Origin of the sequence: Corallincola holothuriorum (assembly GCF_003336225.1) — a bacterium.
Taxonomy (GTDB): domain Bacteria; phylum Pseudomonadota; class Gammaproteobacteria; order Enterobacterales; family Neiellaceae; genus Corallincola; species Corallincola holothuriorum.
The window spans coordinates 230,686-288,356 of sequence record NZ_QPID01000005.1 but is presented as its reverse complement, the minus strand read 5'-3'; the positions used below and the strand labels follow the sequence as shown (position 1 = coordinate 288,356).

General features: G+C 49.8%; 48 protein-coding genes and 4 tRNA genes (2 of these 52 only partly in view). 27 read left to right on the top strand and 25 right to left on the bottom strand.

The window, feature by feature from the left end; all coding sequences use genetic code 11:
• A protein-coding gene (locus tag DU002_RS10450) for a hybrid sensor histidine kinase/response regulator (RefSeq protein WP_114338317.1) crosses the window boundary here: on the bottom strand, positions 1-53 show its 5' end (the start). The gene continues 2,941 nt to the left of window position 1, outside the view; the window shows 53 of its 2,994 coding nt (coding positions 1-53); it begins with the start codon at positions 51-53; the stop codon falls past the left edge of the window.
• Positions 54-343: 290 nt separating this feature from the next.
• Between DU002_RS10450 and DU002_RS10445 the strand changes: the two genes are divergently transcribed.
• Together DU002_RS10445 and DU002_RS10440 are read left to right on the top strand one after the other, a co-directional pair.
• A complete protein-coding gene (locus DU002_RS10445; RefSeq protein WP_114338316.1) occupies positions 344-757 on the top strand; it encodes a SpoIIAA family protein in 414 nt (137 codons plus the stop codon).
• 229 nt (positions 758-986) lie between these two features.
• Positions 987-1,062 (top strand) — tRNA-Phe (locus DU002_RS10440).
• A 390-nt stretch (positions 1,063-1,452) separates the two neighbouring features.
• On the opposite strand, the gene DU002_RS10435 is transcribed toward DU002_RS10440, so the two are convergent.
• Positions 1,453-2,361, bottom strand: coding sequence for a LysR family transcriptional regulator (locus DU002_RS10435; RefSeq protein WP_114338315.1), 909 nt, complete (start codon positions 2,359-2,361; stop codon positions 1,453-1,455).
• A 233-nt stretch (positions 2,362-2,594) separates the two neighbouring features.
• Here DU002_RS10435 and focA point away from each other — a divergent pair, with 233 nt between their 5' ends.
• From focA to DU002_RS10405, 6 genes are all read left to right on the top strand, one after another.
• Positions 2,595-4,055 carry a formate transporter FocA gene (gene focA, locus DU002_RS10430; protein ID WP_114338314.1) on the top strand — a complete coding sequence of 487 codons (1,461 nt, stop codon included), beginning with the start codon at positions 2,595-2,597 and terminating at the stop codon, positions 4,053-4,055.
• Positions 4,056-4,271: 216 nt separating this feature from the next.
• The gene (locus DU002_RS10425; protein WP_114338313.1) at positions 4,272-5,399 is read left to right on the top strand and encodes an FIST signal transduction protein; all 1,128 of its coding nucleotides are present in this window, start codon (positions 4,272-4,274) and stop codon (positions 5,397-5,399) included.
• A 5-nt stretch (positions 5,400-5,404) separates the two neighbouring features.
• Positions 5,405-7,294 (top strand): putative bifunctional diguanylate cyclase/phosphodiesterase, encoded by a 1,890-nt coding sequence (locus DU002_RS10420; protein ID WP_114338312.1) that lies wholly within the window; start codon positions 5,405-5,407, stop codon positions 7,292-7,294.
• 96 nt (positions 7,295-7,390) lie between these two features.
• The gene (locus tag DU002_RS10415; RefSeq protein ID WP_114338311.1) at positions 7,391-8,080 is read left to right on the top strand and encodes a MaoC family dehydratase; all 690 of its coding nucleotides are present in this window, start codon (positions 7,391-7,393) and stop codon (positions 8,078-8,080) included.
• A 156-nt stretch (positions 8,081-8,236) separates the two neighbouring features.
• Positions 8,237-10,639, top strand: coding sequence for a YgiQ family radical SAM protein (locus DU002_RS10410; protein ID WP_114338310.1), 2,403 nt, complete (start codon positions 8,237-8,239; stop codon positions 10,637-10,639).
• 177 nt (positions 10,640-10,816) lie between these two features.
• Positions 10,817-11,239 (top strand): GFA family protein, encoded by a 423-nt coding sequence (locus DU002_RS10405; protein ID WP_114338377.1) that lies wholly within the window; start codon positions 10,817-10,819, stop codon positions 11,237-11,239.
• Positions 11,240-11,386: 147 nt separating this feature from the next.
• On the opposite strand, the gene DU002_RS10400 is transcribed toward DU002_RS10405, so the two are convergent.
• A complete protein-coding gene (locus tag DU002_RS10400; protein ID WP_114338309.1) occupies positions 11,387-12,136 on the bottom strand; it encodes an AsmA family protein in 750 nt (249 codons plus the stop codon).
• 203 nt (positions 12,137-12,339) lie between these two features.
• Here DU002_RS10400 and argA point away from each other — a divergent pair, with 203 nt between their 5' ends.
• Positions 12,340-13,659: an amino-acid N-acetyltransferase gene (gene argA / locus DU002_RS10395; RefSeq protein ID WP_165419367.1), complete on the top strand. Its 1,320-nt coding sequence runs from the start codon at positions 12,340-12,342 to the stop codon at positions 13,657-13,659.
• Between the two features lie 29 nt (positions 13,660-13,688).
• Here argA and DU002_RS10390 read toward each other — a convergent pair whose 3' ends face one another.
• The 3 genes from DU002_RS10390 to DU002_RS10380 all read right to left on the bottom strand — a co-directional run bounded on the left by DU002_RS10390 (position 13,689) and on the right by DU002_RS10380 (position 16,642).
• Positions 13,689-14,807, bottom strand: a complete 1,119-nt coding sequence (locus DU002_RS10390) for a hypothetical protein (protein ID WP_114338307.1) — start codon at positions 14,805-14,807, stop codon at positions 13,689-13,691.
• 137 nt (positions 14,808-14,944) lie between these two features.
• The gene (locus DU002_RS10385; protein ID WP_147271829.1) at positions 14,945-15,751 is read right to left on the bottom strand and encodes a hypothetical protein; all 807 of its coding nucleotides are present in this window, start codon (positions 15,749-15,751) and stop codon (positions 14,945-14,947) included.
• Positions 15,752-15,802: 51 nt separating this feature from the next.
• Entirely contained in the window at positions 15,803-16,642 is an 840-nt protein-coding gene (locus DU002_RS10380) for an ion transporter (RefSeq protein ID WP_114338305.1), read from the bottom strand.
• Positions 16,643-16,787: 145 nt separating this feature from the next.
• Between DU002_RS10380 and DU002_RS10375 the strand changes: the two genes are divergently transcribed.
• Together DU002_RS10375 and DU002_RS10370 are read left to right on the top strand one after the other, a co-directional pair.
• Positions 16,788-17,402 (top strand): glutathione S-transferase family protein, encoded by a 615-nt coding sequence (locus DU002_RS10375; protein ID WP_114338304.1) that lies wholly within the window; start codon positions 16,788-16,790, stop codon positions 17,400-17,402.
• Positions 17,403-17,490: 88 nt separating this feature from the next.
• On the top strand, positions 17,491-18,258 hold the full coding sequence (locus DU002_RS10370; RefSeq protein ID WP_158538026.1) for a substrate-binding periplasmic protein: 768 nt from the start codon (positions 17,491-17,493) through the stop codon (positions 18,256-18,258).
• A gap of 45 nt (positions 18,259-18,303) precedes the next feature.
• On the opposite strand, the gene DU002_RS10365 is transcribed toward DU002_RS10370, so the two are convergent.
• The gene (locus DU002_RS10365; protein ID WP_114338302.1) at positions 18,304-18,870 is read right to left on the bottom strand and encodes a DUF4136 domain-containing protein; all 567 of its coding nucleotides are present in this window, start codon (positions 18,868-18,870) and stop codon (positions 18,304-18,306) included.
• 15 nt (positions 18,871-18,885) lie between these two features.
• Positions 18,886-20,016: a M14 family metallopeptidase gene (locus tag DU002_RS10360; protein WP_114338301.1), complete on the bottom strand. Its 1,131-nt coding sequence runs from the start codon at positions 20,014-20,016 to the stop codon at positions 18,886-18,888.
• A 222-nt stretch (positions 20,017-20,238) separates the two neighbouring features.
• Here DU002_RS10360 and DU002_RS10355 point away from each other — a divergent pair, with 222 nt between their 5' ends.
• From DU002_RS10355 to DU002_RS10340, 4 genes are all read left to right on the top strand, one after another.
• Positions 20,239-21,360 (top strand): S-(hydroxymethyl)glutathione dehydrogenase/class III alcohol dehydrogenase, encoded by a 1,122-nt coding sequence (locus DU002_RS10355; protein ID WP_114338300.1) that lies wholly within the window; start codon positions 20,239-20,241, stop codon positions 21,358-21,360.
• Positions 21,361-21,570: 210 nt separating this feature from the next.
• Positions 21,571-22,929 carry a (Fe-S)-binding protein gene (locus DU002_RS10350; RefSeq protein WP_114338299.1) on the top strand — a complete coding sequence of 453 codons (1,359 nt, stop codon included), beginning with the start codon at positions 21,571-21,573 and terminating at the stop codon, positions 22,927-22,929.
• A 319-nt stretch (positions 22,930-23,248) separates the two neighbouring features.
• Positions 23,249-23,324, top strand: a tRNA-Thr gene (locus tag DU002_RS10345).
• Positions 23,325-23,587: 263 nt separating this feature from the next.
• A complete protein-coding gene (locus tag DU002_RS10340) occupies positions 23,588-24,232 on the top strand; it encodes a protein-tyrosine phosphatase family protein (protein WP_114338298.1) in 645 nt (214 codons plus the stop codon).
• A 92-nt stretch (positions 24,233-24,324) separates the two neighbouring features.
• Here the strand turns inward: DU002_RS10340 and DU002_RS10335 are convergent, their stop codons facing one another.
• The 5 genes from DU002_RS10335 to DU002_RS10315 form a co-directional block, all read right to left on the bottom strand.
• On the bottom strand, positions 24,325-24,759 hold the full coding sequence (locus DU002_RS10335) for a hypothetical protein (protein ID WP_114338297.1): 435 nt from the start codon (positions 24,757-24,759) through the stop codon (positions 24,325-24,327).
• A 136-nt stretch (positions 24,760-24,895) separates the two neighbouring features.
• Positions 24,896-25,381 (bottom strand): hypothetical protein, encoded by a 486-nt coding sequence (locus tag DU002_RS10330; protein WP_147271827.1) that lies wholly within the window; start codon positions 25,379-25,381, stop codon positions 24,896-24,898.
• Between the two features lie 109 nt (positions 25,382-25,490).
• On the bottom strand, positions 25,491-25,808 hold the full coding sequence (locus tag DU002_RS10325; protein WP_199405214.1) for a hypothetical protein: 318 nt from the start codon (positions 25,806-25,808) through the stop codon (positions 25,491-25,493).
• Between the two features lie 88 nt (positions 25,809-25,896).
• A complete protein-coding gene (locus DU002_RS10320; RefSeq protein ID WP_233496472.1) occupies positions 25,897-26,418 on the bottom strand; it encodes an SMI1/KNR4 family protein in 522 nt (173 codons plus the stop codon).
• Positions 26,400-26,735, bottom strand: coding sequence for a hypothetical protein (locus DU002_RS10315; protein ID WP_114338295.1), 336 nt, complete (start codon positions 26,733-26,735; stop codon positions 26,400-26,402). Before DU002_RS10315 ends, DU002_RS10320 begins: the two co-directional genes overlap by 19 nt.
• 564 nt (positions 26,736-27,299) lie before the next feature.
• Between DU002_RS10315 and DU002_RS10310 the strand changes: the two genes are divergently transcribed.
• The 3 genes from DU002_RS10310 to DU002_RS10300 all read left to right on the top strand — a co-directional run bounded on the left by DU002_RS10310 (position 27,300) and on the right by DU002_RS10300 (position 28,655).
• Positions 27,300-27,375: transfer RNA gene (locus tag DU002_RS10310), tRNA-Phe, on the top strand.
• Between the two features lie 3 nt (positions 27,376-27,378).
• Positions 27,379-27,465 (top strand) — tRNA-Leu (locus tag DU002_RS10305).
• Positions 27,466-27,641: 176 nt separating this feature from the next.
• Positions 27,642-28,655: a gluconeogenesis factor YvcK family protein gene (locus DU002_RS10300; RefSeq protein WP_114338294.1), complete on the top strand. Its 1,014-nt coding sequence runs from the start codon at positions 27,642-27,644 to the stop codon at positions 28,653-28,655.
• A 60-nt stretch (positions 28,656-28,715) separates the two neighbouring features.
• Here the strand turns inward: DU002_RS10300 and DU002_RS10295 are convergent, their stop codons facing one another.
• Both DU002_RS10295 and DU002_RS10290 read right to left on the bottom strand, forming a co-directional pair.
• Positions 28,716-30,287, bottom strand: coding sequence for a phospholipase D family protein (locus DU002_RS10295; RefSeq protein ID WP_114338293.1), 1,572 nt, complete (start codon positions 30,285-30,287; stop codon positions 28,716-28,718).
• Between the two features lie 116 nt (positions 30,288-30,403).
• A complete protein-coding gene (locus DU002_RS10290) occupies positions 30,404-32,824 on the bottom strand; it encodes an EAL domain-containing protein (protein ID WP_114338292.1) in 2,421 nt (806 codons plus the stop codon).
• Between the two features lie 383 nt (positions 32,825-33,207).
• Here DU002_RS10290 and DU002_RS10285 point away from each other — a divergent pair, with 383 nt between their 5' ends.
• Together DU002_RS10285 and pbpC are read left to right on the top strand one after the other, a co-directional pair.
• The gene (locus DU002_RS10285; protein WP_158538025.1) at positions 33,208-38,094 is read left to right on the top strand and encodes an alpha-2-macroglobulin family protein; all 4,887 of its coding nucleotides are present in this window, start codon (positions 33,208-33,210) and stop codon (positions 38,092-38,094) included.
• Positions 38,091-40,373, top strand: coding sequence for a penicillin-binding protein 1C (gene pbpC, locus DU002_RS10280; RefSeq protein WP_199405213.1), 2,283 nt, complete (start codon positions 38,091-38,093; stop codon positions 40,371-40,373). The genes DU002_RS10285 and pbpC overlap by 4 nt, the downstream gene beginning before the upstream one ends.
• 8 nt (positions 40,374-40,381) lie before the next feature.
• Here pbpC and DU002_RS10275 read toward each other — a convergent pair whose 3' ends face one another.
• Genes DU002_RS10275 through DU002_RS10265 form a run of 3 tightly spaced genes read right to left on the bottom strand, consistent with a single transcriptional unit; the run spans position 40,382 to position 41,735 of the window.
• On the bottom strand, positions 40,382-40,837 hold the full coding sequence (locus DU002_RS10275; RefSeq protein WP_114338290.1) for a hotdog fold thioesterase: 456 nt from the start codon (positions 40,835-40,837) through the stop codon (positions 40,382-40,384).
• Positions 40,834-41,196 carry a hypothetical protein gene (locus DU002_RS10270; protein WP_114338289.1) on the bottom strand — a complete coding sequence of 121 codons (363 nt, stop codon included), beginning with the start codon at positions 41,194-41,196 and terminating at the stop codon, positions 40,834-40,836. Before DU002_RS10270 ends, DU002_RS10275 begins: the two co-directional genes overlap by 4 nt.
• A gap of 23 nt (positions 41,197-41,219) precedes the next feature.
• Entirely contained in the window at positions 41,220-41,735 is a 516-nt protein-coding gene (locus DU002_RS10265; RefSeq protein ID WP_158538024.1) for an LEA type 2 family protein, read from the bottom strand.
• 248 nt (positions 41,736-41,983) lie between these two features.
• Between DU002_RS10265 and DU002_RS10260 the strand changes: the two genes are divergently transcribed.
• Together DU002_RS10260 and DU002_RS19435 are read left to right on the top strand one after the other, a co-directional pair.
• Positions 41,984-42,412 carry a TonB family protein gene (locus tag DU002_RS10260; RefSeq protein WP_147271825.1) on the top strand — a complete coding sequence of 143 codons (429 nt, stop codon included), beginning with the start codon at positions 41,984-41,986 and terminating at the stop codon, positions 42,410-42,412.
• Positions 42,413-42,514: 102 nt separating this feature from the next.
• Positions 42,515-42,688: an NF038104 family lipoprotein gene (locus tag DU002_RS19435; protein ID WP_165419356.1), complete on the top strand. Its 174-nt coding sequence runs from the start codon at positions 42,515-42,517 to the stop codon at positions 42,686-42,688.
• A gap of 107 nt (positions 42,689-42,795) precedes the next feature.
• Here the strand turns inward: DU002_RS19435 and DU002_RS10255 are convergent, their stop codons facing one another.
• The gene (locus DU002_RS10255; protein ID WP_114338286.1) at positions 42,796-44,436 is read right to left on the bottom strand and encodes a SulP family inorganic anion transporter; all 1,641 of its coding nucleotides are present in this window, start codon (positions 44,434-44,436) and stop codon (positions 42,796-42,798) included.
• Between the two features lie 498 nt (positions 44,437-44,934).
• Here DU002_RS10255 and DU002_RS10250 point away from each other — a divergent pair, with 498 nt between their 5' ends.
• Both DU002_RS10250 and DU002_RS10245 read left to right on the top strand, forming a co-directional pair.
• Positions 44,935-47,007, top strand: coding sequence for an Ig-like domain-containing protein (locus DU002_RS10250; protein WP_114338285.1), 2,073 nt, complete (start codon positions 44,935-44,937; stop codon positions 47,005-47,007).
• A gap of 219 nt (positions 47,008-47,226) precedes the next feature.
• Positions 47,227-47,880: a 7-cyano-7-deazaguanine/7-aminomethyl-7-deazaguanine transporter gene (locus DU002_RS10245; RefSeq protein ID WP_114338284.1), complete on the top strand. Its 654-nt coding sequence runs from the start codon at positions 47,227-47,229 to the stop codon at positions 47,878-47,880.
• 434 nt (positions 47,881-48,314) lie between these two features.
• On the opposite strand, the gene DU002_RS10240 is transcribed toward DU002_RS10245, so the two are convergent.
• Positions 48,315-49,265 carry a M14 family metallopeptidase gene (locus DU002_RS10240; protein ID WP_114338283.1) on the bottom strand — a complete coding sequence of 317 codons (951 nt, stop codon included), beginning with the start codon at positions 49,263-49,265 and terminating at the stop codon, positions 48,315-48,317.
• Between the two features lie 168 nt (positions 49,266-49,433).
• On the opposite strand from DU002_RS10240, the gene DU002_RS10235 reads away from it, so the two are divergent.
• Together DU002_RS10235 and DU002_RS10230 are read left to right on the top strand one after the other, a co-directional pair.
• Entirely contained in the window at positions 49,434-50,645 is a 1,212-nt protein-coding gene (locus DU002_RS10235) for a serine hydrolase domain-containing protein (RefSeq protein WP_114338373.1), read from the top strand.
• Between the two features lie 86 nt (positions 50,646-50,731).
• Entirely contained in the window at positions 50,732-51,748 is a 1,017-nt protein-coding gene (locus DU002_RS10230; protein WP_114338282.1) for a zinc-binding dehydrogenase, read from the top strand.
• Between the two features lie 246 nt (positions 51,749-51,994).
• On the opposite strand, the gene DU002_RS10225 is transcribed toward DU002_RS10230, so the two are convergent.
• The 5 genes from DU002_RS10225 to DU002_RS10195 all read right to left on the bottom strand — a co-directional run bounded on the left by DU002_RS10225 (position 51,995) and on the right by DU002_RS10195 (position 56,902).
• Entirely contained in the window at positions 51,995-52,345 is a 351-nt protein-coding gene (locus DU002_RS10225; protein WP_114338281.1) for a hypothetical protein, read from the bottom strand.
• A gap of 120 nt (positions 52,346-52,465) precedes the next feature.
• A complete protein-coding gene (locus DU002_RS10220; protein WP_114338280.1) occupies positions 52,466-52,681 on the bottom strand; it encodes a hypothetical protein in 216 nt (71 codons plus the stop codon).
• Between the two features lie 44 nt (positions 52,682-52,725).
• Positions 52,726-53,016: a low molecular weight protein tyrosine phosphatase family protein gene (locus DU002_RS10215; RefSeq protein ID WP_233496471.1), complete on the bottom strand. Its 291-nt coding sequence runs from the start codon at positions 53,014-53,016 to the stop codon at positions 52,726-52,728.
• 993 nt (positions 53,017-54,009) lie between these two features.
• The gene (locus DU002_RS10200) at positions 54,010-54,708 is read right to left on the bottom strand and encodes a TSCPD domain-containing protein (protein WP_114338276.1); all 699 of its coding nucleotides are present in this window, start codon (positions 54,706-54,708) and stop codon (positions 54,010-54,012) included.
• Between the two features lie 28 nt (positions 54,709-54,736).
• Entirely contained in the window at positions 54,737-56,902 is a 2,166-nt protein-coding gene (locus DU002_RS10195) for an adenosylcobalamin-dependent ribonucleoside-diphosphate reductase (RefSeq protein WP_114338275.1), read from the bottom strand.
• Positions 56,903-57,351: 449 nt separating this feature from the next.
• On the opposite strand from DU002_RS10195, the gene DU002_RS10185 reads away from it, so the two are divergent.
• Positions 57,352-57,671, top strand: partial view of an isochorismate synthase gene (locus tag DU002_RS10185; RefSeq protein ID WP_114338273.1) — the 5' portion only. Its footprint extends 1,009 nt past the window's final position; 320 of the gene's 1,329 nt are visible here — the first part of the coding sequence; its start codon is at positions 57,352-57,354; its stop codon lies beyond the right edge, outside the window.

The window sequence follows — 57,671 nt, the reverse complement described above, 5'->3', positions numbered from 1 at the left end:
CCTCGGGAGAAAAGCTTAACGAGTGATTGCAAAGAGGTGACAGGTTGGCTCATAAGCTATTCCATGCTGTTGGGGGAAAGCGGTATTCTCGTCCCTAAGAAAGCAAGTGTATATTTTTCTGACAACAGTTCACAGGGTTTAGCTAATGCTAAAGTTGATCCGTGCCATATAGTTGTAAATTGGTCGGTGCGATAGCTGAAACAATAACCAGTTTGGCGACGCAGAATGCAAGAAACCAAATGAATTGCTTTATAGTGGCGGCATTATCAAACTACAGCGATAGTGAACTCAAGATAAGTAACCGAACGAGGCGATTAATGCATTACCAGTCTGGAACAGGGCAATGAATCAAGAATCACTTGCGGCACATGGACAATGGAAGTTTGCGGTCGAAAACAATTTAATGATGCTTACCGTCAGCGGCAGCTTCAACAGCCAAGGTATTCAATTGATGCACAAGTCGATTGCCCTGCAGCTTGCCGACCAGCGATATATTCCTGATAAAGCTTATGTTGACGCCGGTCATTGGGCTTTGTCCACACCGGACAGCGAAGATGCTGTACGCCATCTCCACGCACGCATGAAACAGATCGGATTGCGGCGGGTCGCTTATGTTATTGCCAATGTTCACATCAGAAAAATGGTGCTCGAACAACTTTGGCAGGCGCATCCAGAAGTTAAACGAGGTTATTTCAGCACTCCTCAGGAAGCACTGAACTGGTTAAATAATGACAACCAATGCGACCTAACCGGATAAATAACCAGCAAACAGCGCAACATTTTCTTATCACTGTTGACTTGCTCGGCGTAAATCCGTTTAATAGCCCTCCTCACGAAATAGTGAGTTGCAAGACACGCCCAGATAGCTCAGTTGGGTGAGACAGACCAAAGCAACGCTTTGCAGCTGTCGAACGCGAGGCAGGACGCCGAGCCGGAAAGTACTCCATGGAGGGGTGAGATAAAATGAGCAAGATTTAGAAAACTACGCCCAGATAGCTCAGTCGGTAGAGCAGGGGATTGAAAATCCCCGTGTCCCTGGTTCGATTCCGGGTCTGGGCACCAAATTTTTATAAAAAAGCCTTATCTTCGGATAAGGCTTTTTTATTGCCTGCAAGGCCACACCGGAATCGAACTGAAGTTCGCGTGCCGTCCGGCCCTGAAGCATAGCTTCACGGCGTTCCACTTCACCTGCTTGCGATGCAAGCAAAGCGGCTTGTGTCACCCAGGTCTGGGCACCAAATTTTTATAAAAAAGCCTTATCTTCGGATAAGGCTTTTTTATTGCCTGCAAGGCCACACCGGAATCGAACTGAAGTTCGCGTGCCGTCCGGCCGCGAAGCATAGCTTCACGGCGTTCCACTTCACCTGCTTGCGATGCAAGCAAAGCGGCTTGTGTCGTATGCCCGTTTAAATCAGAGCAATAAATAACCAACCTCGAAAGTATCAATTATATTTATGGCTTAGACACCAAACCGCGCTTCGCTAACCACTTAGCTTCCGACATGATGCAATCACGCAGGGAATTGTCGCCGCCATCTTTGCGCCAGATAAACGAAAGGGTGCGTGCCATATTCAGCTCAGGCACGTTAAGGCAGGCAATCTCTTTCAATTCAATCGCTTTCGCCACATCCAGATAGGGCAAACAGCTGAGATAAGCACCATTAATCACCATACTTTTCAGGATCGGCACATGCTCATACTCACGCCACACATCAAGATTATCGATAAGGCCGTGGATCGCAGAATCAAAAATACGCCGAGTACCCGCACCAGGCTCCCGTAAAACCCACTTGGCCTGCTCTAACTGGGCCAAACTGATCCGCTCATACTTGGCATAAGGGTGATTCAGGGCTGCGATAATCACCAGATGATCGTGACACCAGATCTCCTGATTGACCCGAGAGTCGTCACAACGCCCCTCTATCACGCCCAATTGATACTCATGATCCAGTACCCCTTGGATAATATGTTCGGTATTTTCAACATCGACCAATACTCTGAGCTCTGGGAAATCAGTATCAATTTTACTGATAAGAGAAGGCACTAAATGCTCTGCTGCGGTTTGGCTCGCACCAAGACACAATTCACCACTGATTAACTGCTGCCCAGTGAAGCCCAATTCAATCTGTTGCGCATCGAACAGCAACTTTTTTGCCCTTGGCCGAAGCCACTGACCCCAAGGGGTCAGCGACATACGCTTACCATTCCGTTCAAACAACGGCTGCCCTAACAGTTTTTCTAATTGTGACAACGCCATGCTGGTCGCAGATTGTGTCAGCGCCAATTTCTTGGCCGCCACACTAACACTTTCATAACTGGCAACCGCTTCAAAGACAGCTATCTGTTTCAGCGTATAACGCATCAAAAAAACACCTAATTCATTGTTTAAAAAAGCTTTTGTCAATTGAATCACAAATCACTAAAGCAAGCTTTATCTGATATCAATTTAGCTTAACCATATCACATAAATTATCAATTTTTCTTTTGATTGATTTCCGCCTAATTTGATTAGGCCGGTCACCACAGCACTGCGGTAACGGCACTTATCAAACCTTGGAGAAACAGTATGACTTTACAGGAGGCGACGAGCAGCAGATGAAACTTATCGAGAACAAATCTGAAACCGCTGGCTTAGAGCTGCCGGAGAGGATGACCCAAACAGCAGAGCAGTATGGATACAAAAAAGTGGTGAAAGCACCAGCCACTTCCATCGCCCTTGCCGTGACAGCGGGCATCTTCATTGGCCTAGCCTTTATCTTTTACATTACCGTGACCACAGGTAATCACGAAGCATCGTGGGGACTATCTAGATTGGTTGGCGGCTTTGCTTTCAGCATTGGCCTCGTACTGATCGTCATTTGTGGCGGCGAACTGTTCACCAGCACCGTGCTCACCTCTATTGCACGTGCCAGTAAGCGCATCTCTCATCGTCAGCAATTGGCTTGTTGGGGGCGTGTCTATCTGGGCAATTTTGTCGGTGCTTTAGTACTGGTGGCTTTGGTCTATAGCGCCAAGCTCTACATGCTCGACAGTGGCCAGTGGGGGGTGAATGCCCTACAGATCGCACAACACAAATTACATCATGGATTTGGTCAGGCCGTTGCCCTTGGGGTTCTTTGTAACATGCTGGTTTGTCTCGGTATCTGGATGACATTCAGCAGTGAAGATGTGCTCACTAAGGCGTTATTGGTTGTGCTTCCAGTGGCTCTATTTGTCAGCACAGGCTTCGAACACTGCGTTGCCAATATGTTCATGGTACCGCTGGCTATAGCGATTAAATCAGGTGCAGGCCCAGACTTTTGGGCTGCAACAGGCATGTCTGCGCAAGCATTCAGTGACCTGACATTCAGCAACTTTATTTTCAACAACCTCATTCCGGTCACCCTAGGCAACATCATCGGCGGCGCCATGTTTGTCGGCCTGACCTACTGGGGAATTTACCGTCGTCCAACACTCAAATCTGAATCAAAAATAGTAAATCATTTAGACAAAATTAAAGGAACTACCATCATGAAAAACAGCAATGTCACTCTTCAAGTTAAAGAATTTATGCACGCTCCTACTGCCAGCCTGACTGAAAGCACCAACTTAATGGATGCACTGACAGCGATGCTCAGCCTCCACCAGACAGGTATGCCAGTGGTTAACAGCAATCATCAGCTGGTAGGCTTTATCTCTGAGCATGATCTACTGCGTGAACTCTGGTTAGCGGATTACGAACTCAGTGCAGAAAAAACAGTTGGCAGCATCATGCGTCGTGAAGTGGCAACCGTAGCGCCGGGCGACTGCCTGATTAAACTGGCTGAGTTTATCTCGGTTGACCGTGAGAAGGTCTACCCGGTGACCGATAGCGGCTTCGTTTTAAGCTACAAGGCGCAATCACTAGAAGAGCGCTTAGCTGAAGCAGATGTGAGCCGCCCGAAGATATACCCAGTGGTTGAGAATGGGGTATTAGTCGGCACCATCAGCCGTACCGACATCATGTATGCCTTTTTCAAAGCCTGCGGCGGCAAGGATGATTCACTGCACAGTAAAGTGACCCATCAGGCAGCCTAACGCCAAAGCGTAATAATAAACAATGGCTTCAATCTCTGGATTGAAGCCATTTATTGTTTTAGCCGCTGAGTAGCCACAGCCAAGTTAAAGCGCCACTTCGCAACAAACAAAATAGTATTGGGCAGGATCATCAGAGTGATTGTTGTCTGCTGACATAACGATAATAAAATGAAAAAGCTACACTTCATAAACCATCCCGTTTTCGGTCATTTGTAGATGAAGCTTTTCCAAGCCAATTTTGTTAACGATAGCTGGTCAGCCCCAATCAATGAGAAATCATTACCGGATGCTGAATTGGTGTTGGTCTTTGGCACTCAACAAAGTTACCGGCAACAGTATCCGCTGCTGCATAAATGCTTTCCTGATGCCGAATTCGTCGGCTGTAGTACCGCTGGTGAAATCAGTGACATAAGCGTTGCAGATGACAGCCTGTCATTAACCGCGATACACCTACAGCACAGTTGCTGTAAGGTGGTGTCGGCACGGCATACCAGCGCCCTTGATAGTGAAACCATGGGCAAGCAACTGGCTAAGCAGCTTGATTTGACGGCGCTAAAACACACCTTAGTTTTCTCTGAGGGGATCAATATTAATGGCACCGCTCTGGCTCGCGGTTTAACCACAGTTTTAGCAAACAGATGTTTAGTCAGTGGTGGATTGGCTGGAGATGGCGACCGCTTTGCAGCCACCTATACCTGGCACAATGAACAGGTCCATCAGAACCAAGTCATCGCCGTCGGCTTATATGGTGATCGACTGGAAGTCGGCCATGGCTCGTTAGGCGGCTGGGATCCCTTTGGCCCACCACGCAAGATCACTGCGGCGAAAGATAATGTATTGCTGCAACTTGATGGGCAATCGGCATTAACCTTGTATAAGAAATACCTTGGCGAGTATGCTGCTGACCTGCCCGCCTCTGGCTTGCTGTTTCCGCTCAGTGTAAAGGTCGATGAAGATCAACCCGCGGTGGTCCGCACCATTCTTGGCATCAATGAACAAGAACAAAGCATGACTTTTGCCGGTGATATGCCGCAAGGCTGTTATGCACAACTAATGAAAGCCAATTTCGATCGCCTGATCGATGGCGCGACCGGCGCCGCGCAAGCCACCTCAAAAATGCTAAAGCATTCGCCACAATTGGCGATATTAGTCAGTTGCGTAGGCCGAAAAATGGTTTTGAAACAGCGTATTGAAGAAGAAGTGGAAGCCGTCAAAGAATTGCTTGGGGCAAATACTGTACAATGCGGCTTCTACTCTTATGGTGAGCTGTCTCCAGTAGTAGAAACCGGAGACTGCGCATTGCATAACCAAACCATGACAATCACAACGATAACTGAGCTGTAGCCAAGATGCATAGACTACTGGCACGCCAACTAAAGCGTGCCAATATTGATTTGACTGAGTTGCCCGAACAGATCCAGCAACTACTTGTCACTGTCGAACAAGCCTACGAACAGAATGATGAAGACCGAGCACTGGTTGAGCGCTCGCTCGAACTAATGTCTGCAGAGCTGGTCGAGCAGAACGCCCAACTTTCCAGTCGTGTTGCCACACTCAATATTACTCTGGATGCGATCCAGGATGCCGTTATCGTTGTCGATCGTCAGGGCAACTACTTAGCATACAACCAACCGGCGACACACCTGTTTGGCATCGTCGCGAAAGATCCCTCACAACAGAATGAAGTTGTGCTGCTGGATACGCTAGCCGCCCAGCTAGAGATACCAGGTGATCTGTATGCCATGTTGCATGCACTTGAAGATAATCCACTGGCTGAGTTAACCGGGGTGTTAAGCCTAAAAGATGCCCGTTATCTGGAGTACTGCTCGCGTCCAAAGATAATTGATAGCGAACTCTCAGGTCGGGTGTGGAGCTTTCGCGAAGTCACCGAGTTAAAGCGCAAAGAAGCGCAGATCCGCTTTCAAGCTTGCCACGACGCTTTGACCGGTCTGCCCAACAGGCAACTGTTTGTCGATCGCCTTGAACAAGCATTACTGAAAAAGAAACGCTCACAAAGTTTCCTCGCGGTTTTGTTTTTGGATCTCGACCACTTTAAAGACGTCAACGACCTGCTCGGCCATGAATCTGGAGACAAGCTCCTATGCACTGTTTCAAAGCGCATTACAGAGTGCTTGCGGGAACAGGATACCCTGGCACGTTTCGGTGGCGATGAATTTGTACTTCTGCTCGACGGTATTAACGCTGAAAGCGAAGCCGATGCTATTGCCAAGCGAATTCTCAATGCCCTTGCCGCGCCATTTGAAGAGCTAAACGAACAGATTAAGATATCCACCAGCATCGGTATCGCCTTCTCGCCCCGCCACGCAACCACCGTCGATGACCTGATCCGTAAAGCCGATATGGCGATGTATCAAGCCAAAGCGGCAGGACGAAATACCGCGGCCAGCTTTCAACCGCAGATGGAAGCACAAGCGTTACACCGCTTGTCTTTGGAATCTCGCCTGCGCAACGCGGTAAGTGACAACAACTTAGAGCTCTACTTCCAACCCAAGATCCATACCAAAGGGATGCGCCTCATCGGCTTTGAAGCCTTAGTGCGCTGGCACTGTCCTGAGCATGGCATTATTTCTCCCGGTGAGTTTATTCCCTTGGCCGAGGAGAGTGATCTCATCTTAGAGATTGGTCAGTGGGTGCTGCGCCAGGCCTGCCAACAGTTAGCCCTTTGGCGTGAACTGGGGCATGCCACTATCGGTATGGCAGTTAACCTGTCTGTAAAGCAGCTCTATCAAGAAGACTTTTTGGCGCAAGTACAAGCACTGCTTGATGAATTTCATATCACCCCTGGATTATTAGAGTTAGAGATCACCGAAAGCATGGTGATCGGAAATATCGACTCAACCATCTCTGTGTTGCAAGCGCTGCGCGCCATGGGGGTTAAAGTAGCGATTGATGACTTCGGTACTGGCTATTCCAGCCTGAATTACCTACGCCAACTGCCAGCAGACACACTTAAAATCGATCAAAGCTTTGTCGCCGCGCTGCATGATTCGCCTTCAGATCTGGAGATTATTAAAACCATTATCTCCGTGGCACATACGCTCAACTTTATGGTAGTGGCGGAAGGGGTTGAAGACCTACATACGCTGTCGATCCTAGCAGATGCGAACTGTGACGAGGTGCAGGGCTATCTGCTCAGTCGCCCGATGCCTGCAGAACTGGTCGAGAACTTCCTGCAACCGGAACATATTAACCGCCTTTATGAAGCATTGAATTCATAGCGAGACTGCACTGCTCAGACCACGGCTTCCCATCGGGGGGCTGTATCAGCTAAAATACGTCCCTGTGACACGGTTTTAAAAACAAGGTAAACGCGGATGAAAGTCGTCGACTTCATAAAAAAGAAAAGCGAGATCCTGGCGCAAGCACAGCACCAGTTTCAATTAAAGGAATGGATCTCGCCCACAATCCGTGACTATTGGACTGAGTTTTTAAATAAAGCGAACAATACCCAACTGGCCTCCTGGGTACGAGAACACCCACTCCGTCCACTCGCTAACGACAACGCAGAAGCTCAGCCGAAAGCGATTGTTTTACACCCTGAAGCACAAACACTGTTAATCGAGTTATCCAACCATATTGGCCAGGAGATCCATGTGGGCGAGTGGCTGGAAATCGATCAACAACGGATCGATCAGTTCGCCGAAGTCACTATGGACTTTCAATGGATCCACACAGATCCTGAACGTGCTGCGGCAGAATCACCTTTTAAGACCACCATCGCCCATGGCTTTTTAACGCTTTCTTTATTGCCAGTATTAACAGAAAGCGTGAATCCGGATGAGCCAATGTACCCAACCGCTAAGATGGCGGTAAATTATGGCCTTAATCAGGTTCGCTATCCCTATCCGGTGAAGGTAGGCAACAAGCTGCGCGCACGTACCCGCTTAGCCAAAATCGAACCGATCAAGCGCGGACTAGAACTAACTAAAGAGATCACCATCGAGATCGAAGGCTGTCGCCGCCCTGCATGTGTGGCTGAATCTATCGTTCGACTCTATTTCTAATTTCAATCATATTTTGTGATAAGCGGAGGCTCTCGAGCCTCCGCTTTGTTGTTGTGTCGGCCAAACACCGAAACATAAGCTTTAGCTGAACATTTTTTCACCAGCTGATATAATTCGCGCCCCAAACGGCCCGGTGCCGGTTTTCGAGAGTATTAAATGCAGCACGCTGAACAACCACTTTTCTCCTATCCCAAGTACTGGGCCGAATGCTATGGCACGGCTCCGTTTCTTCCTATGTCCAAGAAAGAGATGGACGCCCTCGGTTGGGATAGCTGCGATATTATCATTGTCACTGGCGATGCTTATGTCGACCATCCTAGCTTCGGCATGGCAGTGATTGGCCGAATGCTGGAGTCTCAAGGCTTTCGAGTGGGGATTATCGCCCAGCCAGACTGGACCAGCAAAGACGCATTCCAGGCGCTGGGGAAACCGAATCTATTCTTCGGTGTCACCGCGGGTAACATGGACTCGATGATCAACCGCTATACCGCCGATCGTAAACTCCGCCATGACGACGCTTACACGCCCAATAACGAAGGCGGTAAACGTCCGGATCGTGCCGTCACGGTTTACACCCAACGCTGTAAAGAAGCTTATAAAGGCATACCGGTTGTCATCGGCGGCATTGAAGCCAGCCTGCGCCGCATCGCCCATTACGACTATTGGTCAGACAAAGTCCGCAAATCCGTGCTGTTTGATTCCAAAGCAGACTTACTGGTATACGGCAATGCAGAACGCCCCCTGGCAGACATTGCACACCGCTTTGCCGAAGGGAAAAGCATCAGTGATATGCAGGACATTCGTGGCACCGCGGTGCTGCGTAATCAACCGCTCGAAGGCTGGTCAGGCTTAGACTCCACCCATCTCGATGGCCTGCGAAAAATAGATCCACTGCCGAATCCTTATCAGGTGGAGGATGTCAGCACCTGCAGCGAAAAGTCTGCTGCCGAAGAAGCGGCGGCACCGGAGACGGCACAGGCGATCACTGTGATGCCGTTTAATGCCAAAGCAGATAAACGTAAACCGTGGGAATACACCTATATCAAACTGCCTGCCTATGAGCGGGTGGCGGAAGATAAGTACCTTTATGCCCACGCCTCTCGGGTAATGCATCAGGAAACCAACCCCGGCTGTGCTCGCGCACTGTTTCAACAAGCTGGCAATCGCTGGGTGTGGGTTAACCCACCAGCTTATCCGCTGTCCACCGACGAGATGGACCGGGTGTTTGGCATGGCTTATCAACGCATCCCCCACCCCAGTTATGGCAAAGCGAAGATCCCCGCTTACGACATGATTAAGACCTCAGTCAACATCATGCGCGGCTGTTTTGGTGGCTGTTCATTCTGCTCCATCACCGAGCATGAAGGGCGCATCATTCAAAGCCGATCTGAAGATTCGATTGTTCAGGAGATCGAAGAGATCCGCGACAAGGTCCCCGGATTTACCGGCGTGATCTCCGATCTTGGTGGCCCTACCGCCAACATGTATCGGCTTAACTGTAAAAGCCCAAAAGCAGAACAGACCTGTCGCCGCTTCTCCTGTGTTTATCCGGATATCTGTCACCACATGGATACCGACCACACACCGACCATCAACTTGTATCGTCGTGCCCGCGATATCAAAGGGATCAAGAAGATCCTGATCGCTTCCGGTGTCCGCTATGATCTGGCTGTAGAAGATCCACGCTATGTGAAAGAGTTAGCCAAGTATCATGTCGGTGGCTACCTGAAGATCGCCCCAGAACATACCGAGCAGGGCCCGCTGAAACAGATGATGAAGCCGGGCATGGACACCTACTACAAGTTTAAAGAGCTGTTCGACAAGTACTCGAAAGAAGCAGGCAAAGAGCAGTATCTGATCCCTTACTTTATCTCCGCGCATCCCGGCACCACCGACAAAGATATGGTGAACCTGGCGCTGTGGCTAAAACAGAACCGCTTTAAGCTGGATCAGGTGCAAAACTTCTATCCATCGCCTTTAGCCAATGCCACCACCATGTATCACACCGAAGTGGATCCGCTGCATAAAGTGAATCACAAGGTAGGCAAGATCCCCGTAGCCAAGAAAGGCAGACAGCGTAAGTTCCACCGTGCCCTGCTGCGTTATCATGCACCGGAAAATGCCGATCTGATCCGTGAAGGGTTGAAGAACATGGGATTAAGCCAGTTGATTGGTAACGGCCCCAACCACCTTGTCGCGCCCGCCACGCACACTAGCCGTGGTGGTAAAGCGTCCGTAGACGGCGGACAAAAAGCCCAAAGTGGCAGAAATCGCCCTGCACCATCACAACGCGGCTTAACCCGTTTTAGTAGCGACCAGCCACTAGGTGCACGCAGCCATGATGAACAGCCCAAACGCGGCACCGGTAAGAAAAAGGCATCTGGTAAGCAGGCACAAAAAGGTCGTCACAACGGCGGCAATGAAGCAAACCGCCCCAATGGCAAAGGCGGCCAAGCTAAAGCAGGTCAAACTAAAGCAGGTCAGAGCAAAAGCGGTGCGCGCCCTACTCCACGGAACAAAGTGGGCCAAAAAGGAAAGAGCGCCCCGCGTCCGCGCTAGGAGCGCCGTTGATCAGCCCTAGCACTAACAATATTAAGCCTCCGTTCGCGGGGGCTTTTTAGTCATTACCCATCTTACTGTTGCAATTTCACTCCGCTTTGTCGAAATTAACCTGATGATAAAGCGGCGCATCAACCACCGATAATTAGTAGCAGGACTATGGCGAGCAACGAGATAATGACAGATAAAACCCAACTCCAAGGCGGCTGCCTATGTGGCGCTATCCGTTATCAGACAAGCGCGATGCCATTCGCCGCAGATCACTGCCACTGCCGCCAATGCCAAAAACATACTGGTGCTGTAGTCGCCAGTTGGATGGATTTTAAGACCGAGCAGGTCAGCTGGACGAAGGGAACGGTCAACGAATACCCATCATCAGAATATGTTCGTCGTGGTTTTTGCCCTGACTGTGGGTCGACACTCACCTATCGCGACACCCGCCATCCCGATTACACCACCATGACCATCGCCACGTTAGATAAGCCCAGTCAGGTGCAACCCACCTACCATATTCACACGGATAGCCAGGTCTCCTGGTTAGTGATCGATGACGACTGCAAAAGATTTCCACAGGGCTGTACAGAAGAGAGCAACAGCTGAGGTATTCATATAAACACAGTGCATTGCTCGTCGGTTATACCACCAAGGTTTGTCGCTCTCGTGATAACCGCTTAAAAATATATCGCACTGTCTGGAACAGATATAGCAAGCTCAGACCCATATTGGATCTGAGCTCTAGATAGCAGATTAACCGCCAAGCTTATCGAGTAAACCGCCTTCTAACTTCTCTTTGGCTTTCTCTTTCACTTTCTCTTCGGCCAATTTTTTCAGTTCCTCGGTCACCCGTTTTTCAACTTGCTTGGTAATCTGAGAAACAATCTCCGAGGTAAGTTGCTCAGGTGTCAAACCCTTGCTGGCACTGCCGAGATTGGTCAGGGCGATGGTTGGCATGGTGATCTTATGCTCACCAAACTGCTCGGTCATCAGGGTGACGGCATTATTCGACAGGGTAAACTTCTCCACCGCCAGTTTCACATCGGCACCAGCTTCAGCAGGTTGGCTCTCTTTTGGCTGTTGTTCCGCCGGTTTCTGCGCACCGGATTGCATTCCTTTCAGCAACGCTTGGAGGTTAGTGCTACCACCTTTCTGCTCGGCGATCAGCTTGGCACCATCCACCTTAATCTCATTGATGACATACACATCTTTGGTCAACGAAGCCGGGTCTATATCGAGCACAATGTCATTCAGGTCAAATAGATAATCAGAGCCGAAACCTGTCGGATTGCCCAATGTCAGCCCTTGCAATTCACCCCGTCCATCAGTCAATTTGATATTGACGCTATCAAGGGTCACTTCCACCTTGGTGACGTCACTGCCCACTTTTTCCACCAAGGTTTTTACGATACTGTCGAGATTGCTCAACACGCCGTATATCAAGACCCCTGCGACGATCACCACCACACCAACGATCCCTAATAACCACTTACCTACTTTCATTTGTTGTTACTCCCTAACATAAAGAAAAATATCGCTTTTAATCATAGAAGATCGTCAGCGATAAGTAGCCTTAAAACGCCAATTTTTGTACCCTGTCGCTTGTTAAATCGAGAGTTTTTGATTAAACCCCATTCAGGTCGATAGCTATCCCCCTGAAGTTCGATCTATCCTTAACGGCAAACTAGCAGCGGAATATGATAAACGTGCGTACAACTGATCTGGTCGATGGTTTTCGACACTCCTCTCCCTACGTTAACGCTCACCGCGGTAAGACGTTTGTCATTATGCTCGGCGGCGAAGCGATCAAGCACGAGAACTTCCGTAATATCATTAATGATATATCCCTGCTAAATACCTTGGGGATCCGCATTGTATTGGTCTACGGCGCTCGGCCACAGATAGATGAAGCGCTCACCAAAGCGAAAATTGCCTGCGAATACCACCAACATACCCGTATTACCGACGCCGATTCGTTGGATGTTATCTCCGGCGTGGCAGGCTCGCTGCAGCTACAGATCATGGCGCGGTTATCGATGAGCTTGGCCAATACGCCGATGCAGGGCACACAGATAAACGTGGTCAGTGGCAACTTTGTGATTGCTCAACCCCTTGGCGTCATCGACGGCATCGATTTTTGTCACAGTGGCAAGGTACGACGGATTGATGTGGCTGGCATTAACCGTCAGCTCGATCAAAACTCCATTGTTATCCATGGTCCCGTCGCCGCATCGGTTACCGGCGAAAGCTTTAATCTGACCGCCGAAGAGGTGGCCACACAGATAGCCATCCGTATCAAAGCAGATAAAGTGATTGGCTTTTGCGCCGACCAAGGGTTACTAGATCCCGATGGTCAGGTGATCGCCGAGCTGATGCCATCAGAAGCCGAAGCACTGCTGCAAAGCTATGACGACGGTAAAGCCAACTGCTCAGCGGCCAAGCCTTTCCTGCTCGCAGCCATTAAGGCTTGCCGCAGCGGTGTGCCCCGCTGCCATCTAATTAGTGGTGAAGTGGATGGTGCGATCCTGCAGGAGTTATTCTCTCGCGAGGGTATCGGCACACAGGTAGTGACTGAGCCTGCAGAACAGGTACGTCAGGCACGGATTGATGATATTGGCGGTATTTTGAACCTGATCCGGCCGTTGGAAAAACAGGGGATTCTGGTGCGCCGTTCACGGGAACAGCTAGAGGTGGAGATTGACCGTTTCACCATTTCTGAACGAGATGGTTTAGTGGTGGCGTGTGCAGCCCTCTACCCGTTTGAAGACAGCCATGTCGGTGAACTGGCCTGCCTGGCCGTGGATCCCGAATACCGCTCTGCTGACCGCGGTACAGAACTGGTACGGATGATCCAACAAAAAGCCAAACGGATGGGTATCGAAACACTGTTTGCCTTAACCACGCACAGTATTCATTGGTTCTTAGAGCATGGCTTTGTCCCTGCCGATGTGTCCGACCTACCGCCGCAAAAACAGCAGATGTATAACCTGCAGCGCCGCTCTAAGATCCTGAAAATGGAGATCTAACAAAATCAGTTATGTTGAGGTCAGGTCGATCACACCACCAGATCGATCTGTTGCAAGGTACCGGCGGGTCCCTCATTACGCAGGAAAAATCCGGTCGACCTCACCGCGCCCTGTAAGCTCATGTCGCTATCCTTCAGCATGAACGGGGTGCTTTCACTGCCCACATACAGCGCCATCACATCCACATCGGCCAAACTCAGCCATTGCTCTGTCTGTGGCTGCCACAGTCGTAGCTGATTAAACACGCTGTCGCCCTGATCAACAAAGCCGTTACCATCTTCATCAAATGCCGCCAGATCAGCAAAACCATTGCCGCTGAGCGCACCAAACAGTTCACGCCCATCATCAACCTCACCGTTACCGTTGCTATCCAACACCAGATAAAAACTCTGCTTCCCCAGCATGGCAACAGACTCGGTTTCGCCGTCTGCATCCAGATCTATTTCATGTTTCTGCTCACTGAGCGACACACCATTGCCTCCCAGGTTCAACACCAGCGGGTCTTTCAACGCACCAGCAGTAGTCGCAGACAGATTCACTTGCTGCTGATCTCTGGCCATCATCAAGGATACGGAGAACACCTGGCTGTCACCATTTGCCAACGTGACTTGACCACTGGCACTAAAACTCATCCGCTCTTGCTCCGACACCCGCTCAATCACCAACACCGGCGTGTCATCAACGGGGGCGGTCATCTCAACGGACAGCTGCGCCTGTGCCGAATAGGTGAAGCCGGCCGCCGCAGCGGATTGCTGCGGTAGGTGATCGAGGGCAAACAGCTCAAACTTACGTCCTGCCAGCGCTTCCATCATCTGCACCGCCACCCGCAGTTCCGGAGTCAGCGGCAACGCGTCTAGATCGGGCACAGCATCGCTGGCTTCGGGGCTAATTAGAGAGAGGTTGGCTAAAGAAGAAGCTGAGTTGAGATTGGCACTGGCAGCCAGTCGCTGGGCTTGTTGTTGTGCTAAATCGGCTTCAGCATTCGCCAAACCCGCCTGCACAGCCGAGGGCTGTGCTGCAGTCTGTGGCGCGGTATTACGATTGCTCGCAGGCAGGCCCTCGCCACGGCGCACAATCTCCCGTGACTGCTCACGGGAGGCAAAGTGGCTCGACTGTGTCTGCAAACGATCGAGAATCAGGGCTGTCATAGGTATCAATTAACTTCATCAATAGAGATACCTAGGTTATCGGCAGGAGATGGATGAGCGAGAGCCCATCCATTAGACATTTTAGATATAAATAGAGGCTAGATATAACGCTTTGCTAATTCAGCCTCTAACAGTGGTTATTCAGCCTGCAACTGGCAACCATGTGCTGGCTCACAGACTATTGCGCCGAGCTTTTGGAAACCCTGATCTGGCGTGGCAGCATAGAGCGACACAGCCGTTTTACTCAGGTTAGCCGCGACAATCGCGCTTTCCGCGAACGGTTGTTGCTGCGCTGCACTGAGTGCCGATAGCGCCTTGCGGATAAAAGCTTGCCGGGTCTGGATCAGCTCGGCAAACCAAACCTGTTTATCCTCCAGTGTCGCTTTATCTTCCGCACGCCCAGCAGCACCGAGCAGTTCGACGGCAACCACCTTTCCGTGGCGGTCAATATATTCAGCAGACATGGTGTATACCCAACTGGCAAATGCCGGACTGTCAGCAAAACAGGCATACATGCTGTATCGCACCGGTAGCACCCCATGTTTTGCTTGGATATCAGCAACGTTGCCGCATTGCGACAATGTCACTTTGCCATCACGATGGGCAGTGCCGCCTTTCAGGTAGTGCGCCAATATCTTCTGGTTAAATAGCGAAAAATTCTGATCCCGCAACTCGGCATCCTGCAGCGTGCCAAACTCTGCTGCTAAGTAACCGGAGAAACGCCGATTAGCCTCTGTCACGGCTAATGTTTGCTCACCATTCATACCAGACACCATGGCCCATTCGATCATCTGACTGGCCAGAGGATCCGTTGCCGTCACTGGCGTATAGATCGATGCATCTGCGACTGGCTCACAGGCACTAAGCAGCAAGGCGGAAAACAAAAGGCCAGTCAGTCTGGCAGTCATTGCAGGTCGGCAATACGAAATAAGATTTAACGTCATTATCTATCCAATTAATGGTCAGCTAGCTTTACCAGTAAGGCAACACACTCGCTAGCTGTGGGGATTATCTTTTATCAGCGGCTCTGGCAGTTCACTGCCACAAAATTTACAAAACTCGGCGTCAGCCTCGTGACCACCGCGCTCACACTGAGTGCAACGCGTTAAGCTACGTTGGCGCAAGATCTCTGTCGATAACTCAGCGGTCACAATACCGGTCGGCACTGCAAGAATGGCATAGCCAGTGAGCATCACTAATGCGGCGACAGCCTGCCCTAACGGCGTTTGTGGTGAAATGTCGCCATAACCGACTGTGGTCAACGTCACCACCGCCCAGTAAATAGAGATCGGAATACTGGTAAAGCCATGCTCTGGCCCTTCAATAGCAAACATCAACGCGCCAAACAAAACGATCAGCACACCGACAGACAGAAAGAACACCAGAATTTTACGTTTTGACTGCACCAGAGAGCGGATCAACACATTGGCTTCACCCAGATAGCGCACCAGTTTCAGCACTCTGAAGATGCGCAACACACGCAACAAACGGATCAGTAGCAAGTACTGCGCGCCCGCCACCAACAGAGCCAAATAACTCGGCAATACGGCCAACAAATCGACCACGCCAAAGAAAGAGCGGGCATACGCCAAGGGTTTCGGCGATATCCACAACCGCAACAGGTACTCAGCGGTAAACAGCAGAGTAAAGCCCCACTCCAATGACCAGAGTACGGATTCAAACTCACTGTTGAATCCCTCAACAGAATCGATCACCACCACCACGACACTCAACAGGATGGCAATGATTAAACTGATATCGTAATAGCGTCCAGCACGGGTTTGTGTGCCAAAAATAATCTCGAACAGCTGGGTTCTTGCAGATTGCAGATTCATTTGCAGTGTAGGCTTCAAGTCAGTTCAATTGAGTTTAATAAACAACGAAATAGGCGACTACTTTCGCCAACTCATTGCACAATTACAACCTGTGATGGTGGATAACTTGATATATGCTTAGCTATTGGCCAAAAGGAAGTTACCTATGATCACGCTTTATGGTTACCCACGTACCCGCTCACTCCGCGTCTCCTGGACGTTAGAAGAACTCCAACTCCCCTACAGTTATCAGCTGATAGACCTGAAAAAAGCACAACACAAACAAGCTGAGTTTTTAGCGATTAACCCTTTCGGCAAAATTCCAGCCCTTGCTGATGGCGACTTGGTGCTCACAGAGTCTGCCGCTATTTGCCTCTATCTGGCTGAAAAGGCGGGCAAGTTGTTACCAGAAAAAGGCTCGCATGCATCCGGTCTACACCATCAATGGGTAAATTTTATCGGCAACGAACTAGAGCAACCGCTGTGGACAATGGCGAAACACAGATTTGCCCTGCCGGAACATCTGCGCCATGAAGCGGTGATAGAAACAGCCGTTTGGGAGTTTGAACAAGCCTTGGCAACCGCGGAAGCTTGGCTGCCAGAACAAGGCTACCTGCTTGGCGACGACTTCCATATCGCCGACATATTGCTCACCCACACACTGAACTGGGCAATGACATCGGAGCAGCGCTTGCCCAGCAAGCTAGCGGCCTACCGAAAGCGGGTAAAATCAAGGCCAACCATGGCTAAAGCGCTAGAAAAGGAGCTAAGTCACCTATAAGATTGAGTCTATTGCTGTTGCGATTGTTTTCCCATCTCCAACAACAGTCGCAACAATCTCTTATAACTCCGGCAAAAAGGACACCACCGTGGTTGTAGTTCGACTGTTATCTAAATGCGTCTTAGCCTGTGGTTTATTGTCTCCTGCTTTAAGCGCCACGCCTAATAACCTCACTGTGGGTTATGGCTATCACAACGCGCCACCCTACGCGATCATTTCAACCGGTACCCTGCAAAGCGGCATCATCAAAGATATCGCTGACGCGCTGGCCGCAAAAGCCAATATCAAAGTCAGCTTCAAAGAGGTCAACCGGCTCGATTTAGATAACCAGCTGAATTCAGGCGAACTGGATATGAACTGTATTGCCAATCCGGCATGGTTCAAGCAACCGGAGCGGTTCGTTTGGTCCGGCCCACTCTTCGTAGAACAGGATCGGCTATACGGACCACCAGATGACAAACGTAAAGTGGATGAAATTGGCGATCTATCGTTAACCCGCGTCGGTACCATACGGGGCTTTCACTACCCCACGCTGGAGTCACAGTTTGAACAACACAATATCCAACGTAGTGATGCATCCAAACATGCTGACAACTTTGCCGCCTTGCTCAACCAACAAGTTGACTATGTTATCGCCGACAATATAACCACCAATTATCTGGTACACAGCTCGGGGGAACAGAGGTTCACCCAACACCAATTGAAAATTTCCGAGCATCAGGTGCACTGTATGTTCTCAGCCAAATCGAAGTTTGATACCAAACAGCTCGCTAGCTTGTTAGATAAACTGGCTGAAAGTGGTGAGATAGACAGGATCATCAACCATTATGCAGGTGAAGTACCCGGCGGCCGCTAAGCCACCGGTTTTATCGGCTGGAGAAATGCGTCGTTAAACGACGATTTATAACGGTGGGAACGGTGCCAGAATATCAACCACACTCTGGCGGATCATCACATCACGCTCTTCTGGCGCCACGTTTTTCTTCACCCGACTGCTCATAGAACCACGCCAGATCACCTGCTTTTTTACCGGATCAATCATATCGATCAGCAAGGTGCCAACCTGGTACTCTCGAACACGGGTATTGGAAACGCCAAAACCACCAACACGATCGCGGTGATAGCTGCGATACCCCCAACGACTGTAATAATTATCCACGTTGTACTTGGTATCAATCACCAGGTGATACGCCAACAAGACATCGGCCTGCTCACTATCAACCAAGGTCATCCCTCGACGTGACAACTCGGCATCCACCGACTCCTGCACCCGCAACGCATGTAAACTGGTGGTTTGCGCATCTTCCGGCGGCTGAGCCAACCAAGCATAAGTTTTCATCTGCAGAAAATCATAGCTGGTGTCGTAGTCCACATCTGTCCTCGGTTTGCTGGTACAAGCAAACAGGGTCATCATTAATATCAGCCCGACTAACCACTTCAGCGGGCTTAAAAATCGATGGTTCGCCATGCAGTCTCCTTTTTTCTACCTAACCAGTTCCGGCAACACCTTGAGTATGGCACTAAGATTGGCTTCACCTAACCGGCGGCAACGGTCTGGCGACCACCCTTCATCATGATCAGGGGTATCGATGGTGTCTTTAAACGGCATCTCCAAGGTCATCGCCAGGCAGTCAAACGTCTCGGCCATATAGTTGGTACAGATCCGCAGATCCGCAGTGCCGGGCGCATCAATCTCATAGCCATGCTCAGTTTGAAAATCTGGCGACGCAACCACCAACGCATCCATATAGGATTTCTGCAGCCCCGCCTGACGTGGCGTCCAGCTCGGATTACCCTCAGCACCAGCGATAAAGTTGTAGGGCAACGCCTCGTCGCCATGAACATCAAGACAGAAGTCCACCCCCGTCTGCTGCATCTTTGCACGTACATAGTAGACTTCAGGGCTGCGCTCTAATGTCGGCGTCTGCCATTCACGATTAAGATTGGCACCACAAGCGTTCGTCCGCAGATGACCACGACGACTACCATCAGGATTCATATTCGGTACCACATAAAACACCGCTTTATCTAGCACCGTACGCGCCACTGGATCTGACTCATCCAATAAACGCTCAAGAAAACCTTCCATCCACCAAGAGGCCATAGTTTCACCGGGGTGTTGGCGACCAATGACCCAACAGGTCAACTTACCTTCACCTGGCTCACCAATGGTCAGCAGATCCATATCCTGACCATCCAAAGTCTGACCGAGCACCTCGGTACTCACTAACGGTGAATGCTGCAAACTGGCAATAAAGTCCGCACAACGCTCAGTAGAATAAGGCGCAAAATAGGCGTAATAGACGGAGTTTAACGACGGTGTATGTTTGATCGTCAACGTGTCACCATCAAATTCACTGTCGACACGAAACCAGTATTCCCGATCGTAAGACGCCACCGCCTGATAGCCTTGCCAACCTGGGGGGTAGGCTGACTTCGCCAGATCAGTTAACTTAATCTGGCAAGTCTGCTCAGCGGCACCGCTTAAGCGAAAATAAAACCACTGGTAAAAATCAGACTGATTGTCTTTTGGAATAGCTAACTGAATATCATCTGCGCGTTCGCAGGAAATGACCTCGATCTTACCACCGTCAAACTGGCTGGAAATCTTCATCGACTCTCTCTCTGGCTTGGGTTAGCAACCCTATTATTGTCTTTTTGTTAGTCAGTTAACTTCGGTGAGAAGTTCACCTCAGCACTGACAATAATCCAATATAACAAATCATACGTATCTCATTGTCTATACGAGTAATTAAACCTCTAACGTTTTTGTTAGCCAGCCGTGACAGTTATAGCTATGGTTAATGTCGAACAATCTAAGAATAAGGAACTCCCGATGATTAATGCACGTGCCGCCGTCGCCTGGAAAGCTGGCGCTCCGCTTACCATTGAAACCGTGCAAGTCGCGCCGCCAAAGGCGGGAGAAGTATTACTGCGCATGGTCGCCAGTGGCGTCTGCCACACCGATGCATTTACCCTTTCGGGCGATGATCCTGAGGGGTTATTCCCCGTTATTCTTGGTCATGAAGGTGGCGCCATTGTAGAAGAGGTAGGCGCAGGCGTAACCAGTGTTAGCGTCGGTGATCATGTGATCCCGCTCTACACCCCTGAATGCGGCAAGTGCAAATTCTGCCTGTCAGGGAAAACCAACCTCTGCCAAGCAATACGTGTTACCCAAGGCCAAGGATTGATGCCGGATGGCACCAGCCGCTTTAGCCTCGATGGTCAACCCCTGCTCCACTATATGGGCACATCGACATTTAGTGAGTACACCGTCGTACCCGAAATCGCGGTCGCCAAGATTAATAAGTCAGCACCGCTAGACAAAGCCTGTCTACTCGGTTGCGGCGTCACCACTGGCATTGGTGCAGTGCTCAATACCGCCAAAGTGCAGCCCGGTGACACCGTTGCCGTCTTTGGCCTTGGCGGTATTGGCCTATCCGTGATCTTAGGCGCACAGATCGCCGGCGCCGGACGCATCATTGCGGTGGATATCAACCCTGGCAAATTCGAATTGGCGAAGCAGTTGGGGGCCACAGATTGCGTCAACCCGAAGGATCATGGGGCAACGATACAGGAAGTGCTGGTCGAGATGACCGACGGTGGCGTTGACTTCTCGTTCGAGTGTATTGGTAACGTGGACCTGATGCGCTCCGCATTAGAGTGCTGCCACAAAGGTTGGGGCGAATCGGTGATCATCGGTGTGGCCGGTGCAGGTCAGGAGATATCCACCCGGCCGTTTCAACTGGTCACAGGCAGAGTATGGCGCGGCAGTGCCTTTGGCGGTGTCAAAGGGCGCAGCGAACTGCCCGACTATGTCGAACGTTACCTCAATGGCGAGTTCCCACTGGATGTGTTTGTTACCCACACCATGCCATTGGATGAGATTAACCACGCCTTCGATCTGATGCATGAGGGTAAGAGCATCCGCTCCGTGCTGCTGTTTGATAAGCCCTGATCTTACTCTCAACAAGAACCCGCAATAGCGGGTCTTTATATCATCGGCAGGAATGTGGCACTTACGACGCTGCACCTGCCTTTGTCAGCTTTCTGCCAGCCGCTCCCCTATATTTAGCCTGCTAACCCCCTAGTTCAGTAGATAAGCCTCGGCACACTTCTTGATGTATTAACTCTTTTAGCTTAATAGCCAACACGTCGATAGGTATTTATGAAGAGTGAGCTGGATTGGTCTAACTATCGTGACCAAGGCATGGGCGATGCCTACGCCGACATCCCCAAACAGGGGGGAGACTTCGCTAAAGCCATATCGGTATGTATTCGCAGCGGAGTTTGTGAACAGCAACAAACTGGCGTGATGTGCCCCAGCTTTCGCATCAGCAGTGATCCACACCTCTCCCCCGGCGGACGCGTCAAACTGCTAAAACAGATACTTAATCAGCCTGACATCGAATCACCAGTTAGCGATAAAACGCTCGACGCCGCGATGGATCAATGTGTCGCTTGCAAGGGATGCCAACGGGAGTGTGAAAACAACCTCGATATGGCACTGATAAAGACGGAATATCTCGCACAAAAGCTAAAAAATCAGCGCCTGTCTCTACGCAACCGCCTCTTCGCCTATCACCCCTTCCTGTTGCACAAATATCCCTGGTTAAGTCACCTGATCCGTTGGCGTAACCGCAGCAGTCTACTGGCATATTTGGGTGACAAATGGCTAAAAATCGCCGCCTCCGTGCCGCTACCAGAGGTTGCCACTAGGCCGTTTATTGCCAACCGTACCGTATACGAGCCACTCGCCTTTCGGGCAGGATTCAGTCATTCGGTGGTGTTATGGCTAGACAGCTTTACCACGCTGTTCAATCCAGAACAGGGCGAAGCAGCGCTGAAGTTGCTGCGCAAAGCAGGCTATAAAGTGTGGCTGATCGATCCACGCAGCTCTGCCAACGAAACGCCACTGGATAGTGGTCGAACTTTGCTATCTCAAGGGCTGGTCGCCGAAGCCCGCGAACAAGCTAAGCGCCTGCTACAAGCACTCAGCCCCCACATAGAGAAACAGCGCCCGATCATAGGCTTGGAGCCCTCCACCCTATTAATGCTGCGCGATGAATACCAAGCGCTGGGACTCGGCGAGATAGCAGCTAAAGCAGCTAAGCTAGCGCAACTACTGGAGGAGTTTATTGCCCGGGAGAAGATCAACGGGCGTTTCAACCTCAGTTTTAATAGCGGCAAACAACATGCGCCCATACTGGTTCACGGTCACTGCCACCAAAAAGCGGTCGGCGCAATGAGGTCGATGCGTAAAGCGCTGCGCTTACTGCCCGACTTAGACGTCAGCTTTATTAAGTCGAGCTGCTGCGGCATGGGTGGCACCTTTGGCTTGGAAAGCGAGCATATTGCGCAATCCCAGCAAATGGCCAACCTGTCACTGGTACCAAAAATAGTTGCGGCACCTGAAGCCGATCTAGTCTGTAACGGCTTTGGCTGCGGCCAGCAAATCTATGCCATGACTGGCCGCCGCCCCCGCCACCTGGCCAACGTACTGGCAGAGATGATAGAGGATGAGTAGATGCTATTTGCGCAGCGCGCGAAACAAGAAACTCATCGCGCCATCGCCTGACGGACAAGCGAAAACCGTTATCTCAGGCTATTCGCCCGCTAACGCGAAGGTGATAGCAAGATAGCCATTGCAAATCAGTGACTGCGAATTCGACTAGAAAACCAGCTAATAGCGACGATTACGAACAGATTTCAATCGATTCATAAATTAATGACCGATTTATGAAAAAAGTATCAAAACAAGCGTTGACACTCCACGGCCAGATAAGTAATATCTCGCGCCGTGGTGAGGGAGATGTCAACGGCAACGTTCATGCCCTATACACACCGCCGGCTTAGCTCAGTTGGTAGAGCAACTGACTTGTAATCAGTAGGTCGCCAGTTCGACTCCGGCAGCCGGCACCAAATTTAAGAGAAAGGCTTAACTCGAAAGGGTTAAGCCTTTTTTCTTTGTCTGATGAAAAATAGATGCAAAACAGAAATTCACGAAAACCGACCGCACAAAGATAAGCGGACGTGTCATCACAACTTCCTTAGCCATCAATCACTTAAAAGCACAGAAGCCAACTTAACGCTAGATGAGTGTTGCTGTTCTATATGTCGCGTGCGGTCTGTTGAATGAGCACGTAAGATGAATAGAACGCGACAACTAATCTCGAGACAGACCCGTGGCAATAGATGAACTGATTAGCAGGATTGAAGCACAACTGACTACTGGTCCATACGACCCTGCTGTGAATAAAGCATTAATTGCAGACGCAAAAGTGATGATGGCTGATGACCTCGCGGCAAGAAAGCGGCTTGGCCCACTGATTGGTCGCCTAAAAACCGCCCCCCCGCCAAGTAACGATGTGGATTTAAACTGGCTTGAGCTATCCCATGGTGGCATAGCCATTGGCCACCGACCCAAAATGAAACTGCTGAAAACTATGCGAGCATCTGGTGTCACCCACATTATGACCTTGCTGTCTGAAAAAGAGGGCGCTAAAGAGATTGGGCGGGCAGCAGAGCAGCAGGGGTTAACGTGGCTGTGGTTACCCTTGCCATCGGCTGAGCCTCCAGCACAAGATCGCATCGAAGCGATCAATGAACTATTTAGCCACTGCGTAGGTGCACTGCAAGCACAGGCCAAAATCTACATTCACTGTTCTGCGGGGATCCATCGTACCGGCATGATCGCTTATGCGCTCTTAAGGTACATGGGATTTAACTCTTCAAAGTCAGAATCCCTGTTAGCTGATTTACGAGGCGTAACCGCGAATGATGTGGGTGATCATAGAAAGCGCTGGGGTGATCAGTTTTCTAGTCAATAGCCTGATGTTAGTCCGAAAAGCGATTAGGCTAAAAACACCTGCAAAGGTATTCAATCAACACTAATCGTTACTGTTGCACTTCAAACTTGATGCTAAGATTTGACAACCCAGCCATACCTTTTTAAAAACACAGTAACCATGAAAAAGCTAACCATATAGATGGAACAAGATATTGTTGTACCCAACAACGCAAGCTCATTAAAAGCGTCATGAAACACTGTTTCGACAATTGGCAGCCTTGGAACGACGTAGCGTACAAAGATAACGGTTATTAAAAAACTATATATAAACCACCTTAGCTGGCCTAACCGACCAATCATGATGCCTGACACCATCCCCAAGAATACAACTGATGGCAAATAACCCCAGAAGATGACGAACGATTTCTCTGCTAGCCCAGACAACCCAACTATTTTTTGAACACTAACAAGAAGCCCGATCCAATTCGGATGCCCAATCACCAGCCAAGGGCTAGGTATAACAACTCCAGCCAAGATCCCCATAAGAGAACCTAAAAATTTAGTCATAGAATTTCTTCCAACCCTTGAAGAAAAATATTAGCTTACAGCTTAAGCCTGACAAAAATCATAACGCCGTAAGCACGGACAAAGGTCAGCGGCTAGCCGCGCAGTGCCCTTTGTCCTTGAGGTGCGCAGCGACGAGTTAGTGACTTGCTTTGTTAGGTGTATCACTAGCAGCAACTCCTTCGCATACGTACCACAATTCAACATCTAGCTTCTTACAACTCCAAACCTCTGGAGTTGTAAGCTTTACTGATTTTGATGGCGCAGGAATGAAATCAAATGACTGGTAGATATCGCCAAATACACCAGAGTCGTAAGTAACAAATCCAACACCACCTGAGCGTAAATCTACTTCTGCGCGCGAGATCCCAAGCGAGTGAAGCTTGGCACGAATCCCGTTGTACGCCTCTACTTCTTCGCTGGTTGGCTTATGGAAAAATGAACCGTCTACGATATCCGACTGCACATAGACGACAGTAAGTTCAGACATACTCAAAATTTCGGATTTTACCTCAGAGATTCTATCCAAATTTTGAGAAAGCCACTCCTCCTCCTTCTCACTTCCCATAAAACCACACCCAGCAAAAAGTAACACCAGTAGCGCGATTACACGTCGATAATTCAATTTTCCCTCATACACCTAACGTCAAAATTTGTGGCTAGCGACGAAGGAGCGAGTCCTTTGGCCCGCCGCGATAGCGGTTTCGAGCGGGACAACTTGCAACATTTTCTTGTTATGCATTAGCCAACTTGTCCACCAATAATTCATATCCATTTTTACTTAGGTAATCTTTTAAGCTTTCTAAGTACTTTCGCTCAGGAATTTGAATCTCTTTGTGCTCACCATCCCAATAATTAATTTCCACGAACCCATCGGGAATAAATTCGCCTTCTATTTCAATTTGGTACTCATCTAAGTCATTAGGATAAGTGACTCCATAAAAGCCATCATCACCACCAAATCCATGCCGCTTTAATGCGTACAAGACCAAACTCTCTTTAGTAGGCCAATTACTTGAAAATACCTGTTCGAGTATATCTGACTCATTCATAGTGAATAACGCCACGGGCAAAGGTCAGCGGCTTGCCGCGCTGTGGCCTTTGTCCCTGAGGAGCGAAGCGACGAGCTAGTAAGCATTGTTATAAGCGCTCCAAATCGGAGAAATCTTTGGAGACCATTGTTAACTCCCTGGTTTCATGACTCCACTCGTAGACCTCAGAGCTTAATGATTCATTCGCAACCAGAAATATCAAGAGATCTCCACAACCATTACTCGCAATAGCCACTGCGTTATCAGGGAAGTCATGCCACTCGCGCGCCTCATTAGTTTCGCGCAGGACATGATTGCAGGTACGGGCAATGCGTTTACGATCTGATTGGTCCAAAATCGGAAAGAGTTGCCAATCTTCTTCACCAACTACCAACTCGCCACCGTTGTTAATTGCCATGGCAGCTCGATAGCTGGAGGGTAGTTTGAAGCCAAGCTGGAGCTCAAACTGAGCCAAATACTTTTCTTCGAGATCAAAGGCCAATTGGATTTCCTTGAAGCTTCTAACGCCCGCATTACGGGCCGCAGTGTAGGCGCGAAGCGCCGAAACGGAGTTCCGCACCAGCTTTGCTGGGGCAAGCGTAGATGCGTTTGTTAAGGTTTTTTGCCACAAGTAACCTCTACTTGAGCAGTGTGAATTCCATCTTTTGTTGGCAACGAAGGCGACATATTGAAATGCACTGACATTTCGTCAGAAGAACAAGCTACTTTGCTACGATAAAGTGCTGCGTTCCATGCTACCTCTCCAGATTTCTTCGACTTACATATATGGTAGTAATCTGCTTTTTTAGTCACAGGCTCTTTACTAATGCAGCCAATGCCTGTTTGCGAATCGTACTCTTGTATATCTTCTGGGGCTAATGTTTGAGCTAGAGCCATTGTGGGAACTAGAGTTCCAATCACTAATAATTTTATTAGAATACTTTTCATTTTCTTCCTGAAACCTTAACAGCGTATTAGACAGAATTCTCACTAAGTCGCGCATCCGTCAATCAACTATCTCACCAATATACGTCCTTAACTTTCGCTCTATCAACTAGTTAACTCACAGTTGGGGGGTTACACCCGTACCTGTGGCGGTGAATGCGGTGTTACTGGGTTCTTATCGGCACACAAGCAAAAACTAAATAAGCAACAAAATCAATTAACTAAACAGATCCGCCTAGTAGAATAGAAGAACTTGATTCTACATAAATACGCTGACGCAATAAGGCTTGCCTGCTGACCCCCTGCACCACCACGATTCACCTCATCGATGCCCGCTTATTTTCTGTCAGATTTTGCTGAAAGCAGCACTAGTGCACCCTATGCCCTTACTGGCGCTGAACGACGATGGCGCCAATTTTCACGCTGAGATCTGTAAATCGAACAAAGCTTGAACAAACAGCAAAAAGTTAGCCCCTGCAGGCTTGACAATTGCCGCGCAAATCTATTTAATGCGCCCCACTTACCGCGTAAGCGCTGCTTGCAGCCAGCCTTAAGTGATGTAGATATGCCCAGATAGCTCAGTCGGTAGAGCAGGGGATTGAAAATCCCCGTGTCCCTGGTTCGATTCCGGGTCTGGGCACCACTTGCAGATGTGGTGGAATTGGTAGACACGCTAGCTTCAGGTGCTAGTGCCTTCACGGGCGTGGGAGTTCAAGTCTCCCCATCTGCACCAAATTTATAAAAAAACCCGCTCACCGAGCGGGTTTTTTTATGCCTGATTTCACATATTTCTGTGCTGTTACCGAACATTAGTTGCCTGTATCACTGTTCGGTCGTCATCGCTTTACACATTAATGACACTGCACCATAGTTGTGCCAGCAAACGTCGGAAACCGTTGGAGCCTCTCCATGAGTCAGTTGGACAGCCAAGACAATCTGCAAAGTCCACAAGCCACACAAACCCGTATCGTCACGATCGGTGGCGGTAGTGGCCAGTATGCCCTGCTCTCCTCTTTACGTGATATGCCCAATGTGGCGATCACGGCGGTGGTCTCTATGACCGACAGTGGCGGCAGTACCGGAAAGCTGCGCGATGAGTTAGGCATCTTACCGCCGGGTGATGTGTTGAAGTGCATTCTGGCGTTATCACCACAGCGAGAAGTGGCGCGAGAGCTGTTGCTAAAACGCTTCAGCAGCGGTGAACGACTGATGGGACACAATGCAGGCAATATGCTGCTAACCATGCTGGGCCAATATGCCGGTTCGTTTCAGGAGGGGATTAAAGCACTGGCTGAAATTCTCGATGTTAAAGGCGACATTTTACCTGTCACCACAGACAAGGCGACACTGGTCGCAGAGCTGACCAATGGCGATCGGGTCTTTGGTGAAAGCGCCATCGACCTGCCACGGGGAGATCAGCGAGAGAAGATCTCTTCAGTATTTCTGGTGCCGCACCATACCGATCAGGTGTCCGTGAATCCTCCAGTATTACAACAGATCTTAGATGCCCATATAATCCTGATTGGGCCAGGGGATCTCTATACCAGTATTGTGCCTAACTTATTGGTACCGGGGGTAAAAGAGGCGCTGCAAAACAGTCGTGCCCGGATCTGTTATCTGACCAACATCATGACCAAATTTGGTGAAACCGACAGTTACCATGCGGAAGATTTCATTCGTGAGGTCGAAGCTTATGTTGGACGGCCACTGGATGAGATCATCTATAACGAAGGCCGCCCCCCGGAAAAGATCCTGAGCCGATATGCGGCGCAGAAAAGCACCTTTGTTCGTTTTAAGGATATCGCTGAGTGTGCGCAACGTTATCGTTTACACAACTACGATCTGGTAGACAGCCAAGCTGACATCGCCCGTCATGACAGCGGTAAGCTGGCCGCTGCGCTATCACGGTTGTTAGCTGCTTAATCGGCAGTTAACTCGCTAGCCACTTCGCAAACCACACCTTAAAGCTGTCGCACAGGGCAACTAAAGAATTGGATCCAGGGGCAACAATTTAAAGCCCATGAGCTTGGCACGTTTGGCCAGCGACGCGTGTTTATCTGGATTATCACCCTTGCTTACTCGCCAACTATTCACCGGCAGCATGTCGTTGAGAATGCTTTGCTCAAGACGGCTCGACAAGGTGGGCTCGTTAAATAGCGCCCCAACTTCGGTGTTCAAGTTTGCCGAACGCGGATCAAGATTAAACGTGCCAACATACGCCAGCTGGCCGTCCACCACGAAGCTTTTTGCGTGCAAAGCAAATATCGGCTCACGCCCCGCGCCCTGCACTTGCGGGTACCTTGCCATCAGGGTGCGCTGCGATAGTGGGTGCGGCCTAAATTCGTAGAGTTCAACGCCAATCGCCAGTAGATCTTCCCGTATTTTTGCGTAACCGCTAAAGGCTGGAAGGTTATCCGTTGACGCCAGAGAATTAGTGACAATTTTTACTTTCACCCCTTGGGCTATTTTGTCAGCAAAGAAATCCATCCCCCCTTCTGGCAGAATCAGATAGGGCGACTGAATAGTGATTGTACGTTTCGCACTGGCCAGCACTTGCACCAAGGAGTCCGTTGAACGACCACCGCCTTTCAGCCCCTCTTTACCGCTGTTTTTCCCCGGCATATCGTGAACAAATTTCACCTCAGTCCACACCAGCGCATCGACCAACTCGCTAAAGCGTCTGGGTAAGTCTGCCAGTGCTTGCCGCACCTCCGGCGCAAAGTTGGCTGGGTCCTGCGCATATAGGTGCAGTTGCTGCTGAAATTCATGCACTTGCTGCTGGGTTAGTTGTTGCTTGGAGTGTTGCAGAAGTTCGCTGATCGGCTTAGACAGATCACTTTGCCAAAACTGCTCAAAGTTGCCTGTCATCTGCTTAACCGCATGCCCCACTAACAGAATATCGCGATCACGAAAGTTATACTGCTGGTCGAAGTCGTAGTATTCGTCGGCCATATTGCGCCCGCCAGTGATGCCAACCACGCCATCAAACGTTGCTGTTTTATCATGCATCCGCTGGTTCACCTGCCTGAACCCCAAGGCGATATTCAGAAAACGTTTCACACCAGACACCCCCACTGAGTGCAGCGGGTTATATATCTTCACTTCGACATTCGGATGCGCTTCCAATGACAACAGCGTGACATCGTCTGCATCAATCAACAGATCATCAACCAGCACCCTGACTTTAACACCGCGCTCTGCCGCACTGAGTAACGCTTCCGCCGCTAATGTTCCGATATTGTCACTGCTCCAGATAAAATACTGCACATCGATGCTGCGCTCGGCATGGGCAGTTAACCAGGCACGCCCCATTAAGGCTTCTTCGCCATACTCCAACAGATAAACACCGGTGGAGTTTTGCATCTGCGACTGCAATGGCTGCAGGCGTTCAGTCAGGCCAATGACTGGTAGCTCGGCCTCGGCTTTGACCGGCACAACCAGCACAACCAGCAGACAGAGTAAACCAGAGAGCAAGATAGAGGTGGGAGTAACTGCAGTGACAGGACGGCGCAGGAAAACAGCACAACAAGCGAACAGATGCAGGATCACAGCCATGGAGAACCTCCGTGTAGAATCTATAAGGAAAAACAACAAACGCAGCATGGGGGCAGTAGATAAGTCACAGGCACCAAGCATAGAGTGCTATGCCAGATGCCTGCACCGCTTTCTGTTTAACTGGCTAATACTTGGAAAGTTCCAACCGTGCCATCGAGTAAACTAGAAACCTCTTCCGCTGGTTGCGGCTTAGCAAATGCGTACCCCTGCATCAAACGACAGCCTTGTTTAAGCAGGAAGTCGCACTGTTCAGAGGTTTCCACCCCCTCAGCGATCACGTTCAAGCGCAGGTTCTTGCCCATGGCGACAATTGCCGAGGTGATCGCGGAATCATCACTGTCATCGGGCACCCCTTGCAAGAAACTACGATCGACCTTCAAGGTATCGATAGGGAACTTCTTCAGGTAGCTCAGCGATGAATAACCGGTACCAAAGTCGTCCACAGCAAACTTAATCCCCAGTTGACGAAGATCTTCGATCCGCTCCACTGTTTCTTCAGGGTTGCTCATCATCAAATCTTCGGTGATCTCCAGTGTCAGGTACTCTGCTGGGAACCCTGTTTTACTAAGGATATCTTCAATTGATGCCACAATATCCGGCTCAATCAATTGCCGCGGCGACAAATTCACTGTCAGGGCAATATCGTAACCGGCTTGATGCCAAGCTTGCCCCTGCTGACAGGCCGTCTGCAAGACCCAATGGCCAATAGGCACAATAAGCCCGCTCTCTTCAGCAATCGGAATAAACTGCATTGGCCCCACTAAGCCCATATCGGGATGTTGCCAACGCAATAGAGCCTCAAGCGCGGTAATGCGGCCAACCTTTGCATCGACAATCGGCTGATAGTGCAGCAATAGCTCTTCACGCTCGATAGAGCTACGCAAACTCGACTCGAGTGCTAACTGCTGCAGGGAGTGAATATTCATCTGTTCAGAAAAGAACTGGTAAGTATTTTTCCCGGCATCTTTCGCTCGATACATGGCGATATCTGCATGCTTGAGCAGTGCCGATGCGTCTTTCGCATCTTTCGGGTAGGTAGCGATACCGATACTGGCAGTCACATGATATTCCTGGCCAGCCATAAAGAACGGCTGCTGTGCCGCACTGATCATTTTGGTGGCCACACCGGCGAGGAATTTGGGATCAACCAAGTCCTCAATCATCAATACAAACTCGTCCCCGCCTAGGCGAGCCAACATATCAACTTCCCGAATACACTCTCGGAATCGCTCAGAGACGGTTCTCAATACTTGGTCACCATAGTCATGACCCAAGGTGTCATTGATCAGTTTGAAGCGATCCAAGTCGATAAACAGCAAGGCCATTTTCCGATTAGACCGGCTCGCCTTAGCCACCGAGCGCTGTAACGAGCGGTTGAAGATAGAGCGATTGGGGAGCCCGGTCAGTTCATCAACGCCCGCCATGGCAATCATTTTATTCTCAACTTGCTGGCGCTCTTCGGTATCCCGGGAGATCTTTTCTTGTGCCGATACCAGCTCCGCTTTTTGTGCCAGCATTTTTTTCACCAGCTCGCCACGTTGGCGACGATAGATGGTCACAAACACTAGCAAGATGATAGTTAGCAGGATAACCGTGGTGTGACTGAGCCAATCAAACCAACGTTGCTTACTTTCTGCCGCTTGTAATGGCGCAGCGCGTTTGCTGATCTGAATTAACTTATTGAGCTCAGTCTGCAAAGCCGTCACACGTTCATTCAGTTCACGCTCGCGGGTCTGCGCTATCTCAAGTTCAGCAGCCAATTCACCACTTGTCTCGCCAACGCCTCCCTGACTTTCCGCCAAGGCTTTCTCAGCTTTTTTCCGCGCAGCACTTTCCGCAGCCAACTGTTTGCGTAACCGCTGCAAGCTGGCCTCTTTCTCGGCCACCCGCACTTCATTGTCTTTCCGCAAGGTTTCCAACAAAGAGAGTACTCGGCCTTCATCTACCGGCTGCTCAGCGATTCGATCCTTTTCTGCCTTTTCTGCTTTGAGCTTATCTGCTTTGGCCTTTTCTGCTTTGAGCTTATCTGCTTTGAGCTTATCTGCTTTAGCCTTATCTGCTTTGAGCTTATCTGCTTTGGCTTTTTCTGCTTTGAGCTTATCTGCTTTGGCCTTATCTGCTTTGGCCTTGGCCAAAGCAATCAAAGGATCGCTGCTGTATAACCTTGGATCACCTTGAAGCTGCCATACCTCGAAGCCATCACGAGCAACATTAAGCACCATATCCTGCTTAACGTTTTTCTCTTTTCCACGGTGAATAATAAATCCAAAGCCCTTGGCTTTATCGATGACGGGGACATCGTAATAAACACCAAAGTCATCACGACCGCTGATCAACATAGGAAAACGCCAAGATACGACATGGGTTAACGCCAAATCGTCTCCCCAAAGGTGTAGTCCCCACCCCTCGTAGTCACCCGCATCCCTGTGATAGTGAATCCGCACCGTGTTAAGCGGCAATTCACTTGCAATTCCTTGATTGACCACAAGAAGCATGCAAGCGACTAAACCCAGAAAAAGTTTTTGCCAAAGCTTCATGTTTTTAATACCAAAATATTCCGTAGATTATTGGTGAGATGCACGCCAACCATCAGCATACATGCAATTCGTCCAGCGTTAGTTGTCCATTAACAAATTAGCTGACACTTTACCAAGGACTGCCGTGACAATGCCTCTCCATCTCACAAAAATGCGTTATTGACACACTTTCAAACAACCGAGAGATTACCAATTCGTGCGCCAAGTCTCACCTTGAAGTTAGTAACTCCTCACTTAAGCAATCCAGACTAACTTCATATACAATCCCCATAGTCCGTCGTTTTTCGTGCCGGATCTCAATCCTTTAACCTATCAAGCTGGTTCTCACTTGGCAGCTTAGTTATGCTGCGCCTCGAGACCAGAAGATGGAGAATTCAGCGGTCATGTTTAACTCTCGCAACCTTTTTGTATTATTTTTTGCTTGGCTGATTTTAACAGCCTGCGACTCCCCAAGTGAAACGAGTACAACAGCGGCACAGGGTGCCGCACTCACTCCTGCTGTCAACGCAATCGGCCCAGATGAAGATCTACTGGCGGAGCAGGAAAGCTTTTATCAAGGGAAAGCACTCACGCTGCTCCAGTCGGGTCAACGTAGTGTACTTGATGGCCCCGCTTTAGCACTCACTTTTTCTGTTCCCCTCACGCCACAGGATGATTGGAACAAATGGCTGAAAGCGTCGATAAAGGAGACGCTGGTCAACCAAAATTGGCTGCAATCCCAGGATGGTAAAACCCTGTATCTGCCATTTGTCGAGCCAGAAGTAGAGTACAAAGTACAACTGGCTGCGGGTCTGCTCGCCATTAACGGTGCCAGTTTACAGGAAGCCCAAACCTTAACCATCAAAACTCGTCCATTAGCTGCCGGGGCAGCTTTTAGCAGCAATGGCTCGGTATTGCCGTTAAATCAGTCGGCCAAACTGCCGGTAACCGCCATCAATGTCGACGAAGTGAATGTCGATTTTTTCCGTATTTCGCAAAGCTATCTGCCGCAGCTGTTAAGTTACTATTCACCAGCATCATCACTGGATAACTATGCACTGAATGAGTTGACGCAACAGGGAGAACGCGTCTATAGCGGACGTTTCAAACTGAACACTGAAGCCAATCGCAGACAAACAGTGTTGTTGCCGTTGTCCAGTGCAGAGCTGCAAAAAGCAGGCGTTTATTTTGCAGTGATGACCCCCTTGGGCGATTACAGTTGGGCCCATCAAACCACCTATTTCTCTGTCAGTGATCTTGGACTGCATGCCCGACGTTATCGCAGCAATATCACCTTGTTCACTCAATCTCTGAGTAACGGCAACGCCATTTCCCAGGCAAAAGTAGAACTGCTCAACCGCAAGGGAGAACTGATTTGGGACGGCGCGACAGATCTCGATGGTCGTGTCGATATTCCAGCCCATGACAAAGCGGCGCTGGTGCTTGTCACCAAAGATCAGCAGCTGGCCACATTGGAAGTCAGCCGTCAGGCGTTAGATCTTTCTGCCTTCAAACTTGGTGATACCACATACACGCCACAGCAATTCTATCTGTTTGCGCCAAGGGATCTTTATCGTCCAGGCGAACAGATCAAGATGTTGGGGATGATGAGAGATGCCGACGGCAGAGTGCTTCCAGGCATGTCAGTGCAGCTCAAACTTACCCGTCCCGATGGCCAGGTAGCGTTCGAAAAAACGGCTCAACCCTCTGAGTTTGGTGAATTTGATATTGAGTATCAGATCCCTTCCGACGCCCTGCCCGGGCAATGGTTACTGCGACTAGAAAGCGCGGCAGGCAGCATTCGCCAACAGAGCATACTGATTGAAGAGTTCCTGCCGGAACGGATCAAAGTGGAGCTGGATGATGCTACGGAACAACAGATCGTCTCAGCAACCCAAGCCTACACCCTCAAAGTAGCCGCTGACTACCTATATGGTGCCCCCGCTGATGGCAATCTGGTCGAGGCCGAGCTGACCGTCAGTCTGGCGCGTCACCCCCATACACAGTGGGAGAAGTTTGCCGTTGGTCTGGCAGACGATGAACAGCGAGAACGTTGGATCTACCTTAACGGCATCAACTTGAATGATGCCGGCACAGGCGAATTAAAGGTGACTCCGCAGCAAGCAACGGAGTGGCGTGAACTCAAAGGCCCACTGAGCTTTCAATACCTGGTCAGCGTCTATGAAGAGGGCGGCCGGGCAATCAACCGACGTCAGCAGAAAACCCTCTGGGAGAAAGAGGAGCAATGGCCAGGCATCGCGATGGAATTTGATCCTGACAACCACGCCGACGGCAAACCAGCCGCTTTCTCTCTGCTAAATTTGGATGCTGCAGGCACCCCGATCAGCGGTGAAGTGCAGATCACCCTGACCAATGAAAATCGGGACTATTTCTGGCGCTATGATGAAGGCAGCGGTTGGTACTATGACAACACGGCTCGCCCCTACATCGAACTCGAAACACGGTTAAATCTCGACAGCGACAAGCCCACACGCTTTGCTCCCCCGCTCAGTGCGGGTGAGTATCTGCTTGAAGTCACCAACAGCCAGCAACACACCAGTAGTATTAAGTTCAGTATTGGTCATTGGGGCTACCAGCAGGTAGAAAATCTCAGACCTGATATGGTGAAATTGTCTCTGGACAAAGCCAGTTATCAAGCCGGTGACAGCGCCGAGCTTTCGATTGACGCACCCTATGACGGCTATGGCTTAGTGCTCATCGAAAATAGCGACCGCTTACTTTGGTGGCAAAGCCTGCCGCTGGATAGCGCTCAGCGCGAGGTCTCATTACCTATTGATCCCGCCTGGCAACGCCACGACTTACACATATCAGTGCTTATCGCACAACCAGAAGCCGAAGTCAGCGCCGATAAACCGATGCGTGCTCTTGGCATGATCCCATTGCCGCTATCTCGTGACGAGCGCCGTTTTGAGTTGGCACTGCAAGCACCAGAAAAAGCACTGCCACTCACCGAATTGCCAATCAAGTTGAGCTTGGGCAACGCGAAAGGCAGCAGCGCCTATGCAGTGATCGCCGCTGTCGACCAAGGTGCTCTCAATGTCAGTAACTACACACCAGAAGATCCCCTGGCCCGTTTGTTTGGCCAGAAGCGCTTTGAAATCGACCTGTTTGATAACTATGGCCGAGTGATCCATCGCTATACCGGACACGACGCCACGCTTCGATTTGGCGGTGACGCCGACGCAACGGAGCTCAAGCGTGGTGGCGAGCTGAATAACGACGTGCAGATCGTCTCGCTCTGGCAAGGGCCGGTGCGCTTTGATATCAACGGCGAAGCCGAGATCCCACTCGATCTGCCCGACTTCAACGGTGAGTTGCATCTGATGGCATTCGCGTTTAGTGATCGCCAGTTCGCTCTCAGTGAAAGTAGTTCGGTGATCGCCGCACCAATCGTCGCGCAACTCGGTGCTCCCCGCTTCTTGGCTGATGGCGATCAAAGCCAGCTAGCCTTAGATCTCCGCAATATGACGGAGACCGAGCAAACCCTTTCGATTAAAGTAGAAACCGATAAAAAACTGCTACTGTTGAAAGAGGCACTACCAGAGCAGATCACCCTGCAACCACAACAAAAGCAAACACTGATATTGCCGGTAATTGCTCAAGGACGCAGCGGCAGTAGCCACATATCCATGGAGATTGGCAACGACGAGCTCAACATTGTTCGCCATTGGCAAGTGCCGATGCGTCCAGCCTATCCAGCGGAAACCAGAAATGAGCGCAAGCTTGTCGTGCGCCACCGCCCCTTTACCCTGAGCTCCAAATTTCAAAAAGGGTTAGATGCAGAGACCCTGCAAACCCAACTGGTGCTGGATGCCATGCCGCCACTGTCTCTGGATCAACAGTTCAAACACCTGTTGCAATACCCTTATGGCTGTCTGGAACAAACCACCAGCCGCGGCTGGCCGCTATTGGCCACTAACAGTCACAGCCGCGCCAAACTTAACCTCACCCTGCCCGATGGTCTGGATCCGCAGCAAGCCATTGACGCAGCAATCACCCAGCTATTAGCGAAACAAAAAGGAAATGGCAGCTTTGCCCTGTGGGACAATCATGGCACAGAAGAGCCTTGGCTAACCGTCTACGCCACCGACTTCCTGTTAACCGCCAAAGATAACGGCTATCAGGTACCAAGCAAGGCACTAACTGCGGCGAAAGACAGGTTGCAGCACTACCTGCGCAGTGAGATGTTAAGCAGCCACTATTCCGAGGCCCCCAACCATACGCGACTGGCTTATCAGGCTTATGCCGCTTACCTGTTGGCGACACAACAGCAAGCCTCTCTCGGCACCTTGAGAACTCTGTTTGACCGTTCGAAGAGCTTTGCCGAATCGCCGCTGCCATTGGTGCATTTAGGCATAGCGTTCAAGCTACTGGGCGACGAGCAACGCAGTACAGAGGCATTAGCACTGTCACAGACTCTGCGCCGGGAAGAGAATAAATATCTGGCAGACTACGGCTCCCCCCTACGCGACAATGCGATTGTGCTGGCGCTGTTAGCTGAACATGGGCTAGCCCCTGCACAACAGAATGACGGCTTGTTGGATCTGGCCGACCAACTTACCCGCCAACGCTGGCTAAGCACTCAAGACCGTGCCGCGCTATTACAATTGGCGCTGCAATTGGACGTAGAAAAAGATTGGCGCGCCACCATGAAGCTGGCAGGTCAAGCGCACCGCTTACAGCAAACCTCGCAATACACGCAACTTTGGCAGGGCAAAATGCCGAGTCTGAGTGTCACGACTCAAGGCGCAGACAGTGTTTACCTCGACCTGACCAGCGTTGGCTACCCGACCCGCAAACCGAAACCGGTGAGCGATGGTATGGCAGTATCCAGACGCTATTATGATCGCGAAGGTAAGCCGCTGAACTTCGACAACATTAAAGTCGGTGATCTGGTTATTGTGCGCCTGACTCTGTCAGCATCACAACGGACACCGGATGCATTGGTGGTAGATGCGTTACCAGCAGGCTTTGAACTGGAAAACCCCAACCTGACTCACAGCATCCAGTTATCTGATCTGCAGATTGACAACCAACCAGCATGGCATGAGGGCTGGAGTGGCTATGTTAAACATCAAGAGTACCGAGATGATCGCTACGTCGGTGCCATTGATCTTTATGGTCGTGGCGAGCAGGTGCTGGTTTACCTGATGCGAGCTGTGACGCCGGGTACCTATCGTGTGCCACCTAGCTACCTCGAAGATATGTATCGGCCTAACTTGCGTGCCATCAGTGACACCCGTAATAAGCTGACCGTCTTGCCTCGGTGAAGAAACGGTTTGCCATTGCGCTGATTTGTACAGCGGTAAGTCTGTGGCTTTTAGACAGACTTTTTCCGCTGCCAGCGCCTTATCAGGAAAAACGCTTCTCTCAAGTCGTTGTGGCCGCCGATGGGCAGCCACTGCGTGCGTTTGCCGATAAACAAGGTATCTGGCGCCAGCCAACCACACCGGCACAGGTCAGCGCGAACTATCTAACGGCACTGCTGCACTACGAAGATAAGTTCTTCTACTGGCACCCTGGGGTTAACCCCTATGCATTGGTGCGTGCTGGCTGGCAGTGGCTACGTCATGGTCGCATCGTTTCTGGCGGCTCTACCCTGACCATGCAAGTGGCCCGCCTGTTGTCCCCCCACCGTCGAACACCGTTGGGAAAACTGCAACAAATAGCACGCAGCTTGCAGCTGGAATGGCACTACTCAAAACAGGAAATCCTCACGCTTTACCTCAATCTGGCACCATTTGGCGGCCCCATTGAAGGGGTTGAAGCGGCGAGTCACGCCTATTTTGGCAAATCCGCTGCACAACTCAGTCAAGCTGAAGCAGCACTGCTGGCGATTATGCCGCAAGCGCCCAGTCGCTTTCGTCCTGACCGTTACCCACAAAGAGCACGACAAGCCCGCGACAAGTTGGTGAAGCGCTTAGTCGACGGTGGGATCTGGCCAACCACAGCGCTGACAGATGTTGCCCTAGAGCCGGTGATCGCCCAACATCACTACCGCCCCATGTTAGCGCCGCTGTTAGCACGTCGGCTGGTGTCGCAATATCCCAATCAACCACTCCTGCAAAGCAGTCTGCAGAAACCACTGCAACAAGCACTGCAGCAACTGGCAACGGACTATTTAAGCCAATATCCGCTGCATACTGGCTTAGCCATCATGGTGTTAGACAACCAAAGCCAACGCCCCATTGGTTATCTAGGCAGCGGCGAATTTGGCTCGCGCCAACGTTTAGGCTATGTCGATATGGCGCAGGCGGTGCGCTCCCCCGGCTCAACGCTAAAGCCCTTTATTTATGGCTTAGCCATCGATCAAGGACTGATCCACTCAGCATCACTGCTGGTCGATGCACCGCGCTTTTTCAGTGACTACCGGCCAGCGAATTTCAGTGGCAAGTTTCAGGGCCCCATCACCGCTGCAGATGCGTTAACCCGATCGCTCAACGTGCCCGCGGTGGAGCTGCTCGCTCACCTCGGGCCAAAACAGTTCTATACCCGGATGGTCAATGCCGGCGCTAAGTTCCGCCTCAGTGATACCCCCGGACTACCGATAGCCCTAGGTGCGGCCAGTACCAATCTGGAACAGCTGGTGGCGCTGTATGCCAGCCTGATGAATGACGGCCAGCTAGCCCGTATCTCCTATCTCAAGGATGAAAAGATCACGACGCGGCCGCTGATGTCGCCGCAAGCCGCCTGGATGATTTACGAGATATTACGTAACCAACGTCGTACCGACCAACCGTTCGATGAGAATGTCACGGGGCGGCGTAACAACCTGGCCTGGAAGACCGGCACAAGCCATGGCCATCGAGATATGTGGGCGGTTGGCGTATCGCCCAAATATACGATTGGTGTCTGGATCGGTCGTCCCGATGGCACCTCCATGCCGGGGCACTTCGGCGCACGTACAGCAACACCGCTACTCCTGATGTTAGCGAACCTATTGGCCGACAATACCCCTCCGCCGGCAGCACCGCCGGGGGTTATCGACACAACCATCTGCTGGCCTTTGGGTAAGCGCGCACTACAAACGCCCCCTGAGCTGTGCCAAGAGCAACACCAGGCATGGCTACTGGGCGATCAGGAGCCCGCAACTTTACTGGCCGCGGAGGGTGAAAACGGCAGCTTGATGCAAAGCGTCTGGTTGACGGCAGAGGGCACGCCCACGCTGCAACGCTGTGATGATGCAGTACAACAGGTCAAGATCGCACTATGGCCGCTGTTGGCAGAGCCTTGGGTCGCCAAGTCACAACGTCGCCATCAACAACTGCCGATGCATGGTTGCGATAATCAGCCTGTTGCGCGACCACTGTTTGTCGTCACACCAAGACAAGGCTCGCGCTACTTACTGCCGCCAACACAAAGCAGCGTAGCAATCACTGCCAAAGTAATGGGCGGCGGCAACATCAAGTATTGGTATCTCGATGGCGAATTGCTCGGCCAAAGCAATAACCAACTCCAGCGCTTTTCTGTCAGCGCACCAGGCAGATATCAACTCTTGGTCAGTGATAATTTGGGGAACAGTGATTTAGTGGAGTTTGAGTTGAAATAAAGCGGAATTTACTGGTTATTCGTGATCTCAGGAAGTACGGCTAAAGTCAGCCGACAACTGCAGCAGAGCTTGTCATTTTCATCAACAACATCGATCTGCCATACCTGACTGCTGCGCCCTAGGTGTACCGCAGTAGCCTTCGCTGTGACCATTCCGGAGCGTGCCGGACGTAGATGATGTGCGTTTATCTGCTGCCCCACCACCAGCATCCCTTCAGGTGCAGCCAAATAACCTGCCATACTGCCCAAGCTTTCTGCTAACGCCGCCGATGCACCGCCATGCAGTAGCCCCATCGGCTGCATGGTACGCTGCTCAACGGGCATAGTCGCCAGCAGATGAGCTTGACCCAGTTCAGTGATCCTCATCCCCAGATGTTCACTTAAGGTATTGCGGTTCATCTGGTTGAGCGCATCCAACGTCGCTGACTTATGCCAGATCGTCAGTGGCCTGTCGTCATTGGTCATTTATCTAACCACGCCAATGCTTCACGGCGGCTGGTAAACACCTCCGCATGCCAGGGATTTTCTCGTTGCTGCTGTTGCAGCACACGCATGGCAGCCATACTCGCCTTGCTGTAAACCAACACCGCCATCGCCTCAATCTGCGGCAGATCGGCTAAGCCTTGTTGAGCTTCGTAGGTATAGGTGTACTGATTAATCTTATTGATAAGTAGGCGAAATGGCGCACTGAAATTGGCCAATAGACAGTCGTGATAGGCCTGCACATCCGACAGTGTCATCTCAACACCATCATCAACAATCACCTCGGCAATATCAGGCGCTAATTGATGAATAGTGACAACAGAAGTTCTAAATGTCGTCATAACGATACTCGTACAGATTCTGATTAATGACCCTTAGGCTTTATATCATCCAGCGTTAACACGCCGGTATTCTCAAACGGTACTTTTACCGAAAAACCCAAGCTGGTATGCAGATATCCGCTCACGTGGTAGTTAAGCGCATCGTCTTGAGCGCTGATAAATTTGAGCAATATCCCCGCGCCCTTGAACATATTCGTGGTGAGATAAAGGCTCACTTTCTCTTCACCAAACGGCTCAATGACTACTTCAGATGCGCCGACACCCGTCGCCACCTCTTTTCCTTCCACTTCCAGTGCAAGGTTCAGTCCCTCAATCGGCAGCGCTTGGTTGTTCGGGTTTTGCACATTGAGCACCACCAAGAAACGCTGCTCAAACAGATCACCACCTAAGCTCTTAATGCTGGACAAGCTGACATTTGGGCTTGCAAAGTCCAAGCTGGCACAGCCTGCCATCAATAACAAAAATAAACTCGCTACCAGTTTCTGTTTCATTACCATCGATCCATCAGCCACATGCAGAGAAAAATCGGAATCCTTCATACTGCGCTTCCTACAACATCTGAGCATACTACCAGTGGTTATGAAAAGCTTTTATCAGGACAGAAAATGTCGATCTATGTTCGTCCTAAGTTCACAGTTAACTTCGCCCCTGACTGGAAACATTAGCAATAACCTAATCAACAAATTGGCATAGCATAAGGGTTACGCTACTCTGAACAAAAGCCAACCAACGACAGACCAGACGAATCAATTTTGTCTGTTTTCTACCGACCATAGAGTTAGTGCCATTGATTATTTTGAACACGGCCTCAGTGATTTCAGCTGCTTGTCTCACCCTGTTTTTAGTTTGTACCCCCGCCGTAGCGAAAACAGAACAACAGTCAAATGAGCGCTCACAGGAGAACTCAAAGCCACCACTTAAGGCTGAGCCCAGTAGCCCCATTGCCAATGCGCCAAGCCCTATCGTCAGAATTGAACCAAAGTATCCGATGCGGGCTGCCAGAGATGGGATTGAAGGAGAGGTCGTGGTCGAAGTCGTGATCGATGAAATAGGCGGTGCCGATCAGGTTAATGTTGTCACTGCAAAACCAACCGGCATTTTTGACAAAGCCGCAATGAAAGCGGTCAAACGCTGGAAGTGGCGACCCACAATCGGAGCCAACGGCCCCGAAAAAGTCACGGCAACCTATAAATTAAGATTTCAGTTGGCACCTTAGAGCAACAAAAATCAGCCCCTGCCACGCAAATTCTGATCCACGACGGGACAACGAAAGCACAACTCGATATGCTGCTCTCGATTCGAAATTTGGAAAAATGAAATGCAGTACAAAGCCATAAAATTGTTATTAGCGAGCCTGATCATTGTTCATCTATCAGGCTGCGTTGCCGCGGCTGTCGTAGGCACCGCAGTAGGGGTAACAACGAGTGTTGTAGGTGGCGCGGTTGATGTGGCCGATGCCGTCACTCCCGACATTATCGATGATGACGATTAAGCGTTCGCCAAGCTGACATCGATCGATAGTGCTTTCAGGGAGCAAGGCATCACCCTGCTCCCTTAATCTTAACCCGCAGCACAACGATTTTCTTCCAGGCAAAACCGCTAAACAGTTTGCAATGCCAGCTCCAGCGCCGCAGTACGACTATCTAGCAAGTGCTCTTTGCCCAGCAGATCTATCAACCCCATTCTGGCCAATTTGTTTCTGGCTTCCTCGGTACGTACCACCAAATAAACATGCTTTTTCAGCTCAATCGCTTCAGTAATGGTGTTTTCCACCGCCAGAGAAATCGTGTCATCAATTAACGACACTTCGCTCAGATCGATCACCACAGTTTGATGCTTCTCTATTTTTTGGTGTTGCCTGGACAGCGCTTTAGCCAAACCAAAAATCAACGGCCCGCTGAGATACACCAACAAGATCTTGCCTTTGGCTTGATTCAGTATCTCCTGCTCTCTCGGCTTCAATGGCACCTCATCATCGATGTCACTGATCGCCTTTATACTTTGCGCTTGTGAACGGCTTAACTTCTCAATGATGATGATGTTGGCAACAAACACCCCAACCCCAACGGCAACGATGAGATCAACAAACACAGTCAACAACATCACCGCGTACATGATCAGTGTCGAATACCAGGACACTCGGTGGGAACGTTTAATAAAGCTCCAGTCGAGAATGTTCAGGCCAACCATGGCAGCAATACCGGCCAGTACCGCCAAAGGGATCACTTCCAATAGGTCTGCGGCACCAAACACCGCAATCCCCAGTACCGCCACCCGCATTACGCCTGATAACGCAGTTCGTCCACCCGCTTGAATATTTACCACGGTGCCCATGGTTGCGCCGGCACCCGGCAAACCACCAAACAGGCCCGACACCAAGTTGCCGACGCCTTGACCGATAAGCTCTTTATCCGATTTATGCTCAGTACGCGTCAGGTTGTCAGCGATCACCGACGTCAACATCGAGTCGATACATCCCAACATGCCCAACACCATGCCATCGAGGATCATGGTAGTTATCTGATCGGCCGTAAATGTGGGGAATACCAGGCCGGGTAATCCCACTTCAATCTCACCAATTCGGCGTACTTCCCCCAAATCGAACACCAGCACTGAGACCAGCGTGATACCCACCAAAGCGATGAGTTGCGGCGGCACCATCGCCTTGATTTTTTTCGGGGTAAAAACCAGCACAGCGAGGGTAGCGAAGGCTAAAAATATCTCTATGGTGATCGCGTTAGAAATCAGCTCAGGCAGGGTTTTAAGTGTCCCCAAGGCTCCGCCACTGGGCGCGGCTTGCCCAAGGAAGGGTGCCAATTGCATGATTAATAAGATGAAGCCAATACCGGACATAAACCCAGAGATCACGCTATAGGGCATCAAGGTGATGTATTTACCAAGCTTTAGTGCACCAAAGGCGATCTGAAACAGACCGGCGATCATCACCACAGTAAATGCCATGGCAATGCCGTTTTCTGGATCCGTAGCCAGCATATTGGTGATCACTGCCGCCATAATCACTGTCATCGGCCCTGTAGGCTCGGAGATCAGCGTGGGCGTACCACCAAACAACGCAGCGAATAATCCAATCAGCAACGCACCATAAATGCCCGCCTCGGCACCTGCCCCAGAGGCAATACCAAAGGCCAGTGCCAGCGGCAGTGAAACGATGGCCGCGGTTAAACCACCAAACAGGTCACCGCGGATGTTTTGTAAGCTTATGGCATTAAACACGTTCAATCGTTACCACCCCAATCTAATGCGTAGTTATTCGTATTCTTATTTAGTTTCGAGGGCGAGAGTTTATCCCGTTCGAGGTAGTTTTTCCAAGAAGTGTTAACAAACGGCTAACACCTACTTGTCATATCAATCATCAGGCCACAATTGGCTCTATTCAAATAAGCGATATACGGCTGTTATCTGGGTTCATTTGCCAATTCAAATTGGCGCTTTTATAAGCACTGCAGGGCAAAAAAACAAAGCGCTCATCAGTCGTTTCGGGAGGACTCAACACTTAATTTAGGTTCAAATTAATTAGCTTTTTATTCATAAAATGTAAAGTTAAACGTACCACCTCAAATTATGACAATTTGAATAACAGGTTGATAAACAAGCAAACAAAAGAAAGAATGAAACGGTAAAATATGTCCACATTGTAAGTGTGGATATTGATTATTGTAAGACAGTCAATCACTGAATTAAATTTACACTGAATAAATTCCAAAGGAGTGGAAACCGATGAAGCCATGGATATTACTTAGCAGTTGTTTAGTAGTGACAGCCTGCGGAGGCGGCGGGGGCTCAGGTGGTGGTACCACCTTACAAGCACTCAACGACAGCTACACAGTCCGTCGCGCCCAGACCATAGATTTAGATCTACTCGCCAACGACACATACAGTGATCGCGCCAACGTAACCATTAACCTACCGCCATCAAATGATTACACTCTGGTGGATGGCAAAATCCGTTTTACCGCCCCCGATGCCGACAGCTTCAATATTACCTTCACTTATTCGATTTCCGAGGACGGGCAAGAGTCAGAAAACGCAACCGTGACGATTGTCGCTGAAGCGGTGCCTCAGCCCGGTCTAATTGACGCAAATAGCGACACAGCAGTCACCACGATTAGCCAGCCGGTAGAGATCGACGTACTCGCCAATGACACCGTTCCCAATGGTGAACTCTCTCTCACTGAGATTTTTCGTGACGCGCGCAATGGCACGGCACAGATCATAGATGGCAAAGTTTTATACACACCAAATGCTGATTTCTATGGCACCGACTACTTCTCATATAGCGTCGAAGATAACACTGGCAACGGATATGGCGGTGTCAACGTATCGGTATTGGTGCAAGCACGTACCGAAGGCAGGTATCACTCACTGAAAGTCGGCGACGTTAAAGACTTCTCCCTTGAAGACACAGGCTTTACTATTTCCAGAGAAACCTCCGATGAAGGGTATGCAAATACCGCTGGCGTAGGCGATCTCAACGCAGATGGTTACCAAGACGCCATCATCTGTTACCCAGATGAATCCAGTGCCCCCGAACTTACCGAATTGGAAAAAGCAGGTGAGTGTGAGCTTAAGTTGGGTGCAGACCGCGACAGTTCTCTACGATCCTTCCATCGGCTCTGGGGCACGCAAGCATCGATGCAATTGGGTATTAGTGCCAATGCCGCAGGTGACGTCAACAATGATGGCTATGATGACTTCCTCATACAGGCAGGCGAAGGCAACCAACAGCGCTGGTTCCTTATATTCGGCGCTGAAAATTTACCTACCAATCTACTTGTAGGTAGCGAAGCAAACGCTGTGACGCTTGAGCTATCAACATCACAACTGATCCTGGCACTGAGCGGCATTGGCGACGTCAATAACGACGGCTATGCAGATTTCTCGCTGGTAAAACGGGTCGACCTTGCGGATGACACTCAACAAACCCGCTTGCAGATCGTTTTCGGCTCTGAAGCAATACAGGCGAGCAACACACCGCTGGATCTGGACGCTTTCACTCGCCCAGAACAGAGTATTAGCTATGTTGAAGCTGAAACCTTGCCTACGGGGGATCACTTTCGATTCGGCAGCTTTCTTCATCCCATGGGAGACATTGACCAAGATGGTTACGATGATTTCTCTATCAATGCAGCACAAACAGCAGGCCCGAACAGTAATGAAGATGGCTTAATCATTTTGTTCGGTAAGCAGGACTACAGCGCTGAGCCTACCTCTATATCTACCTTAAATAGCGTGTATCTGACAGCAGGTACCGTGCCAGTAGAGCCTCGGCTTATTAGCGGTGGTGCAGGTGATTTTAATGGCGACGGGAAGAATGAGGTGCTGGTGCAAGATCAAGAGCAGGTCTACGCCATCGATCTTAGTTTGGATAAACAGGGACGCTTATCGATTTTGGACCCGAACCGACAGATCACCATTATTTCCAGCTTCTTTCGCTACGCTTATCCAAGAAACCTAGGTGATATTAATGGTGATGGTATCGATGATATCTCCATCAACAATGTAGCTAAAAGCCAAAAACCTTTGCTTCTAATCTACGGGCGACCAGACCTGAGCCCAGAAATATCTGTAGACGATCTAGGAAATCCAGAGCTTACCGATGGCACGGTAGGTGCTGTCATCCATAACTACGCAACGTCCCCCAACCATGACTTCAAGATTTGGAGCTCGCCCGTCGGTGACATGGATGGCGATGGCTATGCCGATCTACTGATTGGTGGCTACGCGAACGGCGATTACGATACTGACGCTGAATACACCCTACTATTTGGCGCTCGTCACTGGGGGCGTTAATCTTTTCTCCGCTTTGAACGGTAAAAACTGAAGCCCAGTGCTTCGGTTTTTACCACTGCCACTGTCACTACCCGATAAAACCGTCCCCCATCAGCACACCCCTTATCACGATCATCAGCGGAAAAACGACCAATTGTTGACCTTATTAAGGTAGATGTGGAATACTCCGCCGCCCTTGGGTTCTCTCACCCCAATCAACAAAAAGACACAGGTCATTTTATGCAGTTTTTACAGCTCACCGAGGCGCAGCGCCGTGGTGTTTTTATTCTGGCAATGTTTCATATTGTCACCATCACCGCCAGTAACTATCTGGTGCAGCTCCCGTTTACCCTCTTTGGTTTTCATACCACTTGGGGAGCGTTTACCTTTCCCTTTATCTTTTTAGCCACCGATCTGACGGTCAGATTAGTCGGTGCAGCGCGAGCCAGACAGGTGGTGTTTCTCGCCATGGTGCCCGCTCTGATCGCCAGTTATCTGATCTCTGTACTGTTTTTTGAAGGGCAGTTTCAAGGCGCATCAGGGCTATATGAATGGAATGGCTTTGTTGCCCGCATCGCTTTGGCCAGCTTCTTAGCCTTTGCCGTTGGCCAACTGCTGGATATCTTGGTATTCAACCGCCTGCGCCAGCTCAAAACCTGGTGGATAGCGCCAGCTGGCTCAAGCATCTTTGGTAATGGTATTGATACCCTGCTGTTCTTCTCGGTTGCGTTTTACGCCAGCTCAGACGCCTTTATGGCGGAGCACTGGTTGGAGATCGCTTGGGTTGATTACGGCTTTAAGTTGATAGTCAATCTGGCACTGTTTGTACCCCTGTATGGCATGCTGCTTAACTATCTGCAGCGACGCTTTTTCGCTGTCCAGCCAGCTTACTAGACAAGCCTCCAGACAAGGAGGCGCGTGCTAATGGATAACTTGCTAAAGGACTGATGGAAAAATGATTAACATCAGCTCGAAATCAGCAAAAGTGAGCTTTAAATAGCATAATGAGTATTGATAAAGCAGCGTTAAGAACTGCCATATTTTACGGTTTTGGCATCTCGTTTTGGATATATTCCGGCACTTTGATTTGGCAGTGGTTTCGGGAGCGAAGCCATGAACATATGCTATCCGCAGAAGGGATTGGGTATCATTTATTCCTGCTAGTGATTTGCTCAATCATTTCCTATTACAAACTTATTTCAAAGCCTAAAAACTAAACATCTGTTTGATTGGATGTCATGCTGTTAAAAAGCCGAAGCCTAAGCTTCGGCTCTTTCTAAGCTCAATTGGATAAGTCACCGCGAACAGTTTATCCCCGTGCGTGTCTTTTACTGCGCAAGCAGATAATCCAGCCCGCCCGTCACCGCCGCGATCTGCGCCTGAATACAGTTTTCATCATCCACTTTTGGGCTGTCTGGGTAGACCTCTGTAGTGGTGACAAACGCCGCTTTTGAGAAGCCGCCACATAAAGCCAGTTTGGTTTTAGCGTAATTAATCACGCCTTTCTGCTCCAGCGGAGCACCGATAATCATGCCGTTTTCGTCAGGGGGCGCAATATGAGTGACTTTCTCCACCGCATCAATGACTGCCTTCTGAAATTCGGGCACAGGCTTTTCTGTATCACCCACCAGATAAAACCCATCAGGGATATTCCAATTATCCTGGGTAATACCATCCCTTGCCGCCCGGGCAGGACGAAACTCAGCATTGTCACTGTCAGTGGTTTCATGCAGATCGAAATGGGCATAAATCTTCACGCCCAGTGACGCAACGTAGGCCATTAGCTGCGCCGCTTCTGGTGAAGGGGAATCGGCGCAAAATGAACGGTTGGGGTCGACCGCATCGGGGTTCCAGCGGTTGATGGTTTCGTATCCCCACGGGCTGACACAGGGTGCCACCAATATATTGAAATCTCGCTGATACTTTTCCAACTGGGTTTGGGCAAAACGAAGCGCCCCTTGTACCCCACTGGTCTCATAACCATGTACACCGCCGGTGATCAATACCACTGGCTTATCTGCCTGCCACTGTCGGCTTTTCACAATAAACAATGGGTAGGCATCGGCATTCTGCTGCTCAGTAAGAGTCGGCTCAGTTTTATAAGGTAAGGCGCCGTACTGAATAAGCTCACACTGTTCATTTAATTCGCTCAGCTTTTCCAGCACCTCTGCTTGATAGGAACGTTTAATACGTTGCGCTTGCAGCCATTGCTGTTTCTGTTCTTCGCCCCAGGCTTCGCCCGGCGTACCGATAGGGTAATGTGATTGTTGTTCTGTCATAGGGCACCTCTGCTAAGGCGTCACAGAGTAGATAGGTCTGCTCTTTTGTGCAATGTGAGAATCTAACGCACTATGCCTGCCACCTAAGCAGCACTTCTACTGCAAATGTGGCATGGACATTTAATTATCACGCCGTATTATTTCATTTTTCAGCCTCGGCCTTCGCTAATGAGATTTTCTCTTTTCACGTTTTTCTCGCTGCTCTTAACGCATATACCTGCAGTCGCCGCTTCAACAGCTGCACCCGCTGACCAGCAGGCGCAATTTCTGAAAAGCTTTAACCAGCATGTAAGCGCATTACTAGCGGATAAAAGCATTCCCGGTGGCGCTTATGCCATTATCAAGGATGACCAGGTAGTTGAAGTGAAGACCTTTGGTCATCTGGATATGCAAGCGGAACAGCCTGTGACTCCAGATACCGTGTTCCGCTTGGCCTCGGTTTCCAAACCCTTTGCCGCCACCATCACCACCATGCTGGCCCATGAGAAACAGTTAGATCTGGATGCGCCCATCACCCAATATGTGCCGGAGTTTCACCTTGCAACGCCAGGCGCGGCGAAAAAAATCAAAGTAAAGCATGTGCTGAGCCACACCACGGGCTTGGTACCCAATGCTTATGACAACCTGCTGCATGAAAAATGGAGCATGGAGAAAGTGATCCGCCGATTTGAACGGGTAGTACCGGTATGCCAGCCTGCACAGTGTTATGGCTATCAAAACATCGCCTACGGCTTCTTAGAGCCAGCTATCGAGCAGAGCCAACAACAAAGCTACGAAGCCCTGCTTGAGCAACGTTTGTTTACGCCGCTAGGTATGGCTAACGCATCGCTAGGACTCGAAAAGTTCAGACAAGCTAAAAATAGCGCAAAGCCCCACGTGCTCATTAACAGGGTCAACACTGGCAAAAAAGATAGGAATGGCAAAGCCATTAAGTCATACGTGTGGCGTACCGTGAAGGTCACCCCGGACTACTACAAAGTAGCCACAGCCGCAGGTATTAACGCCAGTATTACCGATTTGAGCAAGTGGCTGATCGCCAATTTAGGCCATGCACCAAAGGTACTGACACCGGCCTTGATCGCAGAGCTGACAGAGCCTCGCATCCGCACTCGCAAAGACTTAAAACGAAAGCATTGGCGGGATTATTTAGAAGACGCACACTACGGTTACGGCTGGCGCATCTATCAATTCAAAGACTACCCAATTATTTACCACTCTGGCTGGGTACAGGGCTTCCGCGCCGATATCGGCTATTCGCCTACCCTAGGCGTGGGGTTCGCCGTACTGATCAACGCCGAATCAAATAGCATCAGCGAGATCTCCACGGAGTTTTGGTCACAAGCGTATAAATTGGCGGACGAAAAGCCGGCAAAAAGTTAATGGCTGAAAGTTAGCGGCTGGAAGCTCGCGGGTAGCTTTTAACGGATAAAAGTTACCAAAGCATCGATTGGGAGTACGGATATTTCATGATTCGATTTTGGCAAACCCCAAAAGCTGGGGCCATTCGCGATTTAAGGCTGCAGCAAGACTCACTGCCCGCACTCGCCGCAGAAAAGATCCGGATCGATGTGAAAGCCGTTGGACTTAACTTTGCCGATATCTTTGCCTTAACAGGCTTGTATAGCGCCACCCCTAAAGGCGCATTCACGCCCGGGTTGGAATTCTCTGGCGTGATCTCTGCGCAGGGCAAGGGTCACAACTCTCCTTTCAAATTAGGTGATCGCATCATGGGCGTCACCCGCTTTGGTGGCTATTGCGACACCATAGATATTGAACCAGATTATCTGGTGCCACTGGCTGACAATTGGAGTCATGAACAAGGTGCCGCCTATCTGGTGCAGACCCTGACCGCTTGGTATGGTTTAACCGAACTCGGCAACCTTAAACCTGACCAAACGATATTAATTCATAGCGCGGCAGGTGGCGTCGGCCTGCAAGCAATGAAACTAGTTAAAGCCTTAGGCGGCAACCCCGTAGGCACGGTGAGTTCGCCAGACAAACAAGCCTTTCTAAATTCACAGGGCTTTGATGACGTTATCGTTCGTCAGGGTTCGTTCAGCAAACAACTGAAACAAGCCGGCCGCCAATTTGATCTTGTATTAGACGCCATCGGTGGTGAGGTGCAAACCGCCAGCTTCGACCATTTGTCACCCATGGGCCGCCTAGTAGTGTTTGGCGCGGCTGAATTTACTCCGGGGAAAAATCGACCTAATTACCTTAAAGCCGCCTGGCGATATTTGAAACGCCCAAAATACGACATCATGCCGATGATCAGCGACAACAAATCCGTGATGGCATTTAACCTGATTTGGCTTTGGGGGCAGACAGCATTGCTTAAAGAACAGCTCGCCGCCATGCAGCAAGTCAACATTGCCCCGCCCCACGTCGGCCACACCTTTGAGTTTGAAAACGCACTTGATGCAATTGAATATCTGCGTAGCGGCAGGAATTTGGGGAAAGTGGTATTAACCGTGAACAAGTAATGCAACTACCCGTGACTAACAACCAAATCATCTATTAATTCTTGCGATCACTCACTACGCAAAACAAACGCAACAACTAATTACTTACAGATCGGAACGGCACAAGCGGGCGAATGGCGAGCGATCGCTCTAGCGCTATTTTAGATAGAAACAAGTTGAGGGATAGGGGAACGCTTGGAGCAGGGGCGACCGAAGCTCACAGAGGGAGTCTAGTCACGTTTTTTGCGGCGTACCTGACTTCACTTGTTATATGCTTTCTTTGTACTTGCTTTCATACTTCAGGAGCGACAACCCTCCTGAAACAAAAGCATGAAGTATTGAACTTAACGCAACAACACCAACAAAGCCGACAAAGCCGACAAAGAACACAAGCAATAGTCGCAGGTCAGGCTCAATGAAAACCTCTGACAACTGGCCACCTGAAGCTATATGAACGAGCGCTTCATTCGAGTTCAAAAACTTGCTCAAGAGTGACGGGTACGTAGAACCCTCTGCTGAGAACAACAAACTGTACACTACTGATACTATCACTGCCCCAATCATCGCTGCAGAGAGAATGAACAGAAGACCAGCTGACTTGATAATTTTCTCTATCATTTGTGTGCGTCCATGACTTGCACCTAACGGCTCACAGCAGCCGCGCCGCAGTTTGGCGTCGAATGGCTGTGCTTGTCACGTGTAGATTCGATTACATATATCTCAAATACGGAGCCTAAGTTAAGGCTCTTTTTTACTTAAAGAGGTTGGAATATACAAATGATCGAACACGCCGGTTTTATCCAGACAAAACGTACTTTTTGTATTCGTAACCAATAGCTTTCGGTTACTCATAAGAAGATATTCTTTTTCAAGGACATATTCTCTAATGGGTAATTCGACAGGTGGATTGTAATCTATTGGACCAAAACAGTTTGCTTCAACTATTACCGCCATAACTCCTCCTTTTTACACATAACGCCCAATTATATGCCGAGCCACTAAAGTTGGACGTACTTGGGTACACGAGCTTTAAGCAGCTTTACTAACTCTGGCTGCATGCAGTCATAGATATCAGGGATATCTAAGCATACTAAGCGCTTACCCTTCAGCAGATCTTTGTACTTCTTTGATACTTTATTTTTGTGGGTTTTCTCCATCACCAAGATGACATCAGCCCACTCAACCAAGTCACCTGACAATGGTGTTTCAGCGTCTGAGTTGGTGCCACAACCAATAGCTTGAACGCCTTCATAAGCTGAAAACACTTCCTCACCGGTTGGGCTGCGCAACCTATTCTCACTGCAAACGAAAAGTAGATTCATAATTTCTTAGGTATACAACGCCTTTAGAACACGCCAAAATTGTGGCCTGTAGTTTGTGTAAAATGGGCTAAGCCCTTATACAAACGGAGCGACGCAATTTTGGTCGTGTAGCTAAACTTGTTAAGTGCCTGACTATGGTATACCTATATCCCATAGCTGCTCGGTACTGAGCTTCTTAATTTGTCCGTCCGGACCCACCAACAAACCTAAACAATATGCTTTTGTGCATAGAGTTTTTTCTACCTCTAGCAAACACACAAATAGCTTCGAATTCTCGTACATTTCGGACCAGATTCTCTGCTCGAAAGATTCTCCATCAATCTCAACCATAGCGATAGAGGATACTTTCTCAGACGTAGGATCTAAATCTGATCTTAATTCTTCAAGCTTACTGTAGATTTCTGATTCGTTCATTTGTGCACTTAACAGTGTATTAGTACGACCTTGCAAGGTTAGCCTACCTTACAAGGTAGGAGGTGCGTAGGTATCGTCGAACTAACAAACATCAGCAAAACATCGAACAATCATACAGCAAGCGAACACAACAAGAATCAGAACCAAATCAAGGTTATGAGAAGCCTACACAGCTACCCAAATTACGTCGAATTATAGAGATTACCGACTTTGATGCTGGCGAAGCTATTGTTCACAGAATTGAGCAGTTTAAGGCAGCCCGCATTGATTGCTATGACGTAGTCATTGACGGGAAGTTGTGGCAGAGGCGAATAACCGAAGTTGGCACCTAGCTGCCACACTCCTGCATAAAAAAACCGAAGCTCTAGGCTTCGGTTTTTTTAGAGTTCAGCTAATTAACCCATCCATGGGGCTAAATCCTGTCGGCATCCATGGTGACTACGGACTCCTGTCCTACGCCCTTCGGGCCAGCCTAAAGGCTGTTCTAGTTTTTTCCTGAAAAACTAGTCACTTCGCCGTGCTGCGAAGCTACGCTTCGGTCACGGCTCACCCACACTTAGAGTCACCGCAGTTCAAGCAGGTCATGCAGCCGTCCATTTTGATAACGGACTTCTGATGACACTTGCCGCATTGCACTGCTTCCGGTGGGAACGAGGTCGCACCTTCAGTTTCTGTGGCTTTGCCTGCGGTTTCATGGGCTTTGCGTTTCTCTTCAATCAACGCTTTTTGGCGGGCATCCATTTCGCCACCACCAATCAGGCCGATGCGCTTCATGTGGCGCTCCACCACCTGACCGATCTCCGCCACCATGGATGGCATATAAACACCGGTACCCGGCTGGAAGTAACCACCTTTCGGGTCAAATACCGCTTTAAGCTCTTCCACCAGGAAGGTCGCGTCGCCACCTTTACGGAATACGGCAGACATCACTCGTGTCAGTGCAACCACCCAAGAGTAATCTTCCATGTTCTTCGAGTTGATAAAGATCTCGAACGGACGCTGGTGCTCGTGATCCGTACCCTCGTTGAGCAGGATGTCATTGATAGTGATATAGAACGCGTGCTCAGATACTGGCGGCTTGATCTTATAAGTACTGCCGATCAGCATCTCTGGGCGATCAATCTTTTCGTGCAAAGTCACCACGTTATCCGCGATTTCCTGTTCGGCGGCAGCTTGCGCATCTAGCTTGTCTTGCTCGCTACACACCTTGTAACCAACGATTTTTTTGTCGATTTTAATAGTCATCTCTAATCTCCAGTGTAGTCGACGTCGCTTAGAACTTGCCGTAGTAGCCTTCTTTTAAGGCATCAAACAAGTTAGCTGCGGTGTGTACTTCACCGTCATATTCAATCTCTTCATTACCCTTGAGCTTAACGGTGGTGCCGTCATCAAGGGAGAACTCATATTCGGTATTTTCCAGATCTGACTCTTTCACCAATACGCCCTGGAACGCTTCCGGGTTAAAGCGGAAGGTGGTGCAACCTTTTAGACCTTTCTCGTGAGCATACAGATACAAGCCTTTGAAATCTTCATAAGCGATATCGGTAGGTACATTCACGGTCTTGGAGATTGAGCTGTCTACCCACTTCTGTGCCGCGGCTTGGATATCCACATGCTGTGATGGCGAGACATGATCCGTTGTCACAAAGTAATCCGGTAAAGAGCCGCCTTCTGGCTCAGCATCGGCATCGATCCACTCGCGGTAGGCCAACAGCTCGTAGCTATAAACCGCCACAGGCTCTTTGGTCTTCTTACCTTCACGGATCACGTTACGAATGTACTTGTGACTGAATGATGGCTCGATACCGTTCGAAACGTTATTGGCAATCGACAACGAGATAGTCCCGGTCGGTGCGATTGAACTGTGATGAGTAAAGCGTGCGCCCTTCTCTATCAGCTGTTCGACGAGCTCAGGGTCAACTTCGGCGATCTGTTGCATGTAACGGCTATAGCGACCATGCAGCACCTTACCTGCCAGTTCGTCGCCTACTTTGATGCCGTCTTTGCGCATCTCAGGGCGATTCACCAACATATCTTCAGTCACAGTGAAGGTTTGCTCCATGATCGGTGCTGCGCCTTTCTCTTCGGTCAAACGCAGTGCTTCACGCCAGCCTTCCACCGCCATTTCACGCGCCACTTCTTCGGTAAAATCAACCGACGCAGCATCACCATACTTCATGCCCAGCATGGTCAGGGTTGAGCCTAAACCAAGGAAGCCCATACCGTGACGACGCTTGTTCATGATCTCGTCACGCTGCTTGCCCAATGGCAGGCCGTTGATCTCAACCACGTTGTCTAACATGCGAGTGAAGATAGCCACGGTTTCGCGATACTTCTCGAAATCGAAAGAGGCTTGCTCAGTAAATGGATTAACCACAAATTTGGTCAGGTTGATCGAGCCTAACAAGCACGCGCCATACGGAGGCAGCGGCTGTTCACCACATGGGTTAGTGGCACGAATAGTTTCACAGAACCAGTTGTTGTTCATCTCATTAACTTTGTCGATCAGGATAAATCCTGGCTCGGCATAGTCATAAGTTGAACTCATGATCACGTCCCATAAACGCTGGGCACGCACAGTGTTAAACACACGGCAGCAGACATCACCGCGATCATTCAGCACGTACTCTTGCTCACGGGCATAGTTGATATCAAATGGGCATGGACGCCAAACCACCTGCTCTTTGTTGTTCACATCCAACGAATCGGTATCGATCTCGGATTGCGTCAACGGGAACGACAATGGCCAGTCGGCATCGGCTCTCACCGCTTCAATAAAGTCAGCAGTGATCAGCAAAGAGAGGTTGAACTGACGGAGGCGACCATCTTCACGCTTGGCACGCACAAAATCCATCACATCTGGATGAGAAACGTCAAACGTACCCATCTGCGCACCACGACGGCCACCGGCTGAACTCACGGTGAAACACATCTTGTCGAAGATATCCATGAAGCTCAGAGGTCCTGACGTATAAGCACCTGCGCCAGAAACATACGCACCCTTCGGGCGCAAAGTAGAAAATTCATAACCGATACCGCAACCCGCTTTCAGGGTCAGGCCAGCTTCGTGCACCTTATTAAGGATGCCATCCATCGAATCTTTAACGATACCGGATACGGTACAGTTGATGGTAGAAGTGGCTGGCTTATAAGCCTCGGCACCGGCATTAGAGGTAATACGGCCAGCAGGGATAGCGCCGTTGCGCAATGCCCACAAAAACTTCTCATACCACTCGTTCTGCAACTCGGGCGTCAATTCAACCGATGAAGTGGCTTTCGCAACACGGCGAAAGGTGTCATCGAGATCTTTGTCCAGCGCAACACCCTGCTTATCTTTCAGGCGATATTTCTTATCCCAGATGTCGTAAGAAGCAGGTTGAAGTTCGAGTTGGACTTCCGCGTTTTCTTGTTGTTTTGCGGTAGCAGTGGCGCGGGCCATACCGGGGTCTCCCTATTCGGATTACTTATTCACAGGCTATACACATGATGTCCACTACAAACACAACATCTAGTGCCATCAACAATGGCGAAAGTATATATCTAGTGTTTATGAAATACATTATTGACAAGCGCGCCTTGTGGGCAATTTTAAGGGCGAAATCGAAGCAAGCCTTTTACGGCGCGGGGTTGGCGAAAAAATTAAATTTTAGGATTTGTGATATTAACCACGAAACCCACAATGATGTGAATAATCTTAGAAAAAACACTATATGTAGTAGGTGATAGCGTTACCAAGTACCAACAAGAAAGAAAACATTAATAAAATCAATATGCCAATTTTACCAGCATGATATTGCCATGAATCAACAGTTTTTCACGCTGGGCTTGCAGGCCTATGAATTTGCTTCAAAATGTTCTTCAGAGTAAAAACTATGGACTCCGCCAACCATGGCAGTGCGGCAACTTCCGATCCCAGCGAAATCTGATCCGTCGATACCTTTACTGACGCAGTTATCCAACTTGGGTCCGTTTCGTGGGCCGCTGCAACTGGTTCAGACACTAGACAGAGTCAGTGGTATTCCGTGGCTGCAAGCACAAAGCCAATATCCCAAAGCCTATTGGCAAAGTCGTGAGTCAGATAAAGAGCTCGCAGCCTCCGGCTGTGTGCGTAAATTTGCCACGGCCAATGAGGCGAGTCACTGCTTAAGTGAATCAGCCGCTTTACCGCTAGTGATCATGGGCGCCCTGCCCTTTGATGACACCAACAC

Coding starts and splice junctions, on each gene's coding strand:
- DU002_RS10445 (WP_114338316.1), top strand. CDS start 344: ATGAATCAAGAATCACTTGCGGCACATGGACAATGGAAGTTTGCGGTC.
- DU002_RS10435 (WP_114338315.1), bottom strand. CDS start 2,361: ATGCGTTATACGCTGAAACAGATAGCTGTCTTTGAAGCGGTTGCCAGT.
- focA (WP_114338314.1), top strand. CDS start 2,595: ATGAAACTTATCGAGAACAAATCTGAAACCGCTGGCTTAGAGCTGCCG.
- DU002_RS10425 (WP_114338313.1), top strand. CDS start 4,272: ATGAAGCTTTTCCAAGCCAATTTTGTTAACGATAGCTGGTCAGCCCCA.
- DU002_RS10420 (WP_114338312.1), top strand. CDS start 5,405: ATGCATAGACTACTGGCACGCCAACTAAAGCGTGCCAATATTGATTTG.
- DU002_RS10415 (WP_114338311.1), top strand. CDS start 7,391: ATGAAAGTCGTCGACTTCATAAAAAAGAAAAGCGAGATCCTGGCGCAA.
- DU002_RS10410 (WP_114338310.1), top strand. CDS start 8,237: ATGCAGCACGCTGAACAACCACTTTTCTCCTATCCCAAGTACTGGGCC.
- DU002_RS10405 (WP_114338377.1), top strand. CDS start 10,817: ATGACAGATAAAACCCAACTCCAAGGCGGCTGCCTATGTGGCGCTATC.
- DU002_RS10400 (WP_114338309.1), bottom strand. CDS start 12,136: ATGAAAGTAGGTAAGTGGTTATTAGGGATCGTTGGTGTGGTGGTGATC.
- DU002_RS10390 (WP_114338307.1), bottom strand. CDS start 14,807: ATGACAGCCCTGATTCTCGATCGTTTGCAGACACAGTCGAGCCACTTT.
- DU002_RS10385 (WP_147271829.1), bottom strand. CDS start 15,751: ATGACGTTAAATCTTATTTCGTATTGCCGACCTGCAATGACTGCCAGA.
- DU002_RS10380 (WP_114338305.1), bottom strand. CDS start 16,642: ATGAATCTGCAATCTGCAAGAACCCAGCTGTTCGAGATTATTTTTGGC.
- DU002_RS10375 (WP_114338304.1), top strand. CDS start 16,788: ATGATCACGCTTTATGGTTACCCACGTACCCGCTCACTCCGCGTCTCC.
- DU002_RS10365 (WP_114338302.1), bottom strand. CDS start 18,870: ATGGCGAACCATCGATTTTTAAGCCCGCTGAAGTGGTTAGTCGGGCTG.
- DU002_RS10360 (WP_114338301.1), bottom strand. CDS start 20,016: ATGAAGATTTCCAGCCAGTTTGACGGTGGTAAGATCGAGGTCATTTCC.
- DU002_RS10355 (WP_114338300.1), top strand. CDS start 20,239: ATGATTAATGCACGTGCCGCCGTCGCCTGGAAAGCTGGCGCTCCGCTT.
- DU002_RS10350 (WP_114338299.1), top strand. CDS start 21,571: ATGAAGAGTGAGCTGGATTGGTCTAACTATCGTGACCAAGGCATGGGC.
- DU002_RS10335 (WP_114338297.1), bottom strand. CDS start 24,759: ATGACTAAATTTTTAGGTTCTCTTATGGGGATCTTGGCTGGAGTTGTT.
- DU002_RS10325 (WP_199405214.1), bottom strand. CDS start 25,808: ATGAATGAGTCAGATATACTCGAACAGGTATTTTCAAGTAATTGGCCT.
- DU002_RS10315 (WP_114338295.1), bottom strand. CDS start 26,735: ATGAAAAGTATTCTAATAAAATTATTAGTGATTGGAACTCTAGTTCCC.
- DU002_RS10300 (WP_114338294.1), top strand. CDS start 27,642: ATGAGTCAGTTGGACAGCCAAGACAATCTGCAAAGTCCACAAGCCACA.
- DU002_RS10295 (WP_114338293.1), bottom strand. CDS start 30,287: ATGGCTGTGATCCTGCATCTGTTCGCTTGTTGTGCTGTTTTCCTGCGC.
- DU002_RS10290 (WP_114338292.1), bottom strand. CDS start 32,824: ATGAAGCTTTGGCAAAAACTTTTTCTGGGTTTAGTCGCTTGCATGCTT.
- DU002_RS10285 (WP_158538025.1), top strand. CDS start 33,208: ATGTTTAACTCTCGCAACCTTTTTGTATTATTTTTTGCTTGGCTGATT.
- DU002_RS10275 (WP_114338290.1), bottom strand. CDS start 40,837: ATGACCAATGACGACAGGCCACTGACGATCTGGCATAAGTCAGCGACG.
- DU002_RS10270 (WP_114338289.1), bottom strand. CDS start 41,196: ATGACGACATTTAGAACTTCTGTTGTCACTATTCATCAATTAGCGCCT.
- DU002_RS10265 (WP_158538024.1), bottom strand. CDS start 41,735: ATGAAGGATTCCGATTTTTCTCTGCATGTGGCTGATGGATCGATGGTA.
- DU002_RS19435 (WP_165419356.1), top strand. CDS start 42,515: ATGCAGTACAAAGCCATAAAATTGTTATTAGCGAGCCTGATCATTGTT.
- DU002_RS10250 (WP_114338285.1), top strand. CDS start 44,935: ATGAAGCCATGGATATTACTTAGCAGTTGTTTAGTAGTGACAGCCTGC.
- DU002_RS10245 (WP_114338284.1), top strand. CDS start 47,227: ATGCAGTTTTTACAGCTCACCGAGGCGCAGCGCCGTGGTGTTTTTATT.
- DU002_RS10240 (WP_114338283.1), bottom strand. CDS start 49,265: ATGACAGAACAACAATCACATTACCCTATCGGTACGCCGGGCGAAGCC.
- DU002_RS10235 (WP_114338373.1), top strand. CDS start 49,434: ATGAGATTTTCTCTTTTCACGTTTTTCTCGCTGCTCTTAACGCATATA.
- DU002_RS10230 (WP_114338282.1), top strand. CDS start 50,732: ATGATTCGATTTTGGCAAACCCCAAAAGCTGGGGCCATTCGCGATTTA.
- DU002_RS10225 (WP_114338281.1), bottom strand. CDS start 52,345: ATGATAGAGAAAATTATCAAGTCAGCTGGTCTTCTGTTCATTCTCTCT.
- DU002_RS10220 (WP_114338280.1), bottom strand. CDS start 52,681: ATGGCGGTAATAGTTGAAGCAAACTGTTTTGGTCCAATAGATTACAAT.
- DU002_RS10200 (WP_114338276.1), bottom strand. CDS start 54,708: ATGACTATTAAAATCGACAAAAAAATCGTTGGTTACAAGGTGTGTAGC.
- DU002_RS10195 (WP_114338275.1), bottom strand. CDS start 56,902: ATGGCCCGCGCCACTGCTACCGCAAAACAACAAGAAAACGCGGAAGTC.